Source organism: Pseudohongiella spirulinae (genome assembly GCF_001444425.1).
Taxonomy (GTDB): domain Bacteria; phylum Pseudomonadota; class Gammaproteobacteria; order Pseudomonadales; family Pseudohongiellaceae; genus Pseudohongiella; species Pseudohongiella spirulinae.
The window spans coordinates 1437965-1495635 of sequence record NZ_CP013189.1 but is presented as its reverse complement, the minus strand read 5'-3'; the positions used below and the strand labels follow the sequence as shown (position 1 = coordinate 1495635).

At 53.1% G+C, this 57671-nt stretch carries 43 protein-coding genes (2 of these 43 running past the window's edge); 19 read left to right on the top strand and 24 right to left on the bottom strand.

Annotation, left to right across the window (positions count from 1 at the left end):
- A protein-coding gene (locus PS2015_RS06740; RefSeq protein ID WP_058021498.1) for an amidase crosses the window boundary here: on the top strand, window positions 1–461 show its final stretch. It extends 961 nt beyond the left edge of the window; the window shows 461 of its 1422 coding nt (coding positions 962–1422); its start codon lies off the left edge, out of view; the stop codon is at window positions 459–461.
- A 76-nt stretch (window positions 462–537) separates the two neighbouring features.
- A complete protein-coding gene (locus PS2015_RS06735) occupies window positions 538–1158 on the top strand; it encodes an inorganic pyrophosphatase (RefSeq protein WP_058021497.1) in 621 nt (206 codons plus the stop codon).
- Here PS2015_RS06735 and PS2015_RS06730 read toward each other — a convergent pair.
- Both PS2015_RS06730 and PS2015_RS06725 read right to left on the bottom strand, forming a co-directional pair.
- Entirely contained in the window at window positions 1149–2117 is a 969-nt protein-coding gene (locus PS2015_RS06730) for an XdhC family protein (RefSeq protein WP_058021496.1), read from the bottom strand. The genes PS2015_RS06735 and PS2015_RS06730 overlap by 10 nt on opposite strands.
- A gap of 30 nt (window positions 2118–2147) precedes the next feature.
- Window positions 2148–3548 (bottom strand): MATE family efflux transporter, encoded by a 1401-nt coding sequence (locus PS2015_RS06725; RefSeq protein ID WP_058023187.1) that lies wholly within the window; start codon window positions 3546–3548, stop codon window positions 2148–2150.
- A gap of 128 nt (window positions 3549–3676) precedes the next feature.
- Here PS2015_RS06725 and PS2015_RS06720 point away from each other — a divergent pair, with 128 nt between their 5' ends.
- Both PS2015_RS06720 and PS2015_RS06715 read left to right on the top strand, forming a co-directional pair.
- Window positions 3677–4690 (top strand): response regulator, encoded by a 1014-nt coding sequence (locus PS2015_RS06720; protein ID WP_082628014.1) that lies wholly within the window; start codon window positions 3677–3679, stop codon window positions 4688–4690.
- Between the two features lie 8 nt (window positions 4691–4698).
- Entirely contained in the window at window positions 4699–5688 is a 990-nt protein-coding gene (locus PS2015_RS06715) for a diguanylate cyclase (protein WP_058021494.1), read from the top strand.
- Here PS2015_RS06715 and PS2015_RS06710 read toward each other — a convergent pair.
- The 3 genes from PS2015_RS06710 to PS2015_RS06700 are packed head-to-tail and all read right to left on the bottom strand — an operon-like array spanning window position 5677 to window position 10239.
- Window positions 5677–6174: a methylated-DNA--[protein]-cysteine S-methyltransferase gene (locus PS2015_RS06710; RefSeq protein WP_058021493.1), complete on the bottom strand. Its 498-nt coding sequence runs from the start codon at window positions 6172–6174 to the stop codon at window positions 5677–5679. The two genes, PS2015_RS06715 and PS2015_RS06710, sit on opposite strands and share 12 nt — an antisense overlap.
- A gap of 2 nt (window positions 6175–6176) precedes the next feature.
- Window positions 6177–8351 carry a PQQ-dependent dehydrogenase, methanol/ethanol family gene (locus PS2015_RS06705; protein WP_058021492.1) on the bottom strand — a complete coding sequence of 725 codons (2175 nt, stop codon included), beginning with the start codon at window positions 8349–8351 and terminating at the stop codon, window positions 6177–6179.
- Window positions 8352–8403: 52 nt separating this feature from the next.
- On the bottom strand, window positions 8404–10239 hold the full coding sequence (locus PS2015_RS06700) for an outer membrane protein assembly factor BamB family protein (protein WP_058021491.1): 1836 nt from the start codon (window positions 10237–10239) through the stop codon (window positions 8404–8406).
- 184 nt (window positions 10240–10423) lie between these two features.
- Here PS2015_RS06700 and corA point away from each other — a divergent pair, with 184 nt between their 5' ends.
- Together corA and PS2015_RS06690 are read left to right on the top strand one after the other, a co-directional pair.
- Window positions 10424–11374: a magnesium/cobalt transporter CorA gene (gene corA / locus PS2015_RS06695; protein ID WP_058021490.1), complete on the top strand. Its 951-nt coding sequence runs from the start codon at window positions 10424–10426 to the stop codon at window positions 11372–11374.
- 17 nt (window positions 11375–11391) lie between these two features.
- The gene (locus PS2015_RS06690; protein WP_058021489.1) at window positions 11392–12756 is read left to right on the top strand and encodes an NTP/NDP exchange transporter; all 1365 of its coding nucleotides are present in this window, start codon (window positions 11392–11394) and stop codon (window positions 12754–12756) included.
- On the opposite strand, the gene PS2015_RS06685 is transcribed toward PS2015_RS06690, so the two are convergent.
- Genes PS2015_RS06685 through PS2015_RS06675 form a run of 3 tightly spaced genes read right to left on the bottom strand, consistent with a single transcriptional unit; the run spans window position 12743 to window position 16337 of the window.
- Window positions 12743–13834: a hypothetical protein gene (locus PS2015_RS06685; RefSeq protein ID WP_156412678.1), complete on the bottom strand. Its 1092-nt coding sequence runs from the start codon at window positions 13832–13834 to the stop codon at window positions 12743–12745. The two genes, PS2015_RS06690 and PS2015_RS06685, sit on opposite strands and share 14 nt — an antisense overlap.
- Window positions 13835–13879: 45 nt before the next feature.
- The gene (locus PS2015_RS06680; protein WP_058021487.1) at window positions 13880–15019 is read right to left on the bottom strand and encodes a beta-ketoacyl-ACP synthase III; all 1140 of its coding nucleotides are present in this window, start codon (window positions 15017–15019) and stop codon (window positions 13880–13882) included.
- Between the two features lie 37 nt (window positions 15020–15056).
- The gene (locus PS2015_RS06675; protein WP_058021486.1) at window positions 15057–16337 is read right to left on the bottom strand and encodes a serine hydrolase domain-containing protein; all 1281 of its coding nucleotides are present in this window, start codon (window positions 16335–16337) and stop codon (window positions 15057–15059) included.
- Between the two features lie 368 nt (window positions 16338–16705).
- Here PS2015_RS06675 and PS2015_RS06670 point away from each other — a divergent pair, with 368 nt between their 5' ends.
- The gene (locus PS2015_RS06670) at window positions 16706–16912 is read left to right on the top strand and encodes a cold-shock protein (protein WP_058021485.1); all 207 of its coding nucleotides are present in this window, start codon (window positions 16706–16708) and stop codon (window positions 16910–16912) included.
- Window positions 16913–17102: 190 nt separating this feature from the next.
- On the opposite strand, the gene PS2015_RS06665 is transcribed toward PS2015_RS06670, so the two are convergent.
- From PS2015_RS06665 to PS2015_RS06655, 3 genes are all read right to left on the bottom strand, one after another.
- On the bottom strand, window positions 17103–19970 hold the full coding sequence (locus PS2015_RS06665; protein ID WP_082628013.1) for a TonB-dependent receptor domain-containing protein: 2868 nt from the start codon (window positions 19968–19970) through the stop codon (window positions 17103–17105).
- Window positions 19971–20295: 325 nt separating this feature from the next.
- Complete coding sequence (locus PS2015_RS06660; RefSeq protein ID WP_058021483.1) at window positions 20296–22101, bottom strand: acyl-CoA dehydrogenase; 1806 nt, start codon at window positions 22099–22101, stop codon at window positions 20296–20298.
- Between the two features lie 21 nt (window positions 22102–22122).
- Window positions 22123–22779, bottom strand: a complete 657-nt coding sequence (locus PS2015_RS06655; RefSeq protein ID WP_058021482.1) for a TetR/AcrR family transcriptional regulator — start codon at window positions 22777–22779, stop codon at window positions 22123–22125.
- Between the two features lie 95 nt (window positions 22780–22874).
- On the opposite strand from PS2015_RS06655, the gene PS2015_RS06650 reads away from it, so the two are divergent.
- On the top strand, window positions 22875–23972 hold the full coding sequence (locus tag PS2015_RS06650; protein WP_058021481.1) for an efflux RND transporter periplasmic adaptor subunit: 1098 nt from the start codon (window positions 22875–22877) through the stop codon (window positions 23970–23972).
- On the top strand, window positions 23969–27001 hold the full coding sequence (locus tag PS2015_RS06645; RefSeq protein WP_058021480.1) for an efflux RND transporter permease subunit: 3033 nt from the start codon (window positions 23969–23971) through the stop codon (window positions 26999–27001). The genes PS2015_RS06650 and PS2015_RS06645 overlap by 4 nt, the downstream gene beginning before the upstream one ends.
- 57 nt (window positions 27002–27058) lie before the next feature.
- Here PS2015_RS06645 and PS2015_RS06640 read toward each other — a convergent pair whose 3' ends face one another.
- The 3 genes from PS2015_RS06640 to PS2015_RS06630 form a co-directional block, all read right to left on the bottom strand.
- Window positions 27059–28699, bottom strand: coding sequence for a long-chain fatty acid--CoA ligase (locus PS2015_RS06640; RefSeq protein ID WP_058021479.1), 1641 nt, complete (start codon window positions 28697–28699; stop codon window positions 27059–27061).
- 219 nt (window positions 28700–28918) lie between these two features.
- Window positions 28919–29323, bottom strand: a complete 405-nt coding sequence (locus tag PS2015_RS06635) for a hypothetical protein (protein WP_058021478.1) — start codon at window positions 29321–29323, stop codon at window positions 28919–28921.
- Window positions 29324–29545: 222 nt separating this feature from the next.
- On the bottom strand, window positions 29546–31117 hold the full coding sequence (locus PS2015_RS06630) for a flavin monoamine oxidase family protein (protein ID WP_058021477.1): 1572 nt from the start codon (window positions 31115–31117) through the stop codon (window positions 29546–29548).
- 552 nt (window positions 31118–31669) lie between these two features.
- Between PS2015_RS06630 and PS2015_RS06620 the strand changes: the two genes are divergently transcribed.
- The 5 genes from PS2015_RS06620 (at window position 31670) to PS2015_RS06600 (ending at window position 38390) form a co-directional block, all read left to right on the top strand.
- A complete protein-coding gene (locus PS2015_RS06620) occupies window positions 31670–33730 on the top strand; it encodes a winged helix-turn-helix domain-containing protein (RefSeq protein WP_169792278.1) in 2061 nt (686 codons plus the stop codon).
- Window positions 33731–33931: 201 nt separating this feature from the next.
- Window positions 33932–36487: a TonB-dependent receptor plug domain-containing protein gene (locus PS2015_RS06615; RefSeq protein WP_058021474.1), complete on the top strand. Its 2556-nt coding sequence runs from the start codon at window positions 33932–33934 to the stop codon at window positions 36485–36487.
- A 68-nt stretch (window positions 36488–36555) separates the two neighbouring features.
- Entirely contained in the window at window positions 36556–37188 is a 633-nt protein-coding gene (locus PS2015_RS06610; RefSeq protein WP_082628011.1) for a c-type cytochrome, read from the top strand.
- Between the two features lie 47 nt (window positions 37189–37235).
- Window positions 37236–37754, top strand: coding sequence for a RidA family protein (locus tag PS2015_RS06605; RefSeq protein ID WP_082628010.1), 519 nt, complete (start codon window positions 37236–37238; stop codon window positions 37752–37754).
- A gap of 48 nt (window positions 37755–37802) precedes the next feature.
- Window positions 37803–38390 (top strand): MaoC family dehydratase, encoded by a 588-nt coding sequence (locus tag PS2015_RS06600; RefSeq protein ID WP_237113400.1) that lies wholly within the window; start codon window positions 37803–37805, stop codon window positions 38388–38390.
- Between the two features lie 27 nt (window positions 38391–38417).
- On the opposite strand, the gene PS2015_RS06595 is transcribed toward PS2015_RS06600, so the two are convergent.
- The 4 genes from PS2015_RS06595 to PS2015_RS06580 all read right to left on the bottom strand — a co-directional run bounded on the left by PS2015_RS06595 (window position 38418) and on the right by PS2015_RS06580 (window position 42633).
- Window positions 38418–40040, bottom strand: coding sequence for an FMN-binding glutamate synthase family protein (locus tag PS2015_RS06595; protein WP_058021471.1), 1623 nt, complete (start codon window positions 40038–40040; stop codon window positions 38418–38420).
- A 37-nt stretch (window positions 40041–40077) separates the two neighbouring features.
- A complete protein-coding gene (locus PS2015_RS06590) occupies window positions 40078–41037 on the bottom strand; it encodes an NAD(P)H-dependent flavin oxidoreductase (protein ID WP_058021470.1) in 960 nt (319 codons plus the stop codon).
- 38 nt (window positions 41038–41075) lie between these two features.
- Window positions 41076–42080 (bottom strand): zinc-binding alcohol dehydrogenase family protein, encoded by a 1005-nt coding sequence (locus tag PS2015_RS06585; RefSeq protein ID WP_058021469.1) that lies wholly within the window; start codon window positions 42078–42080, stop codon window positions 41076–41078.
- 103 nt (window positions 42081–42183) lie between these two features.
- Window positions 42184–42633 (bottom strand): Hsp20 family protein, encoded by a 450-nt coding sequence (locus PS2015_RS06580; protein WP_058021468.1) that lies wholly within the window; start codon window positions 42631–42633, stop codon window positions 42184–42186.
- Window positions 42634–42988: 355 nt separating this feature from the next.
- Here PS2015_RS06580 and PS2015_RS06575 point away from each other — a divergent pair, with 355 nt between their 5' ends.
- Complete coding sequence (locus PS2015_RS06575) at window positions 42989–43753, top strand: SDR family NAD(P)-dependent oxidoreductase (RefSeq protein ID WP_058021467.1); 765 nt, start codon at window positions 42989–42991, stop codon at window positions 43751–43753.
- A 72-nt stretch (window positions 43754–43825) separates the two neighbouring features.
- Window positions 43826–45523, top strand: coding sequence for a hypothetical protein (locus PS2015_RS06570; RefSeq protein WP_058021466.1), 1698 nt, complete (start codon window positions 43826–43828; stop codon window positions 45521–45523).
- On the opposite strand, the gene PS2015_RS06565 is transcribed toward PS2015_RS06570, so the two are convergent.
- The gene (locus PS2015_RS06565) at window positions 45465–46868 is read right to left on the bottom strand and encodes a transglutaminase family protein (RefSeq protein WP_058021465.1); all 1404 of its coding nucleotides are present in this window, start codon (window positions 46866–46868) and stop codon (window positions 45465–45467) included. The two genes, PS2015_RS06570 and PS2015_RS06565, sit on opposite strands and share 59 nt — an antisense overlap.
- A 9-nt stretch (window positions 46869–46877) precedes the next feature.
- The gene (gene purT, locus PS2015_RS06560) at window positions 46878–48059 is read right to left on the bottom strand and encodes a formate-dependent phosphoribosylglycinamide formyltransferase (RefSeq protein WP_058021464.1); all 1182 of its coding nucleotides are present in this window, start codon (window positions 48057–48059) and stop codon (window positions 46878–46880) included.
- 128 nt (window positions 48060–48187) lie between these two features.
- On the opposite strand from purT, the gene PS2015_RS06555 reads away from it, so the two are divergent.
- Both PS2015_RS06555 and PS2015_RS06550 read left to right on the top strand, forming a co-directional pair.
- A complete protein-coding gene (locus PS2015_RS06555; protein ID WP_058021463.1) occupies window positions 48188–49015 on the top strand; it encodes a crotonase/enoyl-CoA hydratase family protein in 828 nt (275 codons plus the stop codon).
- An 82-nt stretch (window positions 49016–49097) separates the two neighbouring features.
- Window positions 49098–50360, top strand: coding sequence for an OmpP1/FadL family transporter (locus tag PS2015_RS06550; protein WP_237113399.1), 1263 nt, complete (start codon window positions 49098–49100; stop codon window positions 50358–50360).
- Here PS2015_RS06550 and PS2015_RS06545 read toward each other — a convergent pair.
- The 3 genes from PS2015_RS06545 to PS2015_RS06535 all read right to left on the bottom strand — a co-directional run bounded on the left by PS2015_RS06545 (window position 50357) and on the right by PS2015_RS06535 (window position 56326).
- Window positions 50357–52225 (bottom strand): outer membrane protein assembly factor BamB family protein, encoded by a 1869-nt coding sequence (locus PS2015_RS06545; RefSeq protein ID WP_058021462.1) that lies wholly within the window; start codon window positions 52223–52225, stop codon window positions 50357–50359. The two genes, PS2015_RS06550 and PS2015_RS06545, sit on opposite strands and share 4 nt — an antisense overlap.
- A gap of 16 nt (window positions 52226–52241) precedes the next feature.
- Window positions 52242–54629, bottom strand: a complete 2388-nt coding sequence (locus PS2015_RS06540) for a DUF5916 domain-containing protein (RefSeq protein ID WP_058021461.1) — start codon at window positions 54627–54629, stop codon at window positions 52242–52244.
- A 68-nt stretch (window positions 54630–54697) separates the two neighbouring features.
- Window positions 54698–56326, bottom strand: coding sequence for an aminotransferase class V-fold PLP-dependent enzyme (locus tag PS2015_RS06535; protein WP_058021460.1), 1629 nt, complete (start codon window positions 56324–56326; stop codon window positions 54698–54700).
- A 152-nt stretch (window positions 56327–56478) separates the two neighbouring features.
- On the opposite strand from PS2015_RS06535, the gene PS2015_RS06530 reads away from it, so the two are divergent.
- A complete protein-coding gene (locus tag PS2015_RS06530; protein ID WP_058021459.1) occupies window positions 56479–56928 on the top strand; it encodes an Lrp/AsnC family transcriptional regulator in 450 nt (149 codons plus the stop codon).
- A 7-nt stretch (window positions 56929–56935) separates the two neighbouring features.
- Here PS2015_RS06530 and PS2015_RS06525 read toward each other — a convergent pair whose 3' ends face one another.
- On the bottom strand, window positions 56936–57671 hold the end of the coding sequence (locus PS2015_RS06525) for a DUF5916 domain-containing protein (protein ID WP_058021458.1). Its footprint extends 1511 nt past the window's final position; only the last 736 of its 2247 coding nucleotides appear in the window; the start codon falls outside the window, past its right edge; it ends in the stop codon at window positions 56936–56938.

The following is a 57671-nucleotide window of genomic DNA, read 5'->3' as shown; positions in this document are numbered from 1 at the left end:
AGATTGTCCGTCCCGGGCTGGAGCAGCAGGAACTGGAACTGGATCAGGCAAACTTGTCCGAGTCAGCCAGACGGATGGCGACACGCGGGTTTAAGAGCAGTGCTATGGACTATCTGCAGGCACTTGATGTACTGAAACGCACAGAGCGTCAGATGGCAGCTTTTCATCAGCAGTACAACCTGATTCTATCTCCGGTGCTTACACAACCGCCTGTCGAGCTGGGCTGGCTGGATATGAACTCTCCGGATATCCGTGAGTATGCCCGGCGCTATGCGGCCTACAGCCCATTTACAGCTCTGTTTAACGGCACCGGACAACCGAGCATCAGTTTGCCCTTGCATAAATCGGAATCGGGGTTGCCTATCGGGGTAATGTTCAGCGCCGCCTGGGGGCAAGACCTGCAGCTGCTACAACTGGCAAACAGCCTGACACCGGAGTTGGTGGCGGTAGCTGCAAGCTGAGCATTGCCTTGTTATAATGCGCGCCTTTTCAACCCGGCATACACTCTGACTATCTACCACAGGAAGCTGATCCAATATGAGCACAAGTAATTTTTCACGCTGGCGTCCACACCCATGGCATGGCCTGGCCGTCGGGCCCGATGTACCCAGAATCGTCACCGCCTATATTGAAATAAGCCCCTTTGATCAGATGAAGTACGAAATCGACAAGGATAGTGGTTATTTGTGCATCGACCGACCGCAGCCCACATCCGCTCAGCAGCCCACATTGTACGGTTTTATCCCGCGCACTTATTGTGGCAACCGGGTGCGCGACCTGATGCCAGGTTCTGAATGTGGCGACGGGGACCCCCTGGATATTTGTGTCATCAGTGAACGCGCCATAGACCGCACAGAAATTCTGCTGAAAGCCAAAGTCGTCGGCGGTCTGCCGATGAACGACGGCGGTGAAGCCGATGACAAGATTATCGCTGTACTGGTTGACGATCCGGCCTTCGGTCACGTAAACGAAATCAGTGAACTGCCACCGATCATGATTCACCGCATTGCGCACTACTTCCAGACCTACAAAATGGTGCCCGGCAAAGCCAACAAGGTCACTATCGGCGAAGCTTACGGTTTCCAGCGGGCCGCTCAGGTCATTGAAGCATCCATGGCTGACTATCAGGACGACTACGGCGACCTGCCTCAGGACTGATGTCGCACGGCGGTAATTTCCGCCAGTATGGAAATCGCAATCTCAGCCGGTGTTTTGCTGCCTATCTGTAAACCGATGGGCGCATGCAGCCGGCTGATCTGCTCCTCGTTCAATCCCAATTCAGGAAGTCGCTGGCGGCGGCTGGCCGACGTCCGATCCGAGCCCATTGCACCAACATAGAATGCCGGTGTCTGAAGCGCCTCCATCAACGCCATATCGTCCACACGGGGATCGTGTGCCAGAGCCACTATCCCGCTGTAAGCGTCACTGAACTGATCACGTACCAGATCATCGGGCAGATCCGGCGATGTTTTCACGCCATCGACCTGCCAGTTATCCAGATAAGAGGGGCGCGGGTCACACAAAGTCACTTCGTAATCCATCGCCAGCGCCAGCTCGGCCACATGACGTGCCACGTCGCCTGCCCCCAGCAACAATAATTTATAACGCGGACTCAGGCTGTGCAGCATGGTCTTGTCATCAAAAACGACGGCATCGTCAGAAGATTGTTCACGGGTACTGACCCGGCCGCTGTGCAGGTCAACAAGTCGACTGATACGCTGATGATTATTCAGGGCCGAATCAATTTCATTAAATACAGCCCGATTGGCTTCATGCGGTTCCAGATACTCAACAAGCACATGTAATTGTCCACCACAAGGCAGACGCAGGCGGGCCTGCTCCTCGGCAGAGACACCATAGTGCACAATAAATGGCCTGCGATCATCAAGGTAACGCTCTTTCAGGCTGCCATCGCGCAGCTGCTGCAGGAAATCCTCCTCGATGCAACCGCCGGAAATGGAACCAATCAGCTCGCCGTCGAGCGTACAGGCCATCATGGCACCCTCAGGGCGTGGTGACGATCCCCAGGTTTTTAATATGGTACACAACCAGACGGTTTTATCCTCACGCAACCACTGCGCCACACGATTGATTATATGATGTTGACTGCTCAGCATAGTTAATTCAGTTTTCCTGTATACAAGACTCTAGACATAGCGCAGCTTCCAGCCACCGCGTAAAAACACCAGTGTTGCCAACAGGCTCATGGCTGCATCAGCAATAAAGACGGACCAGTATACACCCTCAGGCCCCCAACCCATGAACCCGGACAAGGTCCAGGCCAACGGAATCTGTAACACCCAAAAAGCCAGTATATTCATCCAGGTCGGCGTCATCGTATCACCGGCACCGTTGAAAGCCTGCGTGACTACCGATCCGATAGCGAGAAACACAAACCCATAGCTGAGAATGCGCAGGCTTTGAACCCCGTTACTGATGACCAGAGGATCCTCACTGAAAAAACTCATTACCCAGGCAGGAAAAGCAATCAGCAACAGCGCCACTGTCCCCATATAAAACAGGTTGTACCGGGCCACCTGCCAGACTGTGTCTTCGGCTCTTTGTGGCTGCCCGGCACCCAGATTCTGACCAACCAGTGTCGCCACTGCGTTACTCAATCCCCACGATGGCAGGATAACAAACAGAATCACCCGAATGGCGATGGTATATCCGGCAACAGCCTCAGCGCTGTGCATCGAGACCAACCGCATCAGAAACACCCAACTGGCCGTGGCAATCAGGTACTGTGCAATACCACCCACTGAAATCCGGCATAACTGCCATACTGTGGCCAGACGCAGCACCAAGTCTTTCAATTTAAGCTGAATTCGACGGTTATTCGCACACAGATAATAGACCTGATAGGCAATACCGGCACCACGACCAATATTCGTTGCCACGGCTGCGCCTGTTATGCCCATTTCCGGAAACGGTCCCCAGCCGTAAATCAGGCATGGATCCAGCACGATATTGATGCCATTGGCGATAATCAAAGCGCGCATGGCGATGCTTGCATCACCCGCACCTCTGAATATGGCATTGTTCAGAAACAAAAAAACAATGGTAAATGCACCACTGAACATAATGCGGGTGTATCCCGCTCCGGTGTCAACAACACTCTGCGATGCTCCCATCAGCAGTAGAATGCGCTCAGCAAACAAGAACCCTGCCACACCGACCAGCAGTGATACTATCAGACCCAGCCATAACGCCTGCCCTGCCGCTATCGCCGCAGCCGCCGGATTCTGCTCGCCGATGCGCCGGGCAACCAGCGCTGTAGCCGCCATACTCAGACCGATGGCTACCGCATATAGCAATGAGATAACCGCTTCGGTCAGACCTACCGTGGCAACCGCTTCGGCACCGAGACCTGCAACAAAAAATATATCGACAATTGCAAATACCGACTCCATCGCCATTTCCAGAATCATCGGCACGGACAACAGAAAAGTCGCCCGGCCTATGGAGCCCTGGGTGTAATTTATTGTCGCACTGCCAACCAATGCCTGACGAAACAGCTGCAGACTGGTTTTTATTTTGGCAAACATAATTGCATCTTGTTGTGAGGTGATCGCGGGGAGCGCAGTATACTCACTGTTTTGCATCGCTGTCTGCTGCTGCAATTGTCACGATGTGTTACAGTATGCTGTCTTTCAGCCATGGATGAGCGAAGCGTATGACCCTACCCGTTTTAATTTGCGACGACTCGCGTCTCGCGCGCCGCCAGATGGCGCGCTCATTGCCGGAAAACTGGGATGTTGATCTGTACTTTGCTGAAAATGGTGCGGAAGCCATTGACCTGATCAGACAGGGCAAGGCCGATTTGCTGTTTCTTGATTTGAATATGCCGGTCATGAATGGGTATGAGGTGCTGGACATTATCCGCACCGAAGACCTGCCAACCATGGTGCTGGTAGTTTCTGGCGACGTTCAGGCTGAAGCCAGACAACGAGTGATGTCAAAAGGCGCACTGGATTTCATCCGCAAACCGGTGTCCCGCGAACAGGTCACCGACATTTTGCAACGCTATGGCATCTATGATCCTCAGCGCCCCAAATCCGTCCAGACCCGCCCATATGATGTGTTTGAAGAAGAAGGGCTGGATTTTCTGGAGTCCTTCCGAGAGGTTATCAACGTAGCCATGGGACAGGCCGGCAGTCACCTCGGCGAATTACTGGGCACGTTTATTCAATTACCTGTGCCGGAGGTCTTTATGACCTCGTACAGCGAAATTGATCACCATCTTGCCTATGCTGAAGGTGATCATCTGAGCGCGGTATCTCACGGCTTCAGCGGCAACGGCATTGCCGGCGAGGGCATTGTTCTGCTCGAGTCATCGCATATCATGGACCTCAAACAACTGGTCGCCTTCGATTTGCCCGCTGGCGCCGACTCACATGCCGGGATTCTGACTGACCTGTCAGAGTTACTGGTCGGCTCTTGTCTCAAAGGCATCAGCCAACAACTGGATATCGACTTCAACCACAGCTACCCGGCCATTCTGGGTCATCATCAACGATGTAATGAATTGCTCGACTGCGACAACAACAACCAGACTGTACTGGCTGTCAATATTACCTATTATCTGCAAAATCCTGCTTTTGATTGCCATTTGTTGCTGGTCCTGACCGAAGATTCAGTTCCGGCACTACGATCACGTGTGGAACTGATAAACACCGGCAAAGACTGAGGCCTCTCATGCCAGATATTGATTCGATAACCGACAATCCGGCCGATGGCATGCAACGCCTGCATCTGATCATGCAATTATTGCAGACTCTGGACAACGGCCTGATCCTGCTGGATCGCGATCATAATATCCAGCTATGGAACAGCTTTATGGAAAACCACAGTGGCATTTCGACCAGTGATGCCCGCAATCGAAATCTGTTTGAGCTATTCCCGGATTTGCCCCAGGCCTGGCTGAAACGCAAGATTGAATCAGTTTTCAAACTCCAGAGCCGGACTTTCTGCACCTGGGAGGAACACCCACGGTTATTCAACTTCAAAAGCACCCGACCCATGACGGGCCACTCGGCGAAGATGTATCAGAATATTACGTTTATCCCGCTTCACGGCCTCGACAAGACTGTAAATCAGGTCTGCCTGTTGGTGTATGACGTCACCGAGATTGCGACGCGAAAAAAGGAACTGGAGTCTGCTAATGAATCGTTACGACTTGTCAGCCGCACAGACGGTCTGACCAAGCTCTATAACCGTGCTTATTGGGAGGAGTGTCTGAAGCTGGAGTTCCAGCGTAGCCAAAGAAGTGGTCGTCCGGCATCACTGATTCTGCTGGACATAGACCATTTCAAGACATTCAACGATACCCATGGACACCAGGCCGGCGACCAGGCCTTGCGCATGGTTGGACAATTGCTGCAAAAATTTCGCCGGGCCACAGACACGGCAGGTCGCTATGGCGGCGAGGAATTTGGCATTATCCTGCCTGAAACAACGGTAGAACAGGCGAAGATTTTTGCGGAACGCCTGCGCCTTAAAATAGCGACATCTGACGTTATCTGGGACGGTGAGTCGCTGGCATTGTCCATCAGTATCGGAATCAGCGCTTTACAGGCAGACATGAACACTCATCAGGATTGGATCGAAGCCAGCGACAATGCTCTGTATCAGTCCAAAGCAGCTGGTCGCAACAGGGTCAGCGTAGCAGGTGATTCAGCTGAGTGAGAATGGCAGACTTTGCTGCTCCAGAGCCAGCAAGTGTTGTTTACAGGCCAGTCCTCCACCGAAGCCGGTCAGGGAACCATCACGGCCAATCACCCGGTGACAGGGTATGACTATCGGTATGGGGTTTTGGCCATTCGCGGCGCCCACTGCCCTGCTGGCATCGGGTCGGCCCACCTGGGCCGCAATATCGCCGTAACTGCGGGTTTCACCATAGGGAATAGTTTTCAGCGCGTTCCAGACCAATAACTGAAACTCAGTCCCCTGAGGCGCCAGGGGCAAATCAAACTCGGTCAACTCCCCGCCAAAATAAGCCTTCAACTGAATTTTGACATTTTTGAATGCATCATTACGTCTCAGCCAGTCAGGCTCAGGTTGTCTTGACGCCCTGCCCTCCGGGAAACTGATTAATGACAGTTGCATGCCGTCACCGGCCAGCAGCAAGCTGCCAACCGGTGATTCATACACACTGTAGTAAACAACAGACATGATTACTGCTGGGCCCGCAGTTCATCAGCCAGCGCAATCGCCCGCGAAATCACGTACTGCAGCACGGCTTCTGAGTCAGACTCTTCCAGTTGTCCATCAAAGGCTACCATGCCACTGCTGGCCAGTTCACCTTCCAGCACGACGGCATTCCAGGCATCCAGATCATGCAGCCGATCGGCATAACGCAGATCAGGGAATACACCAGCCCCATCGCTGACAGCATTGGCACCATGGCAGACACTGCAGAAGCGCCCATAAGTCTGCTCACCCTGTGCCAGCATTTCATTGTTGGCGATCAGGGCCGGAGGATTCAACTCTTGCTCATCTGCCACGATTTCACGCGTAGGCAACTGATGACTACCGTTGAGTGCGTAAACCAGTACACGTGAATTATTGCTTGATGCGCGTGTTGTAGAACCCATTGCGCCCGGTCCTTCCTGAGGCAGGGCACGAGACCCGGTCACCAGAGCAACATACTGCACGCCGTCCAGTTCATAGGTAATCGGGGCAGCTACGGTATGTGACTGCGTAATACCTGACCACAGACGTTCGCCATCGCTATCTCGATAGGCAACAAACTCTCCGGCTGCATTACCCTGAAACACCAATCCACCGGCGGTCGTTAACACACCGGCCGCAGCGGTTTCTATCAACTGAGGCTGGCGCCACACTTCCTGCTGAGCAATCGGATCCCAGGCCATCAAATAGGCAGCGCGATCCGGCGCCCCCAGAGCTGCTACCAGGCGTGCCCCTTCGGCCATATCGGTACCGGTATTCCAGCCGCGCTCGGAGCGTTCGAAGTTCTCCTGTGCTACATAACCCATATAGTTCTCGGTAACAGGCAGGTAAACAAGGCCGGTATTTTGACTGTAAGACATCGGATGCCAGTTGTGGCCACCCAGTGGACCGGGCTGTACGATAATCGGAACTCCCGTATCGTTGTAACGGGCTTCCGGTATTTCTACTGGCCGACCGGTCTCCAGGTCCACGTGTGTGGCCCATGTCATTGGCACAAATTTTTCTGCTGACAGCAATCTTCCTGTCAAAGCGTCCAGCACATAGAAGAAACCGTTCTTGGGAGCCTGCATGACCACTCGACGCGTTTCACCGCCAAACTCCACATCAGCGACGATAATCTGCTGGGTCGCTGTATAGTCCCACGTTTCACCGGGTGTAGTCTGATAGTGCCAGACATAACTGCCGTCATCTGGGTTAATGGCGACGATTGAGGACAGGAACAGATTATCCCCACCGCCCGGGCTTCGCAGCGACTGATTCCAGGGCGAGCCGTTACCGACCCCAAGATACAGCAGATTGGACTCAGGATCGTAGGCCATGGAATCCCAGACGGTACCGCCACCGCCCATCTCCCACCATGTGCCTGTCCATGTTTCAGCGGCCATTTCCAGCTCAGGCTGTTCAAAACCATCCGCCGGATTACCGGGAACAGTGTAGTAACGCCAGAGCTGATCACCGGAAGATGCATCATAGGCAGTTACATAACCGCGCACACCGTACTCTCCGCCGGCGTTGCCAATGATGACTTTGCCGTCAATGATGCGTGGCGCGCCGGTTATCGTGTACGGCTGACTCTGATCTACGGTGACCTGGCTCCAGACCTGTTCCCCGGAAGCTGAATCAAGCGCAATCAAGCGCCCATCAAGTGCACCGAAAAAGACCTTGCCATCCCAGACTGCAACACCGCGGTTCACTACATCACAGCAGGCATCCACTCCACGGGCGCGGTCCACTTCCGGATCAAACTCCCAGAGTAGCTGCCCTGTAGCCGCATCATAGGCTTTGACCATACTCCAGGCGGTGGTCACATAAAGCGCACCATCGACCATGATTGGTGTTGCTTCCTGCCCGCGGCTGGTGTCCAGGTCCGAAGACCAGACCAGACCCAGCTGATCAACGTTCGATTCATTGATTTGCGTGAGCGGCGAATAACGCTGCTCCCAGTAAGTACGACCGGTAGACATCCACTGACCAGGCTCGCTGTCTGCGGAGATCAGACGGGCAGCATCCACGGAAGCCTCGTATCGAGGGTGGGCAGGCGCTGCGGGTTCAGCCGGCGAACTGCTCACCGCGGTGCTCGCTGGCTGGTCTGAAGGTCCACAGGCTGCCACAAGTATGGCAGCCGCTGCCATCAGCCCAAGGTGAGTTTGTTTTTTCATGATTACTCCCTGCATATGAACATAGGTTTCTTATTCGTTGCTTTAGTTACGTTCAATTGTTAACTCTGAACACCAGTATGGCATTGCCAGCCATCTGGCTGAAGGTGGCGTAACCTGAACTGACCACCATGTAATCACCGGACAGAACGGGACCTGTTGCATCAATTGAACCACCACGGGTTTCCACACCATTGATGGCAGCATAGTCCTGCACCGTATTCAGCTCCCAGACAATCTCGCCGGTCAGACGATCATGAGCAAACAGATAACCACTGAGCGAGCTGGCAATAACCAGGTCATCGGTTGTGCTGACTGGGCCGGAATAGGCATCCATGCAGCCACGCACACCCTCCTGACATCGTTGCGGAGCAGCCGTGTACCAGAGCACCTCACCGGTTTTCATATCAATGGCATGCAGGCCCGGTTGCGAGGGACTGGCACCATCAGCACCCGTGCCCCGATCAGAGACCGGTACATAGACCACATCGCCATCAAAACTCATGCCCCAGTGCACACCGCCCAGGGCACCGCCACGACCTATGCGGGTGGACCAGAGCAGTTCGCCATTATTGTCCGGATCCAGACCAACCACAACTGCGCCCTTGGTCCCCGCGACCACAATATCCTGACCGTTACTCAATGTCGTCGTCACGATAGGCGCACCAATATCAACATCAGGCCCGGCATCCGGGCAATTTGGATGCTCACCACCCATGGCGCAGGCCATGGTAAATGCATCATCTTCCATGGTTTGATGAATCCAGAGAATCTCGCCGGAATCCATGTCGAAGGCTATGACAGAGTCACTGCTGTTGCTGGCCGGGCGGGTATAGTTCTGACCTGTACCAGCATAAACAATCCGGCGCTCGGCATCGATGCTCGGGGCCTGCCAGATAGGCGCACCGGAAGGCGCGTAAACCGGGTTACCAATACTGTTTTCACCCACATGAACAGCCTCTTCCATGACATAGGTATGCCATAATTTGATGCCACTGTGCAGATCAAAAGCAGCCACATTGCCGCGGAAGGTGCAGCAATGATGATCGGGGCGGCCGGCAGCGCCTACCTCAGATGAAGAAACGGGTACAAAAATCATATCATCATAAACAACCGGAGACCCGGTACTGCGCGCATAAGGGTTGGAATCCACATCGGACTCCCACTTCAGCTCACCGGTTCTGGCATCAAGCACATGCAAGTGATTCGATGCATCGGCAACAACAGCCAGATAAGCATCATGAACACTCGAGAAGGCCACTGTAACGGCAGCCCGCACTTCCTGCGGGGCATCATAGATCCAGTAGGTACACCCTGTTTCCAGGTCCATCGCGCGCACCTCGCCGGATGGACTGCCCAGAATCATCACCTGGTTAATAATGGTCGGCTGCGCCCGGGCAACAGACGCGTTTTCCAGACCCCAGGCCCAGACCAGTTCGAGTTGATCAATATTATCGGCGGTAATACTGGTTCCTCGTGAAGACTGATGGCGCTCGTTACTCAGGCCATTGCCCCAACCGTTCCAGTTGCCCGGCAGTGATAACTCAAACTGCGGCATCGGCAGATCGCAGCGCTGCGTCGGCGCCGCTGCCAGCTCTTCGCGCATCGGTTCGCCAGCCAGAAACTCCGACAGAGCTATTTGTTGCTCTGCAGTCAGGGGGGCACCCTGAGCCCTCATGACCCCCTCAGTCAATGCCCGGTATATGCTGTTAGCTGTGTAGGTAGATAAGGCATCGCGCGGTGGTGTGCGCTCGTCCTGAGGTGCCGTATGGCACATGGCACAATATTGTGTGTACAGGGAATCGCCATCAAGATTTTCAGCGGCCTGCAAGCCAGACCAGGACATTGCCATCAACAGGGACAACATAACCCCGCCATAAGTTTTGCGCATACTTCCACCCTCAGATAAAAACGGTTAACTCATCACAGAGTTTGATGTTACCGCAAACCATATACGAAGCGAACACCTGATCGCTTCAGTCAACGTCTGTATGCGACAGGATGCCCGGCGGGCTGGCTCAGCTGGGTCGGTTTGGTGTATAGTTCGCGCCAATAAAACAGCAGGACGCACCCGGATGCTGATTCGATATCGATTGGACAGACAGCAATACCTGGTACCAAGCCAGGAAGAGATCTCCAGCGAATCGCTGGCTGCCGCTCTATGGCTGGATCTGGTCAATCCCGATGACGAAGAACGCGATATTATCGAAAGTCTGCACAGCCAGCCCTTGCCTGATACAGAGGATGTCGAGGAAATTGAAGCCTCTGCCCGTTCTTATCAGGATGAAGTTGGTCTGCACGTACACTCCCTGTTTTTGCACAAAACCGAAGAAAGGCATCGCAATACCAGCGTCGCCTTCACCCTGACTGACTCACAGCTTATTACCCTGCGCGAGCGCGAAATTCCTGCGTTTCGCCTGATGCGGATGCGGGCGCGACGACTGAAGGGCCTGGCAGAAGATCCGGTTTCAATATTACTGGGCCTGTTTGAAATCAAGATTGATGATCTGGCTGACACGCTGGAAGAGGTCTATACGCAACTGGAAGAGACCAGCAATCTGGTGCTGGAAGATAACGATGCGGATATAGAAGATGCCCTGGACGAACTCGCCCGCCAGGAAGATACCAATGGCAAGGTCCGCCTGTGTCTGATGGACACTCAGCGCGCGTTAAGCTTTCTGCTGCGGCGTGGCAAACTCTCCGCCGTTCATGCTGAAACGGCACGAGAACTGCTGCGCGACATCGACTCACTGTTGCCCCATAACAGCTTTGTTTTTGACAAAATCAACTTCCTGATGGATGCCGCTCAGGGCTTTATCAACATCAAGCAGAGCCAGATAATCAAAATTTTCTCGATTGCTGCCGTGGTGTTTTTGCCACCCACTGTAATCGCCAGCATATACGGCATGAATTTCAACACGATGCCGGAACTTGGCTGGCAGTTTGGCTATCCTTTTGCTCTCGGTTTGATGGTATTATCGGGCGTCGCACCCTACGTATTCTTTAAAATAAAGGGGTGGTTGTAATCGTCTGAGGAGTTGTGATGCAGTCAGCCTGGCATGCTTTGATTAATCGCTCCATCAATATCCGCCAGGGCGAAGGCCCGGCGCTCTTCCTTTCCGGTCTGTATTATTTCCTGCTGCTGTGTGCCTACTACATCATCCGCCCGATTCGCGATGACATGGGCGCAGCCGGCGGCGTAGAAAATCTGGCCTGGCTGTTTACCGGCACACTCGTCGGCATGATGATTCTGCATCCGATTTATACTGCCATGGTGGCGCGCATGACCAGACGACGCTTTATCGCTCTGGTCTACCGCTTTTTCATGTTGCAGCTGGTATTGTTCTACCTGGCCTTTCAGAGCCTGAGCGGCCTCAGTGAAGTCTGGGCCGGCCGGGTGTTTTTCATCTGGACCAGCGTATTCAATCTTTTTGTAATCTCGGTTTTCTGGTCATTGGTCAATGATGTATTCAGACCGTCGCAGAGCAAACGTCTGTTTGGTGTGATTGCCGTGGGGGGCACCGCCGGTGCCCTGAGCGGGTCTGGTATCACATCCTTTCTGGCCGCCGGACTGGGGCCAGTCACGCTACTGCTGGTATCTGCAGTACTGCTGGAAGTCGCTGCTCATGTCGCCAGATTCCTCAGCGACAATGAACAGAAACTGGCACTGGCGGCAATAAAAGACGAAGCAGAAGGCAAAGACCGGGACCTGAAACAGAGCCGGGTACCTGAAGCCGATGAAATCAGCGCCGAGGTCGATGCCAAACAACACGCTGTGATCGGCGGCGGCGTGCTTGAGGGTATGTATCATGTGCTGCGCTCTCCCTATCTACTGGGTATCGCGGCATTGATGTTGATGTTTACCATAGTCTCCACCTACCTGTATTTCCAGCAGATTGCCATCGTCAATGAAGTTTATGGCGATGACCGTACCGGGCGCACTCAGCTTTTTGCCAACCGGGATTTGATTGTCAATGCCATCACCCTGATTGTTCAGATGTTTCTGACCGGCAGAATCCTGCGCTGGCTGGGAGTCGGAATCAGCCTGGCTCTGCTACCCGTGATCAGTTTTGTGGGGTTTGGTTTACTGGCGGTTGCACCCGTACTGCTGGTCGTGATCAGCTTCGATATCATTCGCCGTGCCGGCAATTTTGCCATTCAGCGCCCAGCCCGCGAGTCACTTTATACTGTGGTATCACGTACCGATAAATACAAAGCCAAAAATTTCAACGATACATTTGTATATCGGGTAGGTGATCAGGTCGGAGCCTGGTCCTATACCGCCATGGCCTGGTTCGGAATAGGACTTTCCGGTCTTGCTGTAACCATGTTGCCGGTCTCGGCACTATGGTTCGTACTGGCAATCTGGCTCGGCAGGCAATATCAGACTCAAGTCAGAAGTCAATAACGCCAATCAGTGTCACGCTGTTACGACTCCGGTAATCATCGGCGTGCTGATAACGGTCAAGCAATATCTGCACCCGTTTGCCTCGTGCAAGCTGATAGACCAGCGCAGCGCTATAAACCATGCCAGTGCGATCGTCGATCGGGAAATTCATATTGGTATCAACTTCGTAATCCAGCCCGACCCGCCCTGTCACACTCCAGTTGCCGGTCTCGTCCAGAGGTCTGGTTAAGCCAACAGTGCTGCGCAGTACAGCGAGATGCTCATCATAACCAAAAGGTTCGCTTGTCACACGCCCCAGACTATCAGTTTTGGGCTCATGGTGATTGCGCACCATCTGCAATGCCACGTCAAAATTAAGGGTGCTGCGCGACGGCAACCACTCCAGTCGGCTTTCATTAAAACGAGCCAGCACCCCGGCCTGTAAATACTGACGATCGTAGGCACTGTCACGACTGATGGTGAGTGGACCCGTGGCAGTACGCACATTTACTGTACTGTTACCGTTATACATCAGATAGTCGTAACGAATAGCGGCCGACCAGACCGGACCTAAAACTATTCCCGCATCAAACCGCGGTCCGAAACTTTGCCCGCGGGCTCGACCATTGGCGTAAAGCACATCAGAAGCACTTTCATCTATGGCTACACCAATCCCAATGTAAGATGTTTGAGTTGGTGCATACAAAACGCCCAGATCCAGGCGATCACTGGTGCTTTCCATCAAACCTTGCTCTTCACGCCCCGCAAGCCTGACCATTACCCTGGCATAAACTGGACGCTCATGGTCTGTTGCAACGGGAATCAATGAGTCATTCTGTATCGCCCAGCTGTCCGTGCGGGATTCCATATCAGTGGGCGCAGGCGGATTTGCTGAGGACTGCTGTGCGTTCCAGATTCTGTTGGCCGTCTGGTAACTCACCAGGCGATTAACCACCTCGCCAAAATCACCACCGGCAGAATAAAAGCGACGCAAGCCCGATTCTCCCATCGCACCCATCCACTGTCCACGTACCTGCGGAGTAGCTGCATCAGCGTTATTAAATAATGGCAGACTGATTGACGCTGACAATGAAAACAAGATCAGTCCTTTTGAATACAAACGCACCTTCACGCACTCCCTTGCTTAACGCTTACGCAGCAATAAACTTCCTATGGAATAACCAGCACCAAAGGAACACAGCATACCCAGATCACCCGATTCCAGGTCTTCATGATGCAGACTGAAGGCAATCACTGATCCAGCCGACGCAGTATTGGCGTAACGATCAAGCACAATGGGCGCCTCATCATTATCGGGCATACGACCCAGTAATTTTTTTGAGATCAGCTGATTCATATTGATATTAGCCTGATGCAGCCACCAACGTCTGACGTCTGTGGGTTCGAAACCATAAAGCGCCAGGTGTCCTGACAAATGCTCCGCCGCCATAGGGCAGACTTCTTTGAATACCGCCCGCCCTTCCTGATGGAAAAGTTTATCAACTCCAAATGGGTCGGTATCAAAAGCACGTGACATATATCCGAAATTAGAACGGATATTGTTGGAATAAACAGTTTGAGCCTGAGTACCCAATATGTCAAAAACGGAAGCTGAATTCGCTGTATCACCACGCTCGACAATAACTGCTGTTGCCACATCACCAAATATAAAATGACTGTCGCGATCACAGAAATTAATTTGCGGAGATACCAGCTCAGGATTAATCACCATCACCGCCCGGGCGGTACCGGAACGAACCATCTCGTAAGCGCGGTGCAGGGCAAAGGTCGCAGCGGAACAGGCAACCAGCATATCAAATCCAAACCCTTCAATGCCCAGCTCATCCTGAACTTCAATAGCGATAGCAGGATATGCTCGCTGCGTGTAGGCACAACTGACAATCACAGCGTCAATATCCGCCGCTTTTTTATTGGCTGCCGCCATCGCTTTTCTGGCAGCATGCAGCGCAATCTCGGCCTGGTGACTCAACTCACCCTCAGCACGCTCAACGATTCTTGGCCGCATGCGGTTGATATCAAGAATGCCATCTTTAACATAGACATGACGCTGCTTGATGCCGCTGGCTTTTTCAATAAAGCTGGCATCCGATTTCATCACCGGCGCCAGACGACCGGCTTCAATCTCTAACGCATTTTCAGTATTAAAGCGGTCTGCATAGGCGTTAAGCGCCTCCACCAATTCTTCATTTGTTACTACATGATCAGGTGTCCAGAGACCGGCGCCGCTGATGACAACCTGATCACTTGCTTGATGCAAGCGCATAAATACTACCTTCCCCAATTTTTTATTGTACCGCGACTCAGTCAGTGATCGCGGCGTATGTTAATGCCTTGAATGTTGCTCTTAGTGGTACCCGGACATTCATGTGTTGAATCATGACAATGCCAATCAGTTCTTCCTCAGGATCGATCCAGAAAATGGTACCTGCGGCACCTCCCCAGTAATACTCACCATCAGAGCCGACACCGCCGGCTGCTGTCTGATCATCAACCACCGCAAAACCCAGACCAAATCCCGTGCCCCGGGCGAAACCAGGCAGCTCCTGCGGATTATGAACGCCATTAGCCCCAAAAATACCGGGCAGATGGTTGCGTGTCATGTATTCCAGTGTTTTGTTACCGATAATGCGCTGACCATCCAGCTCGCCGCCATTCAGAACCATCTGGCTGAATCGCATATAATCTTCGGCGGTTGACAGCAAACCACCGCCGCCGGATTCAAAGGTGCGCCGGTTCACAAAATTGCTGCCTTCCGGACGGTCACTGACCTCCAACTCCCCGGTCTGGGGATTAAATGTATGATTAGTGCCAAAGCGGGCCAGCTTGTCAGCAGGCACTTCAAAGAAAGTGTCGTGCATCTGCAGGGGCTCGAATATACGGGTACGGAAGAATTCCCCCAGTGTCATGCCAGATACGGCCTCGACCAGTGCGCCCAGAACATCAGTGGCAACACTGTAGTGAAAACGTGTTCCGGGTTGGTATTGCAGAGGAATCTGACCCAGGCGGTCAATGAAAGTATCCAGATCCGGCGCAGCCATCACATTCGCATCCCGGTATTGCCGGTCAACCAGAGTGTCGCCGAATACACCGTAGGTCAGTCCGGAGCTGTGCGTCATCAGCATCTGCACTGTCATCGGGCGTTCAGGCTGCACCAGCGATCCACCAGGCCCGGCTACCCGCACATTCTGGAACTCAGGCAAATGACGGGCGACTGGATCAGTCAGTTGCAGCTTGCCTTCTTCATACAGCATCATCACCGCCAGTGTGGTGATGGGCTTGGTCATCGAATAGATGCGGAAAATGCTGTCACGAGCGAGCGGCTGCGAACTTTCCTTGTTTAACTCACCGTAGGCATCAAAATGGACAATTTCACCGCGCCGGGCGATCATGCTGACCACACCAACCAGCTCGCCGTCGTCAACATATTGATTGATCACGGGCGTTATACGCATCAGCCGCTCTGAGGACATGCTCACGGCTTCCGGGTTGTCATAAGACAGGTTATCTGCTGTCAGAGGTGACGAGAAACCGAAAACGGCAATAACGCACACAAGCAGAGTGCGTGAGATTCTGAGCGACATAACTTCTCCCCTGATTCTTTATTCTGATTCAAGGCAGATGATAACCCAGCCCGAGCAATAATGTAATACTGCCAGACAGGCACAATAACGCGTTGTTTTAATTGGCATATTGCCAGTCGATTGAGATGCGACCGACGTGCCAGATGACATCACCTGATGTCGATATACGAAATATGTTGACTTGCCATGCGCTAAGCGTACAATGCATACCAAGCCAGAATACCGGCTATATTTATGTCTGCAATACGAAGTGCCGCATTTAGACCCTCGTCCTGTATCTCATATTTGTAATCGTATTTTTTGCTTCGCGGATCACCGTATGGTGTCGCCGTTGTTTAATATTTAAGTAATTTTTAAGGAAATGTAATATGTCTACAGTGACAGGTCAGGTTAAATTTTTCAACGAGTCAAAAGGTTTTGGATTCATTCAGCAAGATGGCGGCGCCGATGTATTTGTACATTACAGCGCAATCAAATCTGCCGGATTCAAGACTCTGGCTGAAGGCCAGCGCGTTGAATTCACTGTAACCAAAGGCGCCAAAGGTTTGCAGGCTGAGAACGTCGTCGGTCTGTAATATCAGATCAACGATGACAGGCTCTTGAAGCCTGTATGAACAGCAAGAACAAACTAAAAAAGCCGGCAGGGATTCCTGTCGGCTTTTTTGTTATTGATGGCAATCATCGGGAACGAACGGGTCGGCGCCCGATACACAAACTTCCAACCCCGACCCCCCTCTCAATCATCCTGGCTAAAACTTCAGCCGATCAGAATGGCTGCCACTCAACAGATGCCCAAAACTGGCGTCCCCAAGGGCTGTGAAGCCGACTTTCAAACCCGCCAAGAACGGGTAGTCGCTGCGGCAGTCGATCAAACACGTTGTTTATCCCGGCGCTTAAGGTAATCTCGCTATCAAAGAACTGATCGAGCACGTGTGTATACTGCGCGTTGGCAATGCTCCAGTGGCGCACCTTACCATCTGATGGCGCCGGAACTCCAGTTAACAGGTTGTTAACCCGGTCATCAAATATAACCGAATCCTGATAGCTATATGTGAATGAAGCGCTTTGGTTTTCCCTCATCCAGGCCAACCTTAATTGCGACTTGAGCTCCGGGACTGGCGCAACCACACCGGTAAGTGCATTCTGCCGACCCAGCGCATCAATCTGAGCACCGCCATCGGCATACTCATACTTGGTATTGTAGGTAGCACTCAAGGTGGTCGTGAATCTGCCCAGATTGTTGATATCCATAGTGTATCGTGCACGCATATCAAACAAATCAATCCAGACAGAACTCACATTCTTCGCCTGACGAACAACACGCTGCACTTGTTGTGTATCACGGGCGCGGGTTACGCTAGCCAGAGGGCTGCCACCTGCAGCCAGCCACGCATTAGCAGCGCTGCGAGTAGCAGAACCGGGTGTTGAATCGTAAGCTCCTTCTGACGATCCGATAGCCCGCAGCATTTCCAGGAACTCGATTCGAACAACATCTTCTGTACCAATGGTTCGAATACGGTCCGTATACTCGATAGACTGATAATCAAGACTTAGACTCAGTGCGTCGTTAGGCTCCCAGGTAAAACCAACGTTCCAGATATCAGAAGTCTCTGGCGCCAAAGCGGGATTACCAGAAGAACAGGTTGCACCTCCTTGCAAGGTACCACCAGTAATCGGGTCAGCACCGAAAAAGATCTCACCACAGTTTTCGTTTGGATCAAACGGGCGAGCATCCGCGGGTGTCGGTGCCAGGAAACTTTCGCCTACTGAAGCGCGAAAAGCCAGAGTGGGCAGTGCCTCCCAACGTATCGCCACCTTAGGTGTTGTCGTTTGCAGATCGTATGTAGTGAAATCTTCGTGTCTCACCGCAATTTGCATGTCGACCGTTTCCAGCAGAGGCAATTCGAACTCGGTATAGACTGCCTGCACAGAACTACCATAGTTGCGATCAGTTGGCGGCGTATCGATGATACTACTATTGTAATCACGACGCGCTTTTGCCAGTGGGTTTGCGTTATTCCACTCTTTGATATCACGCATCTGGTAACCAACAGCCATTCTGGCCATTCCGGCTGGCAGGTTGTACAGGTCACCTGTAGCGTTCACCTCAAAGACAGTCAACTCACGTTGAGAGGTTCTGAATGGTACCGTCGGCGCGATCCAATCAACCAGTTCCTGACTGTTATCGGTAACACCCGGCTGATAAAACTGAGACCGGGGATCGTTTGAGCCGAATGGGTTAAACCACTCATTGCCATTTGGCCCGCCCTGCCCAATAAGTGCTGCCGCCAAATGCGGCATATTGATCATATGGGCGTTGTAATCTCGGTGCTGCCGCTGTGAAGAATAGTAGGTATTGGCAGTCCAGGTATCAGTGATATCGTAACGTGCACCAACTTTGTAGCGCTGAACTATATCTTCATAAGTCTGCTTACGCGCCCCGGTGGCGGGATCTGCAAAAGACGGCAGAGTTCCCGATAAAGCAAACGGACGCCAGGCCCACGGTCCCACATCCACCCCGAATGGGTTTGCGGGGTGAGCCGCAGGAACGACCAACGCCTCGCGGTTGTTTACGTTCAGGTGATATGTCAATGTGTTGTGGTTCTCACTTTCACGTGATGCCAATGACATTTGTGCTTCCAGGACTACACCACTGGGTAATTCGTAGCTCAAATGTTGAAACAGATTCGCTTCAGTCTTGCCTTCTGCCAAAGGCCACTGCTGTCCGTAATTGAAGTAGCAGTTGCTACCCAGCCGGATACCGCTGGGATTGTTGTTAACCTGGCCAAAATCGGTAACATCATTGAAAGCACCACAATCCGGATCAACCAGGCTAGGCGCAACAAGTCGTCCACCGTGAATCTCACCCGGGTCCGGAGTACCGCCCACCAGCTCACGCCATACACCTACGCCACCTGACGTGGTCCAGCCATAATCCGCGCGCAATGAACGCGGTCTCTCAAAATGCATCAGCGGCGTGGTTCTCGCATAGTCACCAGCCACAACCCAATTCAGACCGTTGCCAAATTGACGTCCGAACAATATACCCAGCTTATTATCCTCAAAATCACCCGACTCAGAGCGCTGGTGAGAAACCCGGGTCCGGATACCATCGAAACTTTTGATAGGTATTAGATTGACAACACCCGCAACCGCATCCGATCCGTAAAGTGCAGAGCCGCCGTCCAACACAACTTCCATCCGATCAATCGCGATATCAGGTAGCAGGGTGTTAATAGCAGGATCGACGGATCGCATACCATCCATCAGGGTCAGTGTGCTGTTTTCACCAAGACCTCGCAGGTTAAAGGTGGTGCCAACACTGCTTTGTCCGCCACTATTGCCTGCGTTCACATTAGCGACTGTGTTGGTATTTTGTGTGTAAGTCAGATCCCGAATGTAGTTACCCATATTGGGCGCACCAGACTCGAGAATTTCTGCTTGAGTGACATTATCTACGGGGTTGTTTTGCGCAAATGCACTGTTTCGGATAAAGGAACCAGTTACCACTACTTCCTCAATTTCAGGATTGTCCGCAGGCTGCGCATTCAATGCAGCCGGCACAGACAGCGAACCGGCGATACAGGCAGCAATCACCCGTCGCAAGTAACTCGACTTATCTTGTGTAGTCATTATTTTATCTCACTCCGATTGTAATTTTAATTGGTCGTGATATCTCTTGATGATCACCGAACAAGATGATCAGCAAAGCCAACGCCGCGCTAATCATATTTATTCCGTGATCATGTGACTATAAGGGATTCAGAGTAAAATCTTGTCAAATGCAAAAAAAATCACACTTTCCGTTACAAAGCTGACACAATTTGCTTTAGTGACATTTTTATGACAGCCCTTTGCTACCAATCAGGGTACCCGTACATATAGAGGCCAGGCTGTCAGCGGACACTTGCTCTGTTGTCAGACCATCCGCAATCATGAAACATTCTGTTACATTTGTTCAGAACCAACCATCGCGCATATCCAGACAGCTTGTATCCATGGATGCCAGCAAATCGAGCCATGGTGAAATTTTGGGCAGTTCCCAGCGGAAAAAGTACTGCCCTGCCTGCATTTTGCCACGATAAAAATCATCATCCCTGCCAGCAGCCACCTGTAACTGCTCCAGCCAGATCCATGCCATGACAATGTGTCCCATCGCTTCCAGATAAATACTGGCATTCGCCAGTGTCAGCTCAGGCTGCCCGGTGCGATGAAGTTGTCGAGTAATCTCTACAATCCGGAATACAGCCGCATCCAGCTCTGCCGCGTATTCAGCCAGCACAGGCACAGCGGCAGCTGAACGAGTGCATTGCTGAATAGTCTGCACCAACAGGTCAAGACCGGCCCCCTGTTGCATCACCACCTTGCGGCCCAGCAGATCCAGTGCCTGGATACCGTGGGTGCCTTCATGGATCGAGTTTAGCCGGTTATCCCGATAGAACTGCTCAACATTGTAGTCACGGGTATAGCCGTAACCGCCATGTACCTGGATAGCCAGATCATTGGCCGCCAGGCACCACTGAGAGGGCCAGCTCTTGGCAATCGGCGTCAGCATATCCAGTAACAGCGTAACCTGATCACGCTCTTCCGGCAGCGCCTCACGCTCCTGATCAACCAGGCATGCGCAATACAGGTTCAACGCCAGACCGCCTTCCACGTATGATTTTTGAGCCAGCAGCATGCGTCGCACATCGGCATGCGCAATCAGCGGCACCGGATCTGAACTCGGGTCTTTGTTGATCGGCAACCTGCCCTGCCGTCGCTCGCGCGCGTACTGCAGGGAATGCAGATAACCTGTATAACCTAGTGCTGCTGCCCCGAGACCGACCCCGATTCGCGCCTCGTTCATCATATGGAACATGTAGCTGAGTCCCTTGTGAGGCTCCCCGACCAACCAACCAACAGCACCGGCGCGCCCACCGGGACGATACCTGCCCTCACCAAAATTGAGCAGTGTGTTAGTCGTGCCACGATAACCCATTTTGTGATTCAGCCCTGCCAGCACCACATCATTTCGGTCAGCAATTGAACCATCAGCATTCAACAGGAACCTGGGCACCAGAAACAGCGAGATTCCTTTGACACCAGCCGGCGCACCGGGCAGTTTCGCCAGCACCAGGTGCACAATGTTTTCGGACAACTCGTGTTCACCACCCGAGATCCACATCTTGTTGCCGTGCAGCCGGAAAGTCCCATCCTCGGCAGGCTCTGCGCGGGTGCGAATATCAGCAAGAGATGAACCAGCCTGAGGCTCAGACAGACACATAGTGCCAAAGAAACGCCCTTCCATCATAGGACGCACCCAGGTGTCGATCTGTTCAGCCGAACCATGTGCCAGCAACAGATTCGCGTTACCTATGGTCAGAAACGGATAGGCGGCGGTGCCGACATTGGCGGCCAGAAACCAGGCAAAACAGGCTTTTTCCACCACGGTCGGCAACTGCATACCACCCAGTTCATAATCCTGTCCCGCTGCTATCAGACCCGCATCGGCAAAGGTGTCCAGTGCCTGCTTGATTTCCGGAATCTGGTGAACCCGCTCACCATCAAACCAGGGTTCATTAGCATCATTTTTTTTGTTGTGCGTGGCAAAATGTTGTTCCGCAATCTGCACAGACAGATCCAGCGCCGCATCAAACGTTTCCCGGGAATGATCCCGGTAGCGTGGCAGCTCGGTGAGTGATTCAACCTTGAGCCATTCGTACAGTAAAAAATCAATATCACGACGGTTTAAGATTAAGGAACGATCAGGTCCTGAAGACATATAGTTGGATTCCGGCAATTACTAGGCTTGTATGGAGGTTGTAAGCGATTTGATGGTGTAGCGCACCAATGCATCGGCATCGGCAAATGATCCGGGTTCACAGCACGCCCGGCGGGTCTGCATAATGACTCCATGCAGGGCACCCTGCAAGTAAAATGCCGTCTGCAGCGGGTCCACAATTTTGTCCCGGCTCAAGGTACCATCCTCGAGTCCATTAAGAAGCGCAGCAACCATAGTCTGATTGATATCATGTCTGCAACTGAGCATTTCGTGCTGCAATTCATCTGCTATTTCTGGTTCCGGAAACGTGGAAACATTGGTCAACACATCAAAATAATCCGGAAGCTGCTGTGAAAACAGATAATAGGCCCGGCCAATGCCCTCTATCTGCGCCACGCCATCCTGTCCCTGTTCTAACGCCTTTTTGAAGCGCGACAGCAGCATCTGAGCGGCACGCAGCATAATGGCGCGCATAATAGCGGCCTTGTCACGAAAGTAGACATACAGTAACGCACGACTCAATTGTGCCCGCCTGGCGATATCATCCATAGTCGTGTGCTCAAAACCCTGGCTGAAAAACATCTGCTCAGCGGCATCCACTATGGCCTCGTAGCGAGCTTTTTTTTCCAGCAGACGTCTCCTGTCCGCTAGATCGGCTGTTGCTTTCGTTTGCGTCACTGTGATCTTTATCCTCAATTACGGCTGACATATTGACAATATGTCAATCTCTGACAATATGTCAACGACCCGACCAATATCCCGGAGTGTGCCGTATGTGGTGGTTATCCCGAGCTCGGCTGATGTTCAGCATGAAATACCTGTGCCTGACCCTGTTTTTTCTGATCCTGCCCGGCTGCCAGAGCGATGCCGACAACACGCCCGCTGCTCTCGCTGACACGCCTCTTACCCCGGTCCGTGTCAGCACTGTAAGGCTCAGCGAGCAGCCCGGGACGCTGCATTTTGCCAGTGTCTCAAGAGTCAGGCAACGCGCCACGCTAGCCTTCCAGATCAATGGCGTATTACGCGAGCGCCATGTAGAGCTAGGCCAATCAATTGAGCCCGGACAGGTGCTTGCAACGCTCCATAATCCCGCGCTGCAACCCGCGCGTGATGCCGCTGCGGCCGCTCTGGCTCAACTGGAAACCGACGCTGCGCAAAACGCGCGCGAACTGCAGCGCCTTGAGACATTATATGCGCGCGAAATGGTCTCTTTACAGGTACTGGAACAGGTGCGAACCCGCACCGAAAGTCTTGAATCAGCTATTGCCTCGGCACGCGCCAGCCTGAACCAGACACAGCAACTACTGAACGAAACCCGGCTGACAGCACCATTCGCCGGCAACGTGGAGTCTGTGCTGCTGCAGCCGGGGGAGTTTGTTCAGGCCGGTCAGCCAGTCATGCGCATCTCGTCGTCCCAGGGGCTGGAGACTGAGATACGCATTCCCCCACATCTGCAAGCCAACCTCAGCCTGGGGCAGACGCTACCGGTCAAGGTTCCGATGACCGATCTGACCACCACCGGCACGGTCATTGATATCAGCAAGGGTAACACCAGTGATATAGCACTGTATCCTGTCGTTGTCGCGCTGGATGATAGCCGCCTGCAAACTGGCATATCCATTGAAGTCGGTATACCTATGGATCAACAGCCGCAGCTGCTTGTGCCCATGACCGCCGTGATGCGTTCTGCCGAAGGCCTGACTGTCTTTGTCGTGGAAAACGATATTGTGCGGAGAACCCCGGTTACAGTGCTCAGTATTCGGGGGGAACATGCAGCTTTGCCAATGGATAGTCTGCCGGCGGGTACACAACTGGTCTATACCGGTCTGACCCGCCTGGCAGATGGCGATCGAATCCGGGTGCTGCCATGATCAGGCAAATTCTGTCACGTCCACGATTAATCGTGCTGGTTGCCTCCATGCTGTTTATCAGCGGCCTGGCATCTTACGGCAGCATGGCACGGCAGGAAGATCCTACCTTTCCTGGTCGCGCCGGTCTGGTAACAGCGCTGTATCCGGGTGCCACTGCAGAAATCATGGAACGTCTGGTTCTGGAGCCACTGCAACAGGAAATCGCCCAGGTTGAAGAAGTCGATGATTTCACAGCCGTCGCCCGCACAGGTGTCGCTCTGGTCAGTGTGGCCCTGCGTCAGGACATTTACGACACAGCACCGGCATGGGAGCGTGTCCGTCAGGCCATGGACAGAGCGCGTCTGGAAATACCTCAAGGCTTGACGGAACTCTCGCTGGATGACCGGATCATGGGTACGCCTGCCGCCGTGCTGGCGGTGGCTGGCTCGGCTTCAGCTATCGAGCTGTCTCTGGCAGCAGAACGCCTCAAGCGCGCTTTGACCGGCTTGCCGGGGTTATCACGTATCGAAATAGAGGGCGATGTCGCGCAGCAGATCAACATCGCCTTGCGTGACCCCGATCTTGCCCGTCTGGGTTTGAGCCCCGGCACAGTCGCCAATCAGCTCGCACAGCGTAATCAAATCCTGCCAGGCGGATTTATTATCAGGGATGGGCTAAGGATTACACTGCTTGCCAACACCGAATTCCGTGATATCGATGAGATGGCAGCAACTCAAATCTCCTTGCCAGATGGTGGTCAAGTGCCCTTGTCGACCCTGGCTGATCTTTGGCGTGGCCCACTGGACCCCATGCAGCCGGTCACTTATCAGGACGGCGAAAGAGTGGTCGCTCTCAGCATTCACGCACGTAGCAACGAAACTGACGCTATTGGATTCGGCAGACTGCTACGTGACAGAGTTGAGGGTCTGCGGGCAGAGTTCGCACCGCTGACAATACAAGAACTTTTCTTTCAGCCAGATCAGGTGGAACGACGATTGTCAGACCTGATGGGCAACTTGCTGCTGAGTATGCTGATCATTACTGTCATTGTATTTTTGGGCATGGGACTGCGTATGGGCATTCTGGTCGCTTCGGTATTACCCGTGGTCACCGTCATTACGCTGGGAATCTATAACCTGGGCAACGGCGTGCTGCACCAGATAGCCGTGATTGGCATGGTGATTTCACTTGGCATTCTGATCGATAACGCCATCGTCATGATTGAAAATGTCCAGAATCGCATTAACGAAGGCGCCACACCGTCCGACGCTGCCGGAGCCGCCGTCAGCGAACTGGCTGGGCCGCTGGGCTCATCGACTGGCACAACGCTGGCCGCCTTTACCCCCCTGCTGCTCTCCACCGGCGGCACTGCTGACTTTACCCGCGGCATACCGGTCATGATTATGCTGACATTGAGCGTCAGCTATCTGATCGCAGTCAGTCTGGTGCCTTTGCTGGCCGCGTGGTTCCTGAAACCTTCACCGACCCGGCGCAGCGCCTGGTTCGACGCCCTGGGTGCCTGGTTGGCGGCTTGCAGCGAACGCGCGCCGCGGCTGATCATTCTGGCAGGCCTGACAATTGTACTGGCAAGCCTGTACACAATCACCATGCTGAATGTGCAGTTTTTTCCCAATGCCGATCGGCCCCAGGTCGTGGTTGAAATGTTTTTGGCTGAGGGTACAGATCAGGAGCGAACTGACGATGTATCGGCTGATCTGGAGAGAATGATCCGTCAACAGGACAACGTAGTCAGTGTGCACCGTTTCGTCGGTTTTACCGGCCCGGGTTTTTACTACAACCTGCCCAACTCGACGCGGGCACCCAATCGCGCTCGCCTGGTGGTCAATCTGCAGAGACTTTCTGACACCGGCCCCTTCATGGACTGGATTCGTACTTATACCAGCGAGTCACTACCTGATCTGGATGTCACTGCCGGGACCCTGGCCCAGGGCCCTCCCCGCGTCGCCCCGGTTGAAGTGCGCATCTATCATACTGATGACCGCACACGACTGGCCGCCGCCGAGCAGGTTTTTCAGGTCGTCAAGAATACGCCAGGCGCCGTCGATGTGCGCCACGACATCGATCTCGGTACGCCGGTATTGAAACTGACTGTTGACGACGCCACGGCACAGCGATACGGCATCAATCGGGCTGATGTGGCCAGAATGCTGTTTGGCCGCAGTCTCGGTTTCACGGCAGAGCAGTACCGTCAAGAGCGCGATCCGATCCCTATTGTGGTGCGCTCACACGCTGGACTGCAGTCTTCCGCCGAACAGATATTGTCGGGTTATGTCTATAATGCGCGCAATGACGCCATACCGCTGAGCCTGATTGCCACCGTGTCCGCGGACTGGCAGCCAGCAGCGATTCAACATCGCAACGGTCAACGCGTCTACTCAGTCACCTCGGGGTTGGCTGACGGATTCAGCTTCAGCCAGATACTGGCATCCCTGAATACGCAATTGGAAGAAAATCCATTACCGTCTGGCACACGCATAGAACTTGGCGGGGATGCCGAAAGTGCCGGGGAAGCCAATCAGGCAATATTCAACACCGCACCCATTGGCATTTTATTGCTGCTATTCTTCCTGCTGATGCAGTTCAATTCGTTTACACGAGTAGGCATTGTTCTGCTGACCGTCCCGCTGGCTGCGGCCGGTATTTTTCCGGGACTGGTATTGAGCAACTCGCCATTTGGGTTCCAGCCGCTGCTTGGCATCATCGCATTGGTGGGCATTGTCGTTAATAACGCTATCGTCCTGCTGGATCTGATCGACCAACGTCTAAAAAGCGGCATGGGTATCAATGAAGCGGTTAATGAGGCAGTCACACGGCGAACCCGGCCCATTCTGCTGACCACGGCAACAACTATTGCCGGTCTGTTGCCGCTGGCGTTTTCGGCGTCGACATTATGGCCACCAATGGCCTGGGCGATTATCTCAGGGCTGCTGGCTTCAACCATCCAGACTCTGCTGGTGATCCCGGCAGTCTGCCGCTTGGCACTGGATTCGCGGCAGCAACGGCTGAGGGTCAAGCAGAGCCCGGCTTAACGAATAATTCGCGCAGCACTCCGGCTCTGTATGGCCCGTTCGCCTTGCATATCTATCTTAGCGCTGATCCGGCAATTGATAACCGTCAGCTTCCAGCTGGGCACGGACAACTTTTTTATCCATCTTGCCGGTTGCTGTCAGCGGAATTGATTCAACAAACAACACATCATCCGGCAACTGCCAGCGCGCGAACTTGCTCTCACAGTGCGAAACCACCTGTTCCGCCGTCAAATCGGCACCTGGCTTTTTGATGACCAGAGCCACCGGGCGTTCATCCCATTTCGGATGCGGGTGAGCCACCACGCAGGCCTGCGCCACGCCCGCCAGCCCAACAATGTGGTTCTCCAGATCAACTGAGGATATCCACTCGCCCCCTGATTTGATGAGGTCCTTGGAGCGGTCAGTGATAATGATGTAACCCTCAGGATCTATCTTTGCTACATCACCCGTCACCAACCAGCCATCGTGAAACTTGTCGGGTTGAGGATTATTGAAATACTCAGAACATATCCACGGCCCGCGAATCAACAACTCACCAAAGGCTTTACCATCGTGAGGCAGCGGGTTCCACTGATCATCAAAAATCTCGATTTCCAGACCCGGAATTGGCAAACCAGCCTTGGCCTGGTTCGCAGCACGTTCCGCATCAGACATTGCCAGATGTTTTCGCTTGCTGGTACGGCGACTGATAGTTGCAAGCGGACTGGTTTCCGTCATGCCCCAGCCCTGTACCATTTCAACGCCGAGTTCGTTCCAGAACCATTCGATCAATGAGGGGGGCGGCGCAGAACCACCACAGGTCAGACGACCCAATGCTTTGAACTTATACTGATCCGGCTTGCTTTCCATCAGGCCCTTGATACCCTGCCAGATTGTCGGCACGCCGGCTGAGATAGTGACATCACAATCCATAATCAGACGGGCAAGGTGATCGGGCACCATAAACCGGTGCGGATACACCTGTTTCATACCCAGCATGGTGGCTACCCACGGCAGTCCCCAGGCGTTGGCATGAAACATCGGCACAATACCAAGCAGTGTGTCTGTAGCAGACAAACCCATCACATCAGTCATTGCAATGGAAATCGTATGCAGATAGTTGGCTCTATGGGTATACATGACCCCTTTGGGTTTACCTGTGGTGCCGCTGGTATAACAAAGACCCATCGCCGAGTTTTCATCAATTTCCGGCCAGTCGTATTTTTTAGGTTTGTCCTGAATAAACTCTTCATAGTCAATTGCATTGGGCAGACTGGTCGACCAGTTTTCAAAACCCGGCTCGGCAGCAACAATGATTTTTTCGACACTTGGCATTTTGCCGGCAAGTTTTTCCAACAAAGGTAGAATATCTGCATCAACAATAATGACCTTGTCTTCAGCGTGATTGATGATGTATTCCAGATCCACCGGTGCAAGTCGAATATTCAGTGTATGCACCACAGCGCCCATGCAGGCCACAGCATGGTAGGCCTCCAGATGACGGGCACCATTCCACATAAATGTCGCAACACGGTCACCAATCTGCACCCCCGCATCGTTTAATGCATGTGCCAGCTGGTGGGCGCGATTGCGCGTTTCCAGCATGGTCTGGCTGCGCACACCGGTTTCCGTGGCGGTCTGAACTTCTACATCCGGCTGTAACATGGCACCCCGGTCCATCAGCCTGTGCATTAATAAGGGAGTCTGTTGCATTGTCATTTATTGTGCTCCTGACGCGGTTAAATCGGCTATTACCAGTTTTCAGAGATACGAAGACTAAACCAGCCGTGAACGCAGTTCAACAGATTATGAACTGATTCAGCTTGTACTGCGACAGAAGGAAAAGACAAGATGACAATTGACAATAAAAAAACGGGAGAGTGCCAGTCATCACTCTCCCGCCATGTGCCAGAATGGCTAAAGATTCCCGCGGAGGAATTACTGCCGGGTATATGTCGCCGTCAGCAACACTTCACCCTGCTCATTGGTCTGGACCATTTCAATTTTCGGGCTGGTCGGACCAAACAGCCACTTGGCTGATATATAGACACGATTGAAAACGGGTGGCAAAGTGACATAACCACCCACCAGGTAGGTGGACTGACCCATGCCGACCCCATCCCACATACAAGCTGCTTTGCCGCGTGATTCAACACGGAAATAACCGTCACCAAATTTGGGCGCCGGGATATTGATCTCACTGATTGTCAGCACACATTCGTCGCCCGCATCCGAGTGATAAACACCATCGATCTGTGCCAACGCTCCCTGGCCAAAAGCCATCAGCCCGGCTGTCAATATTCCTGCCTTGATCAAGCCCTGTTTAGAAAGTCTTACGCTCATAGTCACCCCTGAATAATGTCCACTGCCGATGAATGGAATGTCTTTTTTGTAGGCCAGATGTTAGATCAGCCCCAAAAGCAGGTTTTGATTTACATCAAGTCGATTCAGTTTTTTCTGACCCAAAAAGAAAGGGTTGCCCGAATTATCCGGACAACCCCCAATGACTACCCATCAAGAGGAACTACAGAGACTACTTATCCAGGACGCCTGAAGGCGTCCATATCAAGCGCCGGCTTCTGCCCGCACGCGTTGATCCATATGCGCCATTGCCCAGTGGGCAGATTGAATGGCGCTTTCCATCCAGGCCGACTTGCGACTGATCTGATCGCCAATCATGTAGTGACGACCAGCCGGTTGCTGCAGGATCTGGTAATTACGCTCGTTTTCCGGAGTCCTTGCACCCCAGCGAGCGGAACATCCCAGCATGTGATTCATGCGGTGCCAGGCTATCGTAATGCCATGTTCGGCCATCTCACGATACTGCGGGTGGATTTTCTCACCCTGACTTAACATGGCCTCAATACGCTCATCATGTGTCATACGCATGAAACCAGAGCCACCACCATAATCATAAGCTGCCAGCATGACACCTTTCTGCTTCAACAGACCATGGAAGGGATACCAGATTTGGCGGATAGGCTGATTAGTCCAGGTGATACCGCCATAAATCTCTTCATTTTCCCAGAAGCGCTGCTTCATCTGGAAAGCACCTTTAAAGGCCTCACCCCGTCGGATCGATTTCATCGCAGACCGGTATTCTTCCGGGAAATTGTTTTCAATGCCGACCATCAGGTGCGAAGGAATGCAGTTAAACACGTAGTCCGCAGTAATCGTGAGGCGCTGGCCATTCTGATCATAGGTAACGTCGATCTGATCACCATGATCATGCACTGCCATCACCATGGCGTGATACTCAACCTTGCCTTCCAACTTGCGCAGAAACCCTTTGATTATGTTATCCATTCCGCCAATGGGCTGCATCAGCATCGGCGCTGTTTCCCCTTCATTTTCCAGCAAAACAGAGCGTAGCAGACCGGTATTTGCCTTGAGCAGGTCACGCACATGTATCATTTCCTTCTGTACCGGGTCGCTAATAAATCCGCCCGAGGCATAACCATTTCGCAGACTGCCAGAATAACGACCATCCTCATCCAGGTCACCAAACTGCCGGATGACTGCCAGCAGTTTCGCAGCCTCATCGTCAGTAAATGGCTGATCAAGCTCCGCGTTATTAAAGCCCTTGAACATCAGCTCTGCCATGAAACCTTTCAGGTTGGTGCTGACGTCGATATTGCGCATCGGTTTGCCGCCGTTGAGGTCTGGATCATGGACCAGCGCATGCTTGTTCTCATTGATAAACATTTCCAGTTCAACACCCAACTCCTTGCAATAATTGAGGGTGTTCTTATGCGAACTTGGCAAACGGGCGGCACCACAGTTGAAATACAGGTGCGGCTCATCATCAAATTTACAGATCTGGGGGTTACCGATCTCATCAATCAGATCACCATGGCGAACAGTCATAATGCGCCCACCACAACGGTGGGAAGATTCCAGCACCGTGCAATCGTAACCGACCTTGCCAAGTTCATAGGCCGTCGTCAGACCCGATATGCCACCGCCAAGCACCACGACGCGCCTGCGCTGGCCGTTAAGCGGCATCAGGTTTGGGACGCTGGCCTGTGTGCTTGCAGGGATGAGCCCCAGCGCACCGCCTACACCCAACACCGTAGCAACGCCACCTGTAGCGGCGATTAAATTCAGGAATTCTCGACGAGTTACTGGTTTCGACACTAACAAAATCCTCTGCTTATACTACTTGTTCCACCGCATCAACCTGCTGATACGGACTGCTTTGACCGTATTATGCTCCAATGCAGCACCGAAAGTCCTGCCAAAAACATCCTTAAAACCTACCAGCCTGCATCTGACCGCATAGGCAAGCCAGCTATCCCGCACCAAAACTGTGCAAAAAATCAAGCCAAGCACCGCAGTGGCCGCCAAATATCGTCGGCCCCATCCTGTTCTCCGGCTGGACAGCAACTCCCTGCCCATGGCCTCTAACTTGCATGACCATTGGCACTATCGGCACTGCCGGTACAGCAGAAACAATATGACACAACTGTATCTGGCGAACCCTTGATGTCACGCAAACATTACTCGTAAATGCTTGACGTTTGACGGACTTTTTGTTTGCATACAGGAATATTAGAAATAAAGCCTATGGCCATAAAAACAAGCTACGAAACACAGCAATATCAGAGCATACAGATCGGCGACTGGCTAGTGTCGCCGAGTACTTGTACTGTCTCAAAAATTGATCCCACAAACAGCGAATCAGAACCGGTGAAAATAACCCCGCGCAGCATGGATGTGTTGCGCATGTTGATTGACCATGTCGGTCAGGTTGTCAGTCCTTCGGACATGCTTGAAATCATCTGGCGCTCACCGATCGCCGGTGATCACGCTGTTCATAAGGCGATTGCCGAGTTACGCAGCGCCCTGAACGACAGGGCCGGCCAACCCCGCTACATCAAGACCATACCCAAGCGCGGTTACACCCTGATCGCCACCGTAAATTTCCCTGCGCAGCAACAGTCTGCGGCAGCGGAAATGGCGAAAGAGCCCACCTCGGGCCAGCCTGAATCCAACTTGGTGCGAGACCGGTCTGAACAACAATCGTCTTCAGACCGCAGCAACTGGCTGTCCAATCAACCAGTCTGGACACGCATGGCAGCGGCTCTGGTGCTGATTATCGCCGTACTGACAGTTCCGGGAATGCTTCGCTCACCTGATTCAACGCCTGAAGCTGATGGCGTCATCAGACTGACCGTGCTGCCATTCGCCAGTCGCGACTTCAGCGATGCAAACCAGATACTCGCCGAAGGCATTCGCGAGGCGCTTATCCATGGCCTGGCCAAGTTGACACATTTACAGATCATATCACCGCCGCGTTCGCCTGAACTGATGAATGCTGCATTGCAGACCAACGGCACAACTCATTACATACAATCTGCTGATCACATTCTGCAAGGCAGTGTAATGAGCTCTGAAGGACGGTTGCGAGTCATTGTGCAGCTCGTAAGAGCCGACAACGGCCTGCGGGAGTACTCAGATCAGTTTGACCTGCCGATGGATGATATATTTGCCGTTCAGGATGAGATTGTCGAGAATGTGGTCAGCGCTTTGCGCATCTACCTCAACGAGGCAGAGCGTAGCCAGATGCGCGACTGGGGCACTACTAATCCTCTTGCCTATGAACGCTTCCTGCGCGGGGAATTCTACAATAACCAGTTCAACCCGGCTGACTGGCAACTGGCGATAGAACATCACCAGGCTGCTGTGGAGCTTGACCCGGACTTTCTGAATGCCTATCACGGCATGGCAACAGCCGCCAACAATCTGGCCGTATACAGTGGCACTGAAAGGATTAATGAGCTACTGCAACTGGTCCTGGATGTGCATCGCGAGGTCAGCCGTATTGACCCCGACAGCCCGGTCCTTGACTCTATCCACGCGATCAAATTGCGCATGCGTGGGTCCAGTTACGTTCAGCAGGAAATGCAATTGAGGGAGCAGATTCTGTCTGAAAATCCACCTCGGTTCGCAATGGCGCATTATGCACTCTTGCTTATCGGCGCACGGATGTACGAGGAAGCAAATCAGTTTCTGAATCTGGCATCAGAGGTCGGCCCCTACGAGATATCCCCGGATGAAGTCTGGAGTTACCGTAACAATGTATTGACTCCTTCGGAATCAGTCATCGCCCGTAAGAACCAGCTTCAGCAGCGACCTTATCATGTCGCCTATCTTGGCTCCGTAGCCGTTAACCTGGCCCTGCTGGGCGATTTTCGTCAGGCCCAGATTTATCTCAATCAACAGCGGGAAGTGGACCAGGAGGGCATTTTGACGCATTACACTGAAAGCGTCATGGCATTTTTATCCGGCGATATTCGCGCTGACGATGGCAGCTACCTCGACCTCATGAAGAAACACCCCGACTTCTCCTACAATAATGGTGTACTGGCTTTTATGGCAGGCGATCTGGAAACAGGTATTGCCTACTGGCAAAACCTGCAACCCGTGCAGCTCCGAAGGCTGTTCAACGTCACCCACGCTGCCGAGAAATTGTTCCCTGAGCAGGTTCTTCATGCACCGGAATATCAGGAACTGCTGGAGTCCCTGGGCGCGGGAATAAGCTGGCAACGCCGTCTGATGGAAGGCGTGATGGCCATGGAAACGGTGACTGGCGTCCCACTGAGTCGCAAGTCCCGCGATATCTATGAGAAGCAGCAGTTTATGACCAGAAACAACCTGTGGAGCGAACACCAGTGGGCAGAGTACGAGCGCTATCGCGCCCTGCGACAATCACAGTCTTCTGCCTTGAATGCGGTTCGCATTCATTGAGACCTCCACAGTGCAAAGCCTTGTCTGACGCGTTATTCAAGAGTGTTTTAGTAGGTATTAAGAAGGTTTTAGGGAGGACTTTACTGATGCAATGACTCAATAATCAGAGTGCCGTTGGTGCAACAACCATAATAATTCAGCACGGCAGGCTCTTAATCGGTTCACGAACAAGATGCACTTACTACATAAAAGGAAAAATCAATGAACAAGTCACTTAAACTCTGCACACTGTCATCATCGCTGGTGCTGCTGGGCTCAATGGCTGCTGTTGCACCCGCAGCCTATGCACAGCAGGCCACCCCAGAGCTGGAGGAAGTTGTTGTCACAGGTTCGCGTGGTGCACCACGAACAGCCCTGGACTCTCCAGCGCCTATCGATGTAATTGGCGGCACGGACTTCCGTGAGCAAGGCACCACCGATATCAATGACCTGCTGCGGAACCTGGTCCCGTCTTTCAACGTTGAAGCACGCGACATCAGCGACACACAATCCCTGGTGCGCCCGACTCAGCTCCGTGGCCTGCCCGCAGACGACACCCTGATTCTGGTCAACAGCAAACGTCGCCACCGCTCAGCAGCCATTCAGTATGGCAATACAGGTACCCATTTCCCCGACACCTCCATGATTCCATCTATTGCACTGCAACAGGTCGAAGTCTTGCGTGACGGCGCATCTGCACAGTACGGCTCCGATGCTATTGCCGGGGTATTCAACTTCCGCCTGAAAGAAAACAGCGAAGGCCTGTCGCTGGAATACCGAACTGGTATGTACACCCAGAACAGTGACGGCGAAACCCACTACCTGGCCGGTAACGTAGGCCTGCCGCTGGGCAATAACGGTTTCCTGAGCCTGAGCTTTGACGCAACCAACCAGCAGCCCACCAACCGGGCTATCCAGCGGCAAGATGCTCAGGACATCATTGACCGCGGCAATATTGCGGTGCTTGAGTCATCGCTGACCAGCGACACAGTTATGCGTCAGGGTCTGCCGGACATTGAAGCATTCAATACCTTCTTTAACGCTGGTATCGACCTGGGTAATGACCTGGAGTTCTATTCATTCGGCGGCTATGGTGAAAAAACAACCGACCTGGGCTTCTTCTACCGCAACCCGGAAAACCGCGGTGGTGTATTTACCAGCGGTGCAAACCAGCTGTTTTTTGATGTGACCGAGGATGGCAGTGGCAACTGCCCGGTGATTCCCCGCGGGCCCAATGCCGCACACGGCACAAGCTCGCTGGCAGCCATGACCGAAAGCATCAACAACCCAGACTGTTTCAGTTTCACTGAGTGGTGGCCGGGCGGTTATACCCCGCAGTTTGGTGCAGACCTGGTAGACGTCTCCAACACCTCAGGTTTCCGCGGTGAACTGGACGACGGTACCCGCTATGATCTCAGCGTCGGTCTGGGTTACTCAAGTGTTGACTACTTCCTGTACAACACCACCAACCCATCGATGGGTCCGGATTCTCCCACTGAATTCCGTCCCGGTATATACACTACCATTGAGAATACTGTCGGCCTGGATCTGGTGAAGCCAGTCGATATTGATGGTTTTTACAGCCCGCTGAGTGTCGCTTACGGTATTGAATGGCGTCGTGAAATCTTCAAGACAGACAACTACGACGAAGACTCATGGCGTATCGGACCTTACGCGAACCTGGGCGCTGGTGTTGGCTCCGACGGTTTCCAGGGTTTCAGCCCGCAACAGCAGGGCTCCTGGGACCGCAAGAACTGGGCCTTCTATGTTGACCTGGAGGCCGACGTAACCGATCGTCTGCTACTTGGTGCTGCACTGCGCTATGAAGATTTCTATAACTCCTTCGGTGACACTACCAACGGCAAATTGTCCATGCGATACCGTCTGTCCGACACTACCAATCTGCGTGGTACAGTCAGCACCGGTTTCCGTGCGCCATCTCCCGGTCAGGCGAACATCTCCAACCTGGCAACCGGTGTAGACAACAATATCCCGGTTGCTCAGGGTCAGATTCCACCGACCAATCCGATCTCTGTACGTTTTGGGGGTCAGGTACTGACGCCGGAGAAATCTGAAAACCTGTCGCTCGGTATCGCTACTCAGGTTGGCCCCATCGATTTGACTGTTGATTACTACAACATCAAGATGGAAGATCGTATCCTGAACTCCAGCTTCTTCGACATTACACCGCAGATTGCGCAAGAGCTGGAAGCATCGGGTATTGCCGGAGCGGGATCGCTGACCCGAATCCGTTACTATACCAATGACATGGATACCACCAACCAGGGTGTGGAAGTTGTGGCATCGTATACCCAGAATTGGGACAACGGCAGCCGCACTACATTCAACGGCTCATGGGCCTGGACGGATCAGGAAATTGACTCGTTCACCCCGGGACTGTTGAACCGCGCCACTCAGATATCTCTGACTGAGCGTATCCCGACAAACCGTGGCAACTTCCGGGCCACTCATCTGATGGGCGACCTGCGCATTACTGCTCAGGCTAACTACTATGATGAGTACAAACTGGCGCCGTCCTCAGCCGATGCGTCACGTGACTACTGGGTCAGCGATGCTGTGATATTCAGCGCTGAACTGGGTTATTCGTTCCGCGAAAACCTGTCATTTGTGCTGGGTGCCGATAACCTGTTTGACAAGATGCCACCGAAGGTGCGTCCGGTTGACTTCGGCTCAACCTCGAGCAACCTGTATCTGACCTCGACGGCATACAGCCCGAACGGTCGCTATGTGTATGCTCGTGTCCAGTACGATATGTAATCGTTCCTGGCTGTAGAAACGAAGGGACGGGGTTCGCCCCGTCCCTTTTTTAACGAGAGAAAAGAAGTATGAAGAGTAAGAAAGCAGGATTCTGGTTAAGTTTGGCAGTCGGCACCGTCTTGTGCACCACAGCACAGGCCGCTACCGTCGATGGCGTAGAAGTCAGTGACCGGTTCTGTTTGACCTGTCATGGCACCGACGGTCAGGGTAATGAGGGCATTGATGCTCCGCGACTGGCTGGCATGGAGCGCTGGTACCTGAAACGTCAACTGGAGTTGTTCCGGGACGGCCTGCGCGGCACGCATCCACAGGACATTCCGGGGCAGGAAATGCAGCCCATGGCTGTTATTTTGACTGACGAGAGTATAGAAGACATTCTGGACTGGGTTGCGACCTGGGAATACAAACCCGCAGAGATAACCATCACTGATGGCAATCCCGATCGCGGACAGACACTTTACCAACCCTGTGCAGCCTGTCATGGACCGAACGCAGAGGGTAATCAGGCCATGAACGCGCCTGCACTGGCCGGTCAAAATGACTGGTATCTGATGAATCAACTGATCAATTTCAAAGAAGGGTATCGCGGTGACGACTCCCGCGATCAATACGGCTCGCAAATGCGGATGATGGCGCAGACCATACCAGACCGACAGGCCATGAAAGATATTGTCAGCTATATCAATACACTGGGTCGCTAACCGCCCGGTTTTATAATTGTAATCCAATTGCCTCGAGGAGATCTTCCATGGCACAAGCAACACTGATCAAACGTTCATTACTTGGTGCATCACTGGCCCTGGGGCTTTCCTTCGGCGCCGCTCAGGTCAGTGCCCAGGACGTGATCATTCACCCGAATGCAGGCACCTTCCCCATCGCCAACGCGGTGGAAGTGGGTCCTGGCGCTTCTATCATTTTTCACAGTGGCGTAACACCGGCGGCCGCCAACCCCAATGCGCAGCGTGGTACGCCGGAGTTTTATGGCGACACCAAAACACAGGCCATCAGTGTCTTTGAACGCACCAAAGCCAATCTCGAGAATCTGGGACTGAGCATGGGTGATGTCGTAAAAATGACCGTTTTCCTGGTCGGCGACCCCGCCAATGGTGGTGAGATGGACTTTAACGGTTTTATGGAAGCCTACCGTATGTATTGGGGAACAGAGGAGCAGCCCCGTCTGCCCGCCCGCTCTACCGTTGAGGTTGCGCGCCTGGTCGGCCCCCTGATGTTTGTTGAAGTCGAAGTGATTACCGCAACAACCCGTTAACTCGGCAGCCAGGGCGCTGCTATTGCGGCGCCCTGCCATTTCAGGCACATGATGGCACTGACAGACTCTTTACAGGACCTTCGTAACTATCTGAATGACTCGGCAGCCATGCCGGCCGATTCACAGCTACGTAACTATGTCAAAACCGCCACCCTGGGACTGGCTGGCGAAACGGCACCCGTTCGCGCTACAGTTCAACAGGCTCAGGCATTTTTAGGCCGTGAAGTTGGAATGACCAACTGGTTCCCCATTACCCAGAATCTGGTCAACCAGTTCGCAAGTTTTACGGGTGATTTCCAGTTTATTCATGTCGATCAGGACCGGGCACAGCGAGAAACCTGTTACGCCGGCACCATTGCCCACGGCATGCTCACCATGGCGCTGATGCCGACCTTTGCGACTTATGGCACGCTTAAGATTATTGGCACAAAGCAGAGCATTATTTACGGTCTGGACCGGGTGCGCTTCCTGAATCCTGTCAGGATAGGCTCCCGAATCAGAGGACGATTCACGTTACTCAGCGCAGAAGAGCGTAACGAACGGGAAGTATTGCTACGTCACTCGGTGACTATTGAGCTGGAGAACGAGCCCAAGCCTGCCTTGATTGCTGACTGGATCGTTGTGGCGGTACGCTGACCTCTTTACCAACGTTTTCACCTGTACTCAAACAAACGCCTGGTCTGTCGCCCGCTGCCAGTCCTCCCGATAGAAGTCCGGCACATCATCCATAAGCAGCTGCCCAGGTTTCAATGGCACATAAACCTGATCAAAATTACGCAGTCCGGATTCTGTGCGCTGATACAGATCCTTTGGCCCAAGTTGCGCGGGACTGTCGTAACCCAGCGCACCGCACAGTTCCAGAAACGCCTTCACCGTACCCTGTTGATAATGCTCGACCCGACGGGCTCGCAAGTCTACATTAAGTGCTTTGGCGCGCGCTTTATCCTGTGTCGCAACACCCGTCGGACACTTGTTGGTATTGCAGGATTTGGATTGAATGCAGCCCAGAGCAAGCATCATGGCGCGGGCGGAATTCACGATATCAGCCCCCAGAGCAATTTTTGACAACATATCAAAACCACTGGCATTTTTTGCAGCGGTGATGATTTTTACTTTATCTCGAAGCCCTGCTCCCTTTAACACGTTGGATACAAAATACGTTGCTTCCAGTCCCGGCATACCAAGCCGGTTGGAGAACTCTACCGGCGCCGCGCCGGTGCCTCCCTCCGCACCATCAACGGTGATAAAGTCCGGAAGAATGCCGGTCGACAACATGGCTTTCACAATGCCCATGAATTCAGATTTTTTGCCAATGCAGAGTTTGAAACCCACAGGCTTGCCATCACTAAGCTCCCTCAGACGTTCGACAAAGCGCATCAAACCCAGGGGTGAATCGAATTCCGGGTGGTTTGCGGGTGAATTAACTGTTTTACCAACTTCAACCAGGCGTATTCTGGCAATTTCCTCGGTAACTTTGGCCCCCGGCAAGACACCACCATGTGACGGTTTTGCACCTTGAGACAGTTTAATTTCGATCATCTTTACCACTGGCGCCAGTGCCTGGCGGCGGAAGGCCTCCGGATTAAACCGTCCGTTTATGTCGCGACAGCCAAAATACCCTGTGCCAATCTGCCAGACCAGATCCCCGCCATACTGCAGATGATAGGGGCTTATGCCTCCTTCTCCGGTATTATGATAAAAATTCCCGGCAGCCGCCGCCTGATTCAGAGCACTGATGGCATTGTTACTCAGGGCTCCAAAACTCATGCCGGAAATATTCAACAAGGATGCACTGTAGGGTTGACGACAGGCCGCCCCCCCAACGCTCACCCGTACAGACTCTGGATCTATGTGTTTGGCGTTCAATGACTGAAACAGGCTCAGATAACCGGTCTCAGTGATATCACGCTCGGTGCCAAATGGCAGCGTATCGTCCAGTTGTTTGGCACGGCGATAAATCAGGTCTCTGGTCTCCCGGCTAAAAGGACGTTCCTCAAGATTGTCCGCAATAAAGTATTGGCGGATTTCGGGCCGAAAGTGTTCAAACAAAAAGCGAATATTGGCGAAAACGGGGTAATTTTTTCGTAGATTACTGTCGGCGTAAAAAAGATCTGACAGCCCGGTTGCGGTGAACACCACAACCAGTAAAAAGAATACCAGCAGCCAGGGGTGCTCTATCAGGTGTCCGGGAGCCACTGACCATTGGGTAGCATTAAGCAGCAGGAGAAATGTCAGCGGCAACATCACAGCCACAAACATCCAATAAAAACGTACCGCTGGTGTCATCAACTGCTCCCTGCGTGAATTGTAAAATAAGTTGAACTTAGCCGTCGCACAGCCTTTGTCTGGCCTCGGCATACTCCCGCCTCAACCTGGCCACCAGCTCAGCCGTTGACACGACCTCCCGAATGACCCCGATACCCTGCCCGCAGCCCCAGATATCACGCCATGCGCGCTTCTCTCCACCGCCACCAAAGTTCATTTTGCTGGGGTCTGACTCAGGAAGATTATCCGGATCCATTCCCGCATTGCGAATACTGCCCTTCAGGTAATTACCATGAACGCCTGTATAAAAATTGCTGTAGACAATATCGTCTGAATTGCTCTCAACGATCATTCGTTTATATTCATCCACCGCCCTGGCCTCATGGGTTGCAATAAACGGAGAACCTATATAGGCCAGGTCAGCACCCATCGCCTGAGCCGCCAGCACGGCTCCACCGGTCGCAATGGAGCCGGACAGCAGCACCGGGCCATCAAACCAGTCGCGAACTTCCTGAATCATGGCAAAAGGACTTTTCACGCTGGCATGACCACCTGCCCCAGCAGCCACACATATCAAACCATCAGCGCCCTTTTCGATCGCTTTATGTGCAAATACATTATTGATCACATCATGCAGGACAATGCCACCCCAGGACTGAACGGCCTTGTTTACATCTTCCCTTGCCCCCAGGCTGGTGATGATTATGGGCACCTTGTATTTTTCACAAAGTGCCATGTCATGATCAAGACGGTCGTTACTGCGATGCACAATCTGATTAATCGCAAAAGGAGCGGCAGGATTGTCTGGATTTTTCCTGTCATGCTCTGCCAGGGTTTCCGTAATTTCTGCCAGCCAATCTTCGAGCTGCTCGGCCGGCCGCGCATTCAATGCCGGCATCGAGCCGACAATGCCCGCCTTGCACTGCTCGATCACCAGCCTGGGGTTGCTGATAATAAATAAAGGTGAACCCACAACCGGAAATGGCAGATTCTTCAAAACGGGTGGCAAACGTGACATGGAAACTCCTGATGCAGAAAGATAATAAAAATGAGAATTTAAACGGCAAAACCTTCCAGGACAACCTTGCCGGTGGTGTGCTCGGTTTTCATTGCCTGATGAGCTTGCTCCAGACTTTCCGGTGATATCAGACCGAAGTTGGCACCTGTTGTTGTTTTCAGTGTGCCCTGATCAACAAGCCGGGCAACCTGAGTCAGTAAATGATGTTGGGCCAGAATATCTCGGGTCTGGAACAGGGGCCGCGTAAACATGAACTCCCAATGCAGGGACAGACTTTTCTGCTTCATCAGCTTGATATCCAGCGGTTGAACCGGGTCATCAATCAAAGCCAGACGCCCCTGAGGGCGCATCAACTCGCACAGTGCGGCGTAATGCTGATCCGTCCTGTTGACCGATGCCACTAACGTGACGTCCGGAATACCAAGTGCAGCCAGTTGCTCTTTTAATGGTTGGGTGTGATCTATTACATGATGAGCGCCAAGAGACTCAACCCACTGCCGACTTTCCGGACGCGAGGCTGTACCTATCACCGTGGCGCTGGATAATTTGCTTGCCAGTTGCACCAGCATGGAACCGACGCCGCCGCCCGCGCCCACTACCAGCAAGTTATGCTCAGCTCCTTCGGCACCCATGGGAAGCTGGAGTCGATCAAACAGCATTTCCCAGGCGGTGATGGTCGTCAGCGGCATAGCCGCCGCATCGGCATCACTCAAGGACTCTGGCGCGATGGCGCAAATGCGTTCATCAATACACTGGTATTGCGCATTACACCCGGCGCGGCTTACATCGCCTGCATACCAGATACGGTCGCCTGGATTGAACAGTGTCACGGAGGGGCCAGTCGCAACCACTATGCCTACTGCGTCCCAACCCAGAATCTTCGGCTGATCTTCCGGTGGCTTTACGCGCCCGCGAATTTTGGTATCCACCGGGTTTACGGCAATCGCCTTTACTTCCACCAGCACGTCGTGATCGCCGGGTTCCGGTACATCTGCGTCAACCCAGCGCAGCGGGCCGCTCCCCGTATAAGCAATAGCAAGCATAGTTGAATCCTTTTCTGAATTTGCTACCGAGTATACTTGCCTGACAAAAAAAAGGCAGCCCGTGGGCTGCCTGAGTAATGGCGAATACTATTCCTTGCGAGGTTTATCTGGCTTCAATCAGTTTTTCAGACGAAGCACCGATAGGAATCTGACGCGGCTTCATGGCTTCTGGAATCTGACGCTGCAATTCAATGTGCAGCAGACCATTCTCCAGATTGGCGCTGACAACACGGATATGGTCAGCCAGCTGGAAGACCCTTTCGAAATTTCGGGCCGCAATACCCTGATGCAGGTATTGACGCTCCGCCTGTTCAGCGGCTTTTTCACCACGTACTTTCAGAGACTGAAGCTCGGACTCAATGATCAACTCATCCTGGGTAAATCCAGCAACCGCCATGGTAATGCGATACTGGTCTTTGTCCAGCCGCTCGATATTGTACGGTGGATAACTGGGTTGATTCTGTTCACGCTGTGTCACAGCGTCAAGCAACTGGCTAAGATGATCAAAGCCAACAGCAGAACGGTATAAAGGTGCGAAGTCGATATTTCTCATGTCGTATATCCTCATCAAGCAATATATGGATTCGGGTTTCAGACACCAATCAATTGATCTGGTGTGTTGGATCAGGCCTCACATGAGCACCTGACCTGTACTTATATGTTGGGATACAGCGATGATTTTCAAGGCAGCTTTTAAAAAAAATGGCAGACCAGGGAAAAGCCAACTATAAATCAAATGTGCGACAGGACAACGCACCTTAGCCGTCAGGGAAGATGGTCGCCGGTCAGTCTCAAGCTTCCAGCTGGCCGGTGTTTTCCGGGGTATCGGACATATGGTCCGGTACCCCTTTTTTTGCGTGCTTCAATCAAAACCTGCATACTCGAGGCTTTACTCGTGAGTAACCACTATGACCCGGACCGTTTTTATAACCGGCGCCTCATCGGGCTTTGGCGCCGCCTGTGCCAGAAAATTTGCTGCCCACGGCGATCGACTGATTCTGCTTGCCCGTCGCCAGCAACGCTTGCAGACCCTTGCTGACGAGCTTGATGGCTGTGACACCCACCTCATCAGCCTCGATATTACTGATCAACAGGCTCTGCAATCAGCTATAGAGAACATACCCGAGGCCTTTGGCAAACCGGATGTCCTGATCAACAACGCCGGCCTTGCACTGGGACTGTCCGGCGCTGACCAGGCTGAAATGAGTCACTGGCAGCAGATGATAGATACCAATATTAGCGCGCTGGTGCATCTGACCCGGTTGGTGTTACCGGCCATGGTCAGGCGTGATCGCGGCCATATCGTCAATATTGGCTCTACGGCGGGCAACTGGCCTTATCCGGGCGGTAACGTTTACGGCGCTACCAAGGCATTTGTGAAGCAGTTCAGTCGCGGCCTTCGGGCCGATTTACTGGGCAAACGTATCAAAGTCACCAATATCGAGCCCGGGCTGGCGGAGACAGAATTTTCGCTGGTCCGCTTCAATCACGATGCTGCCCGCGCGGCCGAAGTCTATGACGGGACAAAACCCATCTCGGCCGACGACCTTGCTGACATCATTCACTGGGTTTGTAATACCCCCGCTCATATCAACATCAATGCAATGGAAATCATGCCACTGTGTCAGAGCTGGGGCCCGTTCAGAATAGACCGGCAAATGTCATTTGACTGAGCGTTCAGCTCACTTATAATCAAACACAGCCTGATCTTTTTTTCGCTGAAGTCTCTGCCAGGGTCAGCGGCCATGCTGAACGAAAGCTCAACACCTGTCCGGCTGGCAGGTCGCCAGCTTATTTCGTTGGCGATACTGCTATCACTGTCTGTCCACCTAGCTGTGCTGACGGCCTGGTATCGTTTTGGCATGAACAATGACCCGGAGAATTACGGAGACAATACTCAAGCCTCCCTGTACGTGTCATTCTCTGTACCAAACGGCGAAGAAGAAACTGAGCCGGCCGCAGAAAGCAGCCCTGAGCCGGCACCAGCCACTGAATCCATGCCCGTCTTGGTGCCTGAGTCACAATCCGCACCTGAGTCACAGTCTGCACCCGTGGCCGAATCTGCCAGCAACCCCGTCGTTGCCGCCCAGCCACCCACAGAACCTGTGCGTGCGGTTGAACCGATGGCTCAATTGCAGAACACCAGTACAGTCAGGGACACCATTGCAGAGACAGCAGCGACCGCCGATACCGTCGTGACCTCCCTGGCAGTTTCAACCGATGCTGCAACAACTATGCAAATGACGGAGGTGTCCGAGGTAGCGGAAAATAATCCTGCAGCAGTTGAAACCCGATTAATGCAGCAAGCAGAAATAGAGACTCTGCAGACGGTTCTGAGTCAATTGCAATCCCTGAATTCACAACAACTTGAAGAGGCATTCAATTCTAACGCCGCTTTCTCAATCGACAACCATCAAATTGAAGTAACTGACCGGGTTGCTGCAGACCTGACTCGCCTGGCCAGTTACGAGGTGGCCATCCGTTACGAAGAGAATGGAGAGCAATTCAGCACCACCGCCACCCTGAACGAGCGCGCCTTTTCTCATTATGCGAAGTTTGTACATCGCTGGGACCCGCTCGTGTCAATGTCAGAAGACAGGATTGAAGGTCACTTCCACTCCAACAGTGCCGTCAATCTTTTTGCAGATTACCGATCCAGACCCGAATTCGAAGGCCCCGTCACCATTGCCGCAACACAGCATATCAGTCGCCGTACCCGTCGCTCTGGCCTGTTTCCGGCCGGCGTAGAAACCGGTGTCGATGCTGTACCTTTACCGGCCACTGCCATGCCAGCTCCCTTCTTGTTAAACCCGACGGAGCTACAACTGCACACAGTGGATCACGACACCCGCCTCACGTTCTTTCCCGACGGGCAATATCACTGGCAGGATCTTGATGAGCCGAATAACAATGGCTCGGGTTCGACGCTGGACCAGCCCCTGCTGGTAGCGGCAACAGGTAGCTCTCGCCTTGAGGTATCCGGCCAGGTCAACGGCATGGTCATACTGTTTTCTCCGCACCAAATCACGATTACTGGCGATCTGGTATACGCTGAAAATCAAGCCCAGCACAGCCAGCTTACGCTAATCAGCGACGGCAATATCGAGATTGCAAGCCAATCGGTAACCGGTCGGGGAGATCTGCATATTCATGCGGCTATTTACGCCAGGCAGCGTTTCAGTGTGCGCAGATTCAGGGACAGGCACCAGGGTGAGCTTTACATCTTCGGGGCTTTGATAGCCGGTTCCTTATCTGCAACGGAACCAAGGTTTACTACCCATATCCGTCACGATCCGCGCTTTGCTGACAATCGGGCACCGGCGTTTCCCGGCACTGGCCAACTACAACTGGCCGGATGGGAGCAGCAATGGTCTGTCGCTCCACTCAGCGGCCGACCTCTCTCAGGCGCGCCTGACATTGATCGGCCGCTGGCAGACGAATAACACAGACCTGAAGCTGTGCCAAGGCCTCATCCCGCTCCTCATCAAACCAGTACTGCTGAAAACTGTTCAGGTAGGCTGATTCCAGATTCTGCTCTATAGCCTGACGGTTTCCGGAGCGAAGCTCCATATCCAGATATTCCTGATACAAAGCGATTACCCGATGCCAGTTACGCTGCTGCCACTGCTGATATGCACTATCAAGATAGAACTGTTCTATCGCCTGCTGCGCTGATGCGTAAACAATATCCGCATCGCGGAGATCATCCGGCAAATACCGGATGACATCACGCGCCAATTGCAATCCTCTGTTCAGCGACTCTTCATCGCGCAGGAACCAGGCCGATTGATGTGCCAGCAACAAAAACAAGGGCAAACGGATATCGCCATCCATTGTCTCAGACATATCATCACTCAAAACCAATGAACGATTGCTCTGCAGGAAATCAGCGATACGCCGCATCAATTGATTCCAGGCTCGGTCATCATGCCTGCGCAAGAAATCACTTTCACGGTAATAATAAACCAGGCGGTTATGCTGAGCCTCAATTTCTGCGGGTTCTAACAGACCTTTCAATTCGGCCATTCGAAGTCTGTCAGCATAGGGCATGCGCAACTCACTGACATGCTGACTCCACATATTTTCCAGTCCAAGCTGCGTGGCGCTGACAACCCGGCGTAATTCATAATCTTCATAACTTGCCACAAGCAGGCGGCGCTCAGTGAACCAGTCGTCAGCCTGTTCGGCAAAAAACTGCGCATCACGAATGACGTTAAAACCATCTGCTGATGTTGTTTCAACTTCGATGTCTGATCCATCCAACAGACTTAATTGCACAAAGGCATGACTCGGCATGATCACGCCAGACGCATGCAATCCAAATTCCTCGGCTAATACGATGTACAACAATGCTGAACTGATACAGTTATAAACACCAGTCCGGAGCAACACACTCAGTGCGCTCTGATCTTCGTCATAAACACTTGTTAACAATTGTTCATGCATGGCCAACAGCAGCTCTCGGCCCCGCTCTCTTTCATTATCAATCAAAGAAATTTGCTGGTTTTCACTGACAAATGCGTTAATCACATCCTGTAACGCCCGGTACTGCGCCCGATGTCTTACATCCCCCGAGGCCAGCACAAACAGCGCCATAAGATCCTGAGCCGACGGGCGCTGCACCTGTTTAGCCGGGCCCTGAAAACGTGCCAGCACCTGCAGTTCAAAATCCGTCAGGGCAGTCCATGCCGGCTGTTCAGATGCGCCAAAGTTGCTGCGATCAATGAGCAGTTCATCGGCCTGCAAAGTGATGCAGAAAAACAACAGACTGATAGCAAAAAATCTCACAGGCTCAGCTCACAGATCTACAGTAATAGTCTTCACCACCGTCAATGCCTTTTTAATGGCTTGCTCAATGTTTTCATCCCGTGCCAGGGCCACGCCCATACGACGTTCGCCCTGCACCTGCGGTTTGGAAAACAGACGCAGGTCTGTATCAGGCTGCGCCAGAGCCTCGTCCAGCCGTCCATATCGTGGATTGGAGGACTGCCCGGCGACCAATAGCACAGCGGAAGCTGACGGACCGTATTGCCTGATCAAAGGTACAGGCAAGCCAAGGATCGCCCGGGCATGCAGTGCGAATTCAGACAGGTTCTGTGAAATCAGGGTAACCAGACCTGTATCATGGGGACGCGGTGAGACTTCACTAAAGAATACCTGGTCACCTTTCACAAACAGCTCAACGCCAAACAGACCGTACCCCCCGAGCGCCGAAGTAACCGCGCTGGCAATCCGCTTTGCCTCTTGCAGAGCGGGATCACTCATGGCCTGAGGCTGCCAGGACTCACGGTAGTCACCCCGCTCCTGACGATGTCCGATGGGCTCGCAAAATGCCGTGCCATCACGGTGCCGCACCGTTAACAGGGTAATCTCATAATCAAAATCGACAAAACCTTCAACAATAACCTTTCCCTGTCCTGCCCGACCGCCTGACTGCGCATACTGCCAGGCACGCTCCACATCCTCAGGCGTTTTGACCGTACTCTGCCCCTTGCCGGACGAGGACATGATCGGTTTAACCACGCAAGGCAGTCCCACCTGCCCGATCGCGGCCAGGTATTCGTCATGCGATGCCGCGAAACGATAAGGCGATGTCGATAAACCCAGTTCTTCAGCAGCCAGGCGACGAATGCCTTCCCGGTTCATGGTCAATTGGGCCGCTCTCGCCGTGGGAATCACATGCCAGCCTTCGTTTTCCAGCCTGACCAGCTCATCGGTAGCAATGGCTTCAATCTCGGGCACGATCAGATGAGGTCTTTCCTGTTCGACCAGAGCACGAACAGCCGCCCCATCCAGCATATTGATAACATGACTGCGATGAGCCACCTGCATCGCGGGCGCATGGGCATAGCGATCCACCGCGATGACTTCACAGCCCAGTCGCATAAGCTCTATGACCACCTCTCTTCCCAGCTCACCACTGCCAAGCAGCATAATTCGTGTTGCATCAGAAGCCAGCGGCGTACCAATCCGGGTCATAATAGAGAGCCTTCGTTAATTGATTAAGAAGCTTTATTTTTTCAGATGCACACTGCAGATGGAAGGTATTTCCACGGTAGTTTATGCTTGGAGGCAACATTTGCACGAACCACTCAGGACCAGCCTTCATGACAATACCCGGAGTTACCGAAAATCGAGTCACCCTATCCATTCAGGATGGCATTGCCGATGTCCGTCTTAACCGTCCAGACAAACGCAATGCACTGGATCCGGCTTTGTTCGCCTCACTGGTCGCCGTCGGTATCTACCTGAAAACTCAAACTCATGTGAGGGCGGTCGTATTGTCCGGAAATGGTGCATCCTTTTGCGCAGGTCTGGATTTTGCGTCCTTTCATCGTATGGCGGAGGGCGGCGGCGCATCAGACATCGGTGCCTTGACTGACGGTGGTCTGACACACCTGGCGCAGCAGATCTGCTGGGTTTGGCAAGAGCTGGAAGTACCGGTTATTGCAGCATTGCAGGGACACGCACTGGGCGGGGGCATACAACTGGCACTGGGCGCTGATATTCGTTATGCCCATCCGGATACACAAATGTCAGTGCGTGAAATTCATTGGGGAATAACGCCGGATATGACCGGGACCCTGACGCTAGCCCAGCTTGTACGGCCTGATATTGCCAAAGAGCTGGTGTTTACCGGCCGAATTTTTGACGCCAGGGAAGCGGCGCAACTGGGGCTTGTTACACATCTGACTGAGCAACCCTGGCAGGATGCCATGTCACTGGCAAGCACTATCGCAGGTCGCAATCCGCATGCGGTTCGTGGTGCCAAACATCTGTTTAATCGCCAGTTCATACCCCAGGTTGCCGGGCAGTTTCAGGCCGAAAGAGACGTTATCTTCTCTTTGATTGGTTCACCCAACCAGCAGGAAGCAGTCAAAGCCAACTTTGAGAAACGAGAGCCACGTTTTGATGACCCCGTTATTCACAAATGATATTAAAATATCAAAACATATAACTTCACAGCATTGCGAAAAGCGGGTATGTTGTGCGCCTTGATTTTACAAGGAGATACCCGTGAACCGATCAATCCGCACCCCCGCGCTTGCATTGTCTCTGGCTGGTGTTGCTCTGGCGGCACCCGCCTCGGCTACCAATGGCTACTTTTCACATGGATTCGGCGTTCGCAGCCAGGCCGTAGCGGGTGTCGCCTACGCCCTGCACCAGGATGCACTGGCCACTGCCAGCAACCCCTCTGGTCTGTCGGGGCTGGGCAACCGCCTCGATGTCGGCGCGAGCCTGTTCCGCCCCGGTCGCGGGGCTGAAATCACCGGCAATATGGCCGGCGCGAACGGTCAATATTCAGCCGATGGTACCGAAAACTTTCTGATACCCGAGTTTGCTTATAGTCGTATCCTGAGCGACGAATTGACCTTTGGATTGGCGATTTACGGCAACGGTGGAATGAACACCGATTATGATATAAACCCACTGGCCGCTTTCGGTTCTACAGGGTCTGCCGGTGTGAATCTGGAACAGCTTTTTGTGACACCAGCGCTGGCCTGGCAGGCCAGCGACAAGCACGCCATGGGCATTGGTGTAACACTGGCCTATCAGCGTTTCGAAATGAAGGGAGTGTCTGCTTTTGATAATCCCATGTTCAGCTTTGTTCCGGGCAGCGTGAGCGATAACGGCACATCAGACAGCAAAGGCGCTGGTCTCAAACTGGGCTGGACCGGACAGATCAGCGAAAATTTGACACTGGGTGCCAGTTGGTCCTCACGAATAGAGATGGACCGCTTTAAGCGCTACAGTGGCCTGTTCGCCGAACGCGGCGGATTCGATATTCCGGCGACCTATGGCGTTGGGGCCGCCTGGAAACCAGCAGATCAGTGGACTCTGGCGCTGGACTGGCAAGCCATCGAGTACAGCAGGGTCAAGTCTGTTGGCAACCCCTTGAGTAACCTTTTGCAGGGCAATCCACTTGGCAGTCGCAACGGTGGTGGCTTCGGCTGGCAGGACATTGAAGTCATCAAATTGGGCGTCTTGCATCATTACAGCGACAAACTGCAGCTAAGAGCCGGCATCAGCCGCGCTGAGCAACCGATACCGGCTTCTGAGACCTTCTTCAACATCCTGGCACCGGGCACCGTGCGAGACCATCTTAGTGTTGGCGCAAGCTGGCAGGCAGGCCGCGGCGAGTGGAGCGTCAGCTACACTCACGCGCGCAAGGAAAGTGTGAACGGCCAGGGATCTATCCCCATGAATTTCGGCGGGGGCGAGGCCAATATTCATCTGAAGGAAGACATACTGACCATCGGCTACTCCATACGCCTTTAATCAGCCGGCCGAAACGCCAGCAGCACATTGCCTGCCTGCTGGCGGAATCGGTCATAACCGGATCCGACAAACACCATGCCGGCACCAGCCGATATGGAATGAGCATCAATAGAGCCGCCCCGGGCATCGACTCCATTTGAGGTGGAAAATTCGATCGCCGTATCATACTGATACAGGATCTCGCCGGACTCAGTATCAAAAACAAACAGACGACCGTCAATATTGCCAGCTATCAATGCCCCGTCAACGACCAGCGGCATTGCCGAAAAACCATAGCGAGCATCACATCCGGCTACTCGCAGGTCCCGGCCATCAGCACAATCGGGCTGTGATCTGAATTCCCAGGCAGGCTGCCCGGTAGCGATATCAAAAGCATAAACGCCCGCCCGGATGCTGTCGGACTCGCGTCCGCCGGCAGGATCATTCACCGGCATCAGAACCCGCAAGCCATCCACGGCCACGCCCCAGTGATTACCACCCAGCGCACCGCCATCACCGACTCGCTGTTCCCAGAGCAGTTCACCGTTATCCGGATTCAGTGCCCACAAATGTCCGGACTTCTGACCGGCCACCAGACGATCGCTGCCATCCGGCAGGGTCACAAGCACCGCAGCGCCGCCAAAATCCCAGTCTTTGATAATACTGTCTTCAGGCGAAGGACAGTTAGGGCCTGGATTTCGACCGGTGCAGGCCATATTCCAGACGTCGTTGGCTACCGCCTGAAACAACCAGCGCTGCTCACCCGTATCAATATCCAGCGCAATGATGGCATTACTGGTCTCGGTAGCTGGCAACGAGGTATTTTCTCCAGTCGTGACGTACAAAAGGCGCCGTTTTTCGTCCAGGCCAGGACTGGACCAGATGGGGGCACCGGAAGGCCCGCGCAGCGGAACACCAATCGAATTAAGTTCACCGGTATATTGCGCCGGGGGCATGGTAACGTAAGTCCAAAGTCGCTCACCAGTTACTGCATCCAATGCCAGCACACCACCGCGTCCGTCACAACATTCATGAGTCGGCTCACCGCCGCGCTGAACGCCAGAGGCTGATACCGGCACAAACAGGCGTTGTTCAAAATAAACCGGAGCACCCGTCAGGCGTGAATGAACCCCCTGATCAATCGTGCCGTCAATAAGCCAGACGCGTTCGCCATTAAGCGGGTCAACGGCGTGCAGTCGCGCACGCTCATCGGAAACATACAACAAACGTTGCCCGTCAGGCAGCTCACCACTCAGCGTGGCAGAACCTCGCAAAGCCGTTTGCGCATCATACGCCCATTTAACGCAGCCTGTTTCTGTATCCAATGCCAGCAACATGCCTGATGCCGCTGCCGGATAAAACAGGGTATCGCTTGTAATGACCGGAGAAGAGCGCAGACCACCAACGCCGGGAATGCCTAAAGACCAGGCCAGTTCAAGCTCAGTCATATCCGCCCTGCTCAAGCCACTCTGCTCGGACGTCAACTGTCGGGAGAATCTGGCATCCCCACCGGCGGCCGACAGAGAAATATCTGACAGATCTATACTCAATCTGTCGTTGCCACAGGCGTTAGCCGTCAGCCAACCGGTGGACGGTGCATTAGCCGCCAGATAATCAACCAGTATGTCGCGCTGCGACTCGGTCAGCTGCTGCCCCTGAATAGCCATTGCACCGGAAGTAAGCGTGTAATGCAGCGCGGCTGATGTCATTGTCTGAATACTGTCGAAAGCCGCAGCACGAGGATCCCCACCTTCATGACATCCCGCACAATAAGACTGATAGATCTCTTCGCCCGGGTGATTCTGCGCCCGGTTATCGTTCTGCGCCGAGGCTATTGAGATCGCACTGCAAAAGCCAAGGCCAAGCCAGAATTGTAATGAATTCATCAGGATCTCCTTAACGTCAGCTCCCCAGACGATAGCGCAGTTTCACCACAAACGTGTCTACAACCGGCTCCGACCAGGACTCTCGCAGCAGTCCGGTGTAGTCGTCAAACAAGGAACCTGGTGTATTGCCTCCCCGTGTATAAACGACAAACAGATCCGACAGCGGTGCAATTTCCCAACGGTATCGTGCCTGAAACACCATCCGGCTGATAGTGAAATTATCACTGACTGTATTGGGTTTGGGCACCTGCCTCAGTGGCTCGATACGATCAGGGTTGACCTGCAGGAAACGATTCTCAAACGCCTTCAGGCCAGTCCACTGCATACCGAAACGCAATTGTTGCTTGGCCGAAATGAAATAGTCCAGCGTAAATCTGGGTGCCCATTGAGTAGCTTCGTAGCTGGTATAGCGACCGTTACCCCGATATACCAACAAGCCTTCGCGGTCGGTATAGGAAAGGTCTACGCTCAACGAAAAATTGTCAACGGGCCGATAACTGACACCGGCTGTGGTTGTCAGATTCTTCTCGCCCAGGTCTTCAGTGTTGGCATCTACACCAAGGCTGTAGCGGATTTTCTGCGACGGATCGGACTCCCAGTTACTGACAAACTGCCAGCGACCCGGCACATAATAATCACCACTGCCGCGCCCCAGGCGATCTTCAACCCGCCGATGATAATAGCGCAGACTGGAATTAAGTGATTGATTATTGAGGAAAGTCATATTCAGGGAGCCGAATATGCCCTGCCTGACCCAGTCATTGTTGCCGTTCCAGTGATTAAAAACAAAAATACTGATATTGCGTGAACGCAGACCCTCAATATCAGACTGATTGAGATTGTAGTTGTAATCAAAATGCATCAGATCATTGCGGGTCAGAAACCCCAGGGTATTCAGGTTCAGGTCTTCATCGTGGTAGCCTGCCGCTATACGATGCTGAACACCTCTTGCAGGTCTATAGGCCAGATCAAGTGTTGCACCGTTACCCGTGGCGCCATTAACGTCGCTCTGCATTACCCACCCGTCAATCACCCAGCGTGAATCTGCCGAAAAATAATGCATATCGACGCCGTTGACTGTGGCATCCACATCGCTGTGAGATACGTTGGTCCCCATCCAGCCGATTGAACGCCGCCCACCGCCAACAGTGTCCTCATACAACAGACGCCCAACTGTGAAATCCCGACCTTCAGACTGCAATCCGATTCGCTGCCCAGTGCTTGTTGTGCCCAACACCTCCATATCATCTTCCATGGCTACCAGAGTCCCGTAACGCCAACTTCCTGACTGTCCGGTGAACTTCACGGCACCCAGCAGATCAGAAGGGGCACTGAGGTCAGTATCCGCCACCCGCACACCGGCAGGCACATCAAATCGGGCCGCACCGCCAATACGGCGGGTATTCAGCATGGATGTCGGACCACCAGGCCCGCGTGCGCTTTGGTTGCGCGGAGACGTAACAAAAACATCCTGCCCTTCCAGGAAAAATGCTCGTTTCTCAGGGAAAAAGGTTTCGTAGGCTGTCAGATTCACATCAACGTCATCGGATTCCACGTTACCAAAATCAGGATTCAGACTCAGCGACAGTTGCGTATTGGAGCTCGGACGCCAAAACACTTCAACGCCAGCCCGAACTTCTTGCTCATTTCGCACACCATCATACGTGGCAGAAGCATAGGGGTACCAGGTAATCTGGGTACGCGGTTCAATATCCTGCAATTCGAACTTCTGGAATGCAGAAAGAAATTCATTCACCGTATCAGGCAAGGCCGGATACGCCCAGGTTTCGTTCAAGTGACCCACCTGGCGCTCTGTGTAGATACCGATGCGACGAGGACCATCATTCACTTGTGGCAGCGCCATCATTGACCAGGGAATATAGAATTCAGCCACCCAGCCGCCATCTACCACGCTGGTTGCCGCATCCCACGGTCCATCCCACTGCATATTGAACTGGCGTTCTGCGAGTATCGTACCGTCGGTTTTGGAATCCCCCAGGTTTACTCGCATCATATAGCCGTACAGACCTTCTCCGGAGGCATCCAGACTGATCACAAAACCATCTCTCTCCAGGCGGGTATCACGGGGAGTCATTCGCGCCACCAGACTGTCAGCCGGCTGATGATTCATCACACCAACATAAATGCCGCGCTCGGTATAAAATATGCGGGTTTCAGTTCGAAGGGAGCTGTCTGCCAGCGTATCCGGTGTCACCACTCGCATACCGTCAATAACTGGCACTTGCTGCCAGACGGACTCATCAAGGCGGCCATCCAGCTCAATATTTACAAGCGACTCATCCAATCGGGTCAGTTGAGGGACGGATTCCTGGGTATAGGCAGAACTGCACAAAAGCAGACAGCCCAATGCTGCCGCACGGCACGCAAACTTGAATTGTGGCATAGACGCATTCTCATTATTTTTTATTAGTCCAGACTATACCGCGAGCCCGGACAAATACAGAGACGCGGCTACAAATCGTTGCAAACTACCTCATCAGGACTAACGAACCAGCGCAACGATTCATGCTCAGGGAATACTGAAGACATTGAAAACGCGGAACGGTTGTCCGCGGCAGGCGAGATGGCCAAATGCCTTTCCGCCTCGCTCAGGGTTTGTGCCAAGGATTCCGGGCCCAGACTTGCTATCGACCCGGGCTGCATATTCAGCCAGTCAATCTCTGCAACGGGATCCCCCTTGTCATTACTCTGACCGGCAAATCGCCAGACTCCGCTACCTGTGTCGTAACAATACGAAGGCAGCAGCTTCCATCCGTACCGGGCAACCAATTCAATGGCTGAAATCAGAAATTCACGCTCTTCATCGTCGATGAAATAATTGAAATTCAAACGTACCCAGCCAGGGCGCATAATGCTGGCCCCCTGGCTGACGGCGCTTTCAATAGCTTCACTCTGCTGTACAGACAACCCAAGCAGGTGATGGGCATAAGGGCCCGCGCATGAGCACCCGCCACGCACCTGGATACCAAACAGGTCGTTCAGTAAAGATACGATAAACCCATAGTGCAGTTCCCTGCCATTATGCCAGAAACGTAAGGAAAAAATCGGCAGACGCTCAGCATCAGCACTGCCCAGCACCTGAACATCTGGAATCGATTGTAGTCTCTGCATCACATAACGGGCCATGTCACGTTCACGTGATTCAATGACATCAATACCAACCTGCTTCTGCAACGACACCACCAGACCCGCCCGTATCGATTCGATAATTGCCGGGGTACCGGCCTCTTCGCGACGCTCAATATCACTGATATAAACATGTTTTTCTGGTGTGACAAAGGAAACAGTGCCACCCCCCGGTACTACAGGAACCGCATTGCGAAACCATTTTGACTTGGCAACCAGTACGCCCGGGGTGCCCGGGCCGCCAACAAATTTGTGTGGCGAAAGAAACACAGCGTCTTTGTCAGTCATATCAATCGCTGTATAGGGGCCTGCTGCTGCGTAATCCCAGCAGACAAGTGCACCGAACGATTTGAGGAGTCGGGTCACGGCATCTACATCGGTTTTAATGCCGGTTACGTTGGAAGCTGCAGAGAAACTGCCAATAATTATCTCTGCCTCCTGCACAGACTGCAGCGTTTGCTGCAATGCCTGCAAGCTCAGCCTGCCCTGCGAATCCAGTGGAATCACTAAAACCTCAGCAGCGCTTTCACGCCAGGGCAGCTCATTTGAATGATGTTCATAGGGACCCACCAATACCACTTTGCGCCCGCCTGTTTTGCCAACCTTCTGCTGACCTCGCAGATTCAGGACATCGATGAATCGATTGATAGCCGCAGTCGCACCAGAACCGACAAATATAACTTTATCCTCATCGGTACCGTTGACCGCCGAGCGGATCATCTTCCTTGCCGACTCCCTCCATGCCGTCGTTTGTGCGCCCGTATAAGTAGTTTCCGTATGGGTATTGGCATACACCGGCATGACCTGCTTGTGAATCACATCTTCGACAAACTCAAGGCTGCGGCCCGATGCCGTATAGTCGGCGTAGATCAGTGGTTTGATACCAAAAGGGGTCTCCACTGCCCGCCGCTGACCAATAACAGCGTGTCTGATTTTTTCAATAAGCTGACTCATAGCGTTCCGGCTCCATGATTATTGTCCGCTATGATAAGTTAAAAAAAAGAGCACATTGTCTCTAAACACGCCTTAATGGCGCATATTTAGTCAACATTGTTTCGATTTTTTAATATAATCTGAAACAATGCCCCAACATCGGATATGCAACCATGGATACAGCTGACAAAAACCTTTTACGCCTGATGCAGGCGGACGCCTCGCTTTCGGTGGCTCAACTGGCCGACAAAACAGCCATGTCAAAATCGGCCTGCTGGCGGCGCATACAGAAACTGGAAACCGACGGTATCATCCGTCAACGGGTTACTCTGCTCAACGCTGACAGGGTGGGCCTGGGATTGACGGTGTTTATAAGTATCAGGACCAACCAGCACAACTCGGACTGGGCACAGCGTTTTAATGACGTTGTTCAGGGCATCGAAGGTGTGCTGGAAGTTTACCGGCTTGGCGGACAGATCGATTATCTGATCAAGGCTGTGGTTGCCGATATGGCGGGATACGACCGCCTCTACCAGAGACTGATAGAGGCGGATCTGTTTGATGTGACGGCCAGCTTTGTCATGGAGGAAATTAAATCCACCACGGTACTGCCGATTCGGTAAAACGCCATTAAAAACGCAGTGTGTACTTGAGCTTTACACTCAGGTCTGAGGACGCTGTATGGAAGCGATTATCCTTGTCAAGATCCTGCAGGTTATAGTTCAGCACAATAAACCCCTCCTGGCCGGCGCGCGGAATCCACTGCAGGCGCGTATTGATCCCAACCTCCTCTGACAGATTGTCGTACTGAACCAGGCTGATCCAGTACATGGATGAGGAGAAAGCAACCTGGGTACTCAGACTGAGCAGTCGGGTGATAAAATCACCCTGTGGCAGGCTGATATCGTTCCAGTCGTAGCTGGCAGACATGACAAAAAAGCGTGACTGATTCCAGGTGACAGACGCATTAATATTGTCCCGGTCACCGTTATAAAAGTCCCCCTTCAGGTAGGTGAAACGACTGACCAGTGTGCGTTGCCCTCCCGTAGAAAGCGATACCTGCTGTTCATTAAATGAATAGTTGCCGGGCGCAATAGCCACCTGCCTTTCGGGCGAGGTGTACAAAGTGAATGGACGAACCACAACCTCCTTATTACTGTTAAAACCGACATTCAGGCTGTCACGTGAATTGGTTTGTAGCTCCAGAAGACGCCAGGCCAGCACCTGGCTTTGCAGGCCGCCATCAATGACTTCTATGCGCTGGGCATCAACGCCAGCAAAAGCACTCTGAAAACGACCTCCGTCAAAGAAATAGGTATATCCGATGTCCGCGGTCAAATCGCGGATATTGCTGCGGTTCACATAA

Excerpts from the sequence above, each read along its gene's own strand:
- PS2015_RS06735 (WP_058021497.1), top strand. The coding sequence starts at position 538 with ATGAGCACAAGTAATTTTTCACGCTGGCGTCCACACCCATGGCATGGC.
- PS2015_RS06730 (WP_058021496.1), bottom strand. The coding sequence starts at position 2,117 with ATGCTGAGCAGTCAACATCATATAATCAATCGTGTGGCGCAGTGGTTG.
- PS2015_RS06725 (WP_058023187.1), bottom strand. The coding sequence starts at position 3,548 with ATGTTTGCCAAAATAAAAACCAGTCTGCAGCTGTTTCGTCAGGCATTG.
- PS2015_RS06720 (WP_082628014.1), top strand. The coding sequence starts at position 3,677 with ATGACCCTACCCGTTTTAATTTGCGACGACTCGCGTCTCGCGCGCCGC.
- PS2015_RS06715 (WP_058021494.1), top strand. The coding sequence starts at position 4,699 with ATGCCAGATATTGATTCGATAACCGACAATCCGGCCGATGGCATGCAA.
- PS2015_RS06710 (WP_058021493.1), bottom strand. The coding sequence starts at position 6,174 with ATGTCTGTTGTTTACTACAGTGTGTATGAATCACCGGTTGGCAGCTTG.
- PS2015_RS06705 (WP_058021492.1), bottom strand. The coding sequence starts at position 8,351 with ATGAAAAAACAAACTCACCTTGGGCTGATGGCAGCGGCTGCCATACTT.
- PS2015_RS06700 (WP_058021491.1), bottom strand. The coding sequence starts at position 10,239 with ATGCGCAAAACTTATGGCGGGGTTATGTTGTCCCTGTTGATGGCAATG.
- corA (WP_058021490.1), top strand. The coding sequence starts at position 10,424 with ATGCTGATTCGATATCGATTGGACAGACAGCAATACCTGGTACCAAGC.
- PS2015_RS06690 (WP_058021489.1), top strand. The coding sequence starts at position 11,392 with ATGCAGTCAGCCTGGCATGCTTTGATTAATCGCTCCATCAATATCCGC.
- PS2015_RS06680 (WP_058021487.1), bottom strand. The coding sequence starts at position 15,019 with ATGCGCTTGCATCAAGCAAGTGATCAGGTTGTCATCAGCGGCGCCGGT.
- PS2015_RS06675 (WP_058021486.1), bottom strand. The coding sequence starts at position 16,337 with ATGTCGCTCAGAATCTCACGCACTCTGCTTGTGTGCGTTATTGCCGTT.
- PS2015_RS06670 (WP_058021485.1), top strand. The coding sequence starts at position 16,706 with ATGTCTACAGTGACAGGTCAGGTTAAATTTTTCAACGAGTCAAAAGGT.
- PS2015_RS06665 (WP_082628013.1), bottom strand. The coding sequence starts at position 19,970 with ATGACTACACAAGATAAGTCGAGTTACTTGCGACGGGTGATTGCTGCC.
- PS2015_RS06660 (WP_058021483.1), bottom strand. The coding sequence starts at position 22,101 with ATGTCTTCAGGACCTGATCGTTCCTTAATCTTAAACCGTCGTGATATT.
- PS2015_RS06650 (WP_058021481.1), top strand. The coding sequence starts at position 22,875 with ATGTGGTGGTTATCCCGAGCTCGGCTGATGTTCAGCATGAAATACCTG.
- PS2015_RS06645 (WP_058021480.1), top strand. The coding sequence starts at position 23,969 with ATGATCAGGCAAATTCTGTCACGTCCACGATTAATCGTGCTGGTTGCC.
- PS2015_RS06640 (WP_058021479.1), bottom strand. The coding sequence starts at position 28,699 with ATGACAATGCAACAGACTCCCTTATTAATGCACAGGCTGATGGACCGG.
- PS2015_RS06635 (WP_058021478.1), bottom strand. The coding sequence starts at position 29,323 with ATGAGCGTAAGACTTTCTAAACAGGGCTTGATCAAGGCAGGAATATTG.
- PS2015_RS06615 (WP_058021474.1), top strand. The coding sequence starts at position 33,932 with ATGAACAAGTCACTTAAACTCTGCACACTGTCATCATCGCTGGTGCTG.
- PS2015_RS06610 (WP_082628011.1), top strand. The coding sequence starts at position 36,556 with ATGAAGAGTAAGAAAGCAGGATTCTGGTTAAGTTTGGCAGTCGGCACC.
- PS2015_RS06605 (WP_082628010.1), top strand. The coding sequence starts at position 37,236 with ATGGCACAAGCAACACTGATCAAACGTTCATTACTTGGTGCATCACTG.
- PS2015_RS06600 (WP_237113400.1), top strand. The coding sequence starts at position 37,803 with ATGATGGCACTGACAGACTCTTTACAGGACCTTCGTAACTATCTGAAT.
- PS2015_RS06595 (WP_058021471.1), bottom strand. The coding sequence starts at position 40,040 with ATGACACCAGCGGTACGTTTTTATTGGATGTTTGTGGCTGTGATGTTG.
- PS2015_RS06590 (WP_058021470.1), bottom strand. The coding sequence starts at position 41,037 with ATGTCACGTTTGCCACCCGTTTTGAAGAATCTGCCATTTCCGGTTGTG.
- PS2015_RS06585 (WP_058021469.1), bottom strand. The coding sequence starts at position 42,080 with ATGCTTGCTATTGCTTATACGGGGAGCGGCCCGCTGCGCTGGGTTGAC.
- PS2015_RS06580 (WP_058021468.1), bottom strand. The coding sequence starts at position 42,633 with ATGAGAAATATCGACTTCGCACCTTTATACCGTTCTGCTGTTGGCTTT.
- PS2015_RS06575 (WP_058021467.1), top strand. The coding sequence starts at position 42,989 with ATGACCCGGACCGTTTTTATAACCGGCGCCTCATCGGGCTTTGGCGCC.
- PS2015_RS06570 (WP_058021466.1), top strand. The coding sequence starts at position 43,826 with ATGCTGAACGAAAGCTCAACACCTGTCCGGCTGGCAGGTCGCCAGCTT.
- purT (WP_058021464.1), bottom strand. The coding sequence starts at position 48,059 with ATGACCCGGATTGGTACGCCGCTGGCTTCTGATGCAACACGAATTATG.
- PS2015_RS06555 (WP_058021463.1), top strand. The coding sequence starts at position 48,188 with ATGACAATACCCGGAGTTACCGAAAATCGAGTCACCCTATCCATTCAG.
- PS2015_RS06545 (WP_058021462.1), bottom strand. The coding sequence starts at position 52,225 with ATGAATTCATTACAATTCTGGCTTGGCCTTGGCTTTTGCAGTGCGATC.
- PS2015_RS06540 (WP_058021461.1), bottom strand. The coding sequence starts at position 54,629 with ATGCCACAATTCAAGTTTGCGTGCCGTGCGGCAGCATTGGGCTGTCTG.
- PS2015_RS06535 (WP_058021460.1), bottom strand. The coding sequence starts at position 56,326 with ATGAGTCAGCTTATTGAAAAAATCAGACACGCTGTTATTGGTCAGCGG.
- PS2015_RS06530 (WP_058021459.1), top strand. The coding sequence starts at position 56,479 with ATGGATACAGCTGACAAAAACCTTTTACGCCTGATGCAGGCGGACGCC.